Origin of the sequence: Pseudomonas sp. P8_241 (assembly GCF_034008315.1) — a bacterium.
Classification (GTDB): domain Bacteria; phylum Pseudomonadota; class Gammaproteobacteria; order Pseudomonadales; family Pseudomonadaceae; genus Aquipseudomonas.
Genome location: NZ_CP125377.1, coordinates 4,152,501 through 4,210,171, shown reverse-complemented (window position 1 = coordinate 4,210,171; position 57,671 = coordinate 4,152,501). Strand labels below are relative to the sequence as shown.

The following is a 57,671-nucleotide window of genomic DNA, read 5'->3' as shown; positions in this document are numbered from 1 at the left end:
GCATAACCGATATTGGCGAACAGTGTGCTCAGCGAGGCGCACATGCCCGGGTCCATTTCGGTTTTCGGCAGGAACTCGTTGTCCAGCCAACGGCGTAACGAGCGAATCAGGTAGATGCCGATCACCAGGGCGAGAAAGGCGTGCAGCAGGTTGTCCGGGACGATATTGAGCTTGCGCAGCCCTTCGCCGCCAAGGATGGACAGGGTGTTGGTGACCAATTGACCGAGGGTTGTGCCGATCCCCCCGACAAACAGGGCGATGATTGCAATCAGCATCAGCGCGGCGCGACCGGCGCCGGACAGCACAGTGCAGATCTGTTCCAGGCGTGGGTTGCCGATACCCAGCAGTTGTTTGATGGACTTGCCGGTGGGTTGTCTGGGTGAAAATACATACTCGCAGGTGTCGGTATACACCTGGGTGAGCATGTAGAAACCCGCGGAAATGATGTAGATCCATACCAGTTCGTAGGTGATGAACCTAGCCAGCGTCACGTAGCCGATGAACAGGGCGAACAGGGAAACCACTACGGAAACGCCGGCAAACGCATAAATCAGCCCTGCGAATGTCGTTACGCCCTCGGGGGCTTCACCCGCCGCCGCGAGCGTGCGGCGGATCTTGCTGACGTGCAACAGCAGAGAGCCGATCACCAGTGTGACCACCAGGGCGACGATGCCCCGACCAAACAGTACGATCTCGGAACTCATACCGGTGACATTGCCCATCTGCACCAGCGTGACCAGCAACAGCAACAGGCCGGCCAGTATTTTCGGGTAGGGCTCGATCTCCAGCGCCACGGGGTCGGCAATGGCGGGCAGGCGCCACGTAGGGTGTTGAGTCGAGAGCAGGGCACGGCTCAATCCGGTGATCAGTACACAGGTATACGCCAGTTTTTCCAGGTATTCGGCCAGATCGGCAACCAGCGGTGTATAAGGCAACTGGCGAGTGCCGGCAAAATGCAGGAGTTCCAGGGCAGCGCCCGCGGTCAATACGGTGGCCATGACCGAGGCCAGGGCGAGGGAACTACGGCGCAATCGTCCCTCCGGCATTCTGTGAATGCACACCCAGGTCAACGCCCGGTCGGCGAGTCTTCGCCCCACGGTCCATATGATCAGGGCCAGCAATAGCAGGCCCGTCGTGATCAAGCGCTGACCAGGTTGCCAGGCGGCCTGATGCGTAGCTTTGAGCTGTTCGATAAGGGCACTGAACCGTTGACGGTCGTCCTGCGGCAGATCGAACAAGGGTGACCAGAAACGTGGATTGAGGATGCTGCTGGTCTTCTGGGTGACCTCGATTTCCAGCAAGTTGCGCCGGATGCCGGCGATCTGGGTGATGAGATCGGCAGCATTTTGTTTCAGCGTCGCCAGGGTTTTGAGCTGGTTGTCGATCCTGTGCTTCTGCTCGCTCAGCGTGGCTCTTTGTGATGCCATGGCTGATGTGATCAACCCGCCTTCATCGCTCGATACCGGGCCCAGCACATTGAGTTGGGCCTGCAATTGAGCCTGTTCGGGCAACAGCGCTGTCGTCAGGCGATCCACTTCCTGGATCAGCGCCTGCACCACATTTTGCGAACCTTCCAGCTGGGTGTAGTTGGCGGCCAGGGAAACCTGCTGCTTGAGATTGTCGAGCTGGTTTTGCAGCGTCTGTAAATCGCTGTCGGAAATGCTGACGGAGGCCGGGGCTACGCGGTCGGCTGGCGCGTCCAGTGAGGTCGCGGCTGACACCATCGGACCGTGCAGTCCCAATAGCGCGATGACGACGAACATCACTGATTTCAATGCATTGCACATAGGCGTGCTCGATGGATGTTGGGTCACTGAACCTAAGAGGTTAGGTCATGACACGCATTCTTGAGCGTTTTCGATCGAACAGGCACAGTTTCAGGTGGAAGATGTCGTTGGTGACGAAGTCATGAGGGGGCGCAAAACATCATCAAGCCGCCCGGGACGATCAACAGCAGGGCGGCGACCGACCCGGGCAGGAGGTGCCGGCCGAGGGCAGGCGGTCCTCGGCGCCATGGCCTACGCTTGTCCGCAGGCCAATGTTCAAATGAGCCGCAGAGACTTGCGCATCGATGGACAAGCGGCACCTATAAAAACAGTTCATTCGGGAGAGTCACTCATGTCCGTTTTGCTCCGTCGATTCAGTCAGTTTGTGGCGGCTGGCGTCACCGCGGCGGCTCTCGTCACGCCTGCCTTTGCGTTGGATACCGTCAAATTCATGGCCCCGGGCTCGGTCGGTGGTGGTTATGACCAGACCGCACGGGTACTGGGCAAAGCGTTGATCGAAGCCAGTGCCGCGAAATCCGTGACCTTCGAAAACAAAGGCGGCGCTGGAGGAACACTCGGCCTGGCGCAGTTTGCCAACAGCACCAAGGGCGATCCGAATGCGTTGCTGGTGGTGGGTGCGATCATGGTTGCGGGCATCGAGCAGAACAAACCGCAAATCACCTTGAAGGATGTGACACCGATTGCCCGGTTGTTCACCGAGTACAACGTGCTGGCCGTGCGCAAGGAGTCCGAATTCAAGACCCTCGACGACCTGATCAAAGCTTTCAAGGACAAACCGACCAGCATCACCTGGGGCGGTGGCTCCAAGGGTTCGATTGACCACATCGGCATCGCCGAGCTGGCGGGCAAACTGGATGTCCCGGTCAACAAGGTGAACTACGTGGCCTTTGGCGGAGGCGGTGAAGTGGTTGCCCAGGCGCTGGGTGGCCAACTCAAGGTGATCACAGGCGGTTACGCCGAGTTGGGTCAATACATCAAGGCCGGACAATTCCGTGTTCTGGCCATCGGCGCGCCGGAACGGGTCCCCGGGATTGATGCACCGACGCTCAAGGAAAGCGGCTACGACGTGATCATCGGCAACTGGCGCGGTGTATACGGGGCGGCGGGCCTCACGCCCGAGCAGCGTAAAGAAGTGACCGACGCGGTGGTCGCCGCCAGCAACAGCAAAATCTGGCAGGACAACATCCAGACCAATGCGTGGACACCGAGCGTGCTGACCGGCGATGACTTCGGCAAGTTCGTCGATGAGGAGCACGTACGGTTGCGCGCCATGCTGGTCAAGGTCGGGCTGCTTTGAAATGACCGGTGTGCGTAGTGTCGTACCGGCGCAGATGGCGATCAGCCTGGGCCTGATCGCCATCAGCAGCGTGCTCGCGCTGGGCGCGTTTCACTTTCCGCCGGAAATGGGCTTCGTCATCCTCCCGGCCTACGTTTATCCCTATGCGGTTGCGGCGTTTCTCGGCGTAGTGGGCGTGTTGCTGGGGTATCAGGCGATCACCGGTGGCTTTCGCGAACTGGACAACGCCCAAACCGTCACCGTGCCGGGTGGCAAAGCCGGCGCGGTGTGGGTCACGGCCGGCCTTCTCGGTGTAGCGCTGCTGATCAACGTCATCGGCTTCGTATTGGCCGCCGGGTTGTTGTTTGTCTGTGCGGCACGAGGTTTTGGCAGCCGCCATCCGATTCGGGACCTGGCCATCGGCATTGCCTTGACCCTGCCGATCTACTGGCTGTTCAACGCCGGACTCGGCGTGTCTCTGCCGCCGCTGATCAATGCCTGGATTTGAACGCAGAGCGACACCGTAAACATTCCTGCATGCCTGGGATGGTGCGGCGCACCGTATCCCGCGGCGGTAGATAATCAAGCGTCTTCAGGTCGTTTATGCAATTGAGCTTTCAAGCACTTTCCCGTTCGATCACCAGACACTCCAGAAGATTTATCCGCTGCACCTCGTCCTCCACCGGCAGCACTCCCAGGCTTTGCAGCACTCGCGTCGCTGCCATGACACCAATCTGCAGGGCAGGTGGTTTGATGGTACTCAAACTCGGTAGCAGCATTTCAGCAAACGGGTAATCGCCAAACCCAAGCACCGCACAGTCTCCGGGAATACTCAGCCCTGTGCGTTGCCCCGCCAGCAATCCGCCGGCTGCGAGATTGTCGTTGGCAAAGATGATGGCATCCGGTGGAGCAGGGGCCTGCATGAGCGCTTCCATCGCCTGTTTTCCGGCTTCAAACGGCGCCAGACCCACCGGCGGCGCAAACACCCACGGCTCCAGGCCCAGTTGGCGAACACAGTTGATGTAGCCATCGCGGCGCTCCAGCGCACTGAAATCACCGGCGGCACTGTTCTGCACATAGGCCATTCGCCGATAACCCTTGTCATGCAGGTAGCGCGCGGCTGTCACGCCCACGTCAAAGTGCGAAAAGCCGATCTGCATCGGCCCGCGCTCCGGTTGGTAGTCCCAGGTTTCAATCACCGGGATGTCCGCTTCAGCGATCATTTTTTCGGTGCCAACGCTGTGAAAGTGACTGGTCAATACCAACGCCGCCGGCGACCAGCCAAGGAACGCCCGCACCGCACTTTCTTCCTGTTCGACACTGAAATAACTCGACGCCAAAAGCAGCTGATAACCGTTGCGACTGAGCGTGTCGCTGAAACCCTGAATAGTGTCGGCGAAGATCGGCCCGGAAATGTTCGGGATCACCATCCCGACGATTTTGCCGCGTGCCGAGGCTAATCCTCCGGCCACCAGGTTTGGCACGTAGCCCAATTGCGCGACCACGGCAGCGATGCGCTCGCGTCGCTCAGGCGATACCTGCTCCGGCTGGTTGAAAAAACGCGAAACGGTGATGGCCGAGACACCGGCCTGTCGCGCCACGGTGTTGAGGGTAACGCGGCCGGCGCCTCGGCGTTTACGAGGTAAATTTTCGCTCAACTCGCAATCCTTTTAAAAACTAAAAGATATATAAAACTAATTTATTAGTATTTGACGATCTATGTAGCGGTTGTTGATACTGTCGATGTTAGCGCTACCAAGGCGTTTTGTCTGCTACTCGCTCGAGCGAATGCCCAAGACATATTTCAGACGCTGTCGTCGCAGAACGGCAGCGGTTCAGGGCACACTTTCGAGCGGGTAGACCATGGGCAATTTTCCTGGGGCAAGAAACACATTGGCGCATTCGATTCGCGCTGCGGGGTGGTTATTTACCGGCTTGGCCGTGTTGCCGTCTGGTAATGCGTTCGCCGCCGACAACAGTGAGCCGACGCTTACATCCGTCACAGTCACCGCGACTCGTCGCGAAGAATCGCTGCAAAAAATCCCGGTGGCGGTGTCAGTCGTCGATGGCGAGCAGCTGGAGCGAGACAACCGTAACAGCGTATCGAGCATCGTCCAGCAAGTACCGTCGCTGAATTTTCGTACCGGTGCTTCGAACAAGGACACCTCGTTGTTCGTGCGTGGAGTGGGGACGATCTCCACTTCCCCTGGCGTTGAACCGACCGTGGCTACCGTGATCGATGGCGTGGTCTACGCTCGCCCTGGTCAAACGACCCTCGACCTGCTGGATCTGGAACGGATCGAAGTCCTGCGTGGCCCGCAAGGTACGCTGTTCGGCAAGAACGCTTCGGCCGGCGTACTGAACATCATCAGCCGGGCACCGACCGCCGAAACCCGCGGTTACATAGACCAGTCCAACTACAGTGGCAACGAAAGCCGTACCCGTTTCGGTCTTGGCGGCAGTCTGATTCCAGACACCTTGAAGGGCTCGATCACCACCTTGTTCGGCAGCTATGACGGCAACGTCGATAACGAGCACAACGGTCAGGAGGTCAATGGCTACAACCACAAAGGCGCACGCGGCAAACTGGAGTTCACGCCTGACGCTGACCTCAAGTTCACCTTCATCGCGGACTACATGCAGTCCCATGACGATGCACCCAATGGTGTAGTCAGCGAGTCGCTGACGCCGGCCTTTGCCAATGCGTTGAACCCGGTGCGAGCGTCCAGCGATAACCGCAAGATCAACACTGACACGCGCACCCACGTCGAAGACATCAACAAAGGCCTCTCTGGCCAACTTGACTGGAGCCTGGGTAATTACACACTGACTTCGATCACGGCGTGGCGTGGCTGGGATAACACCCAATATCAGGATGGCGATCGCCTGAGTACCGTCACCGCCGCATTTCCAGGCACCGCCGACAGAGGCGATCTGGCCTTCGATCAGTACTCGCAGGAGCTTCGCCTGGCATCACCGAAGGGGGAGTTCCTGGAGTACGTGGGTGGCCTGTTTTACATGCACGGCAAGGACGATGAAACGTATCAGCGCACGTTGACCACTCCCACGAGCGTCAACCGTGGTGTCGCCGATTACGGCACCACCAACGATAGCTATGCGGTGTTTGGTGAAAGCACGTTGAACTTCACATCGACCTTTCGCGGTATCGCCGGCCTGCGCTGGACGCATGACGATCTGGAGTACGATCACCGTCGGGTCTCCACTTCAGCGACCGCCGTCACCGGCATCCAGCCGGGCACCAGCAGTTCCGGATCAGTGGACGAAGACGGCTGGTCGGGTCGACTTGGCCTGCAGTACGACCTGAGCGACACGGTCACCAGCTATCTGACCTATTCACGTGGTTACAAAGGACCGGCCTACAACGTGTTCTTCAACATGCAGCCGCGTGATACCGACGCGCTGAAGCCGGAAACATCCAACAACTGGGAGCTGGGAGTCAAAGCGACGTCCTGGAATAACCGCCTGGTCACCAACGTCGCGGTGTTCCACAGCGAGTACGACAATTACCAGGCGAACTTCTTCGATACCGTGGCAGGGCAAGTGGTGACCCGTCTGATCAACGCCGGCAGTGTCAGTACCGAAGGCGTCGAACTCGATTACGCGTTGCAGGCCACCCGGCAACTGAAGTTTTCCGGCGCGCTGGCGTACACCCATGCACGCATCGACGAGTTTGCCTGTCCGTCGGGTGCCGCCGCGTCGTGCAACGTCAATGGCAAGCCGCTTCCGTACAGTCCGGACTGGAAGAGCTACGTGCGCGCCGACTACAGCATCCCGTTGGATAACGGTCTGGATGTCGAACTGGGTACCGACTACAGCTGGCAGAGTGAAGTGCAGTACGACATCAGCCAGAACCCCGACACCAAACAGGGCGCATTCGGGATCTGGAATGCCAGCATCGCGCTGGCTGATTACAACAACGGCTGGCGCGTGGCGCTACTGGGCAAAAACCTCGCCGACAAGTCCTATTCACCGATGCTGGCCACTGGCGGCAGCTACATCTACCGCGCGGTGCCACGGGACGACGAACGCTACTTTGGTGTGCAACTGCGCAAGGACTTCTGAACATGACTCGACAGCTCAAACTGGGAGCCTTTCTAATGGCCGGCGGGCACCACATCGCCGCCTGGCGACACCCCGAAGTGTCGGCCGACGCCGGACTGGATTTCGCCCATTACAGACATCTGGCGCAGATTGCTGAAGCGGCGAAGTTTGACGCCTTGTTCCTCGCCGATAACGTCGCCGCGCCCAGAGATGAGATTGCCAGCCGTATGGCGCGCTCGGATTCCTTTGAGCCACTGACGTTGCTGTCAGCCTTGAGTGTGGTCACCGAACACATCGGTCTGATCGCCACGACCACCACCAGCTACAACGAGCCGTACCACGTAGCGCGTAAATTCGCTTCCTTGGATCACCTGTCCGGCGGGCGAGCGGGGTGGAATCTGGTGACCTCGGATAACGCTGCCGAAGCGCAAAATTTCGGCCGGGACGAACACATTGGGCACGCGGATCGCTACAGCCGCGCTCGCGAGTTCCATCAGGTGGTCACGGGGCTGTGGGACAGCTGGGACGACGACGCGTTTATCCGCGACAAGACCAGCGGCGCCTATTACGATCCGGCCAAGCTGCATGTGCTGGATCATGTCGGTGAGCACTTCCGGGTGAAGGGCCCGCTGAATGTTGCGCGCTCCCCGCAAGGGCATCCGGTGATTGTGCAGGCCGGATCTTCCGAGGCCGGACGCGATCTGGCGGCGCAAACGGCGGAGGTGGTATTCACGGCGCAAACGTCGTTGGCCAATGCCCAGGCGTTTTACGCCGATCTCAAGGGCCGTTTGGGCCAGTACGGCCGTAGCCACGATTCGATGAAAATCATGCCCGGCGTTTTTGTCGTGGTCGGGTCAACTGAAGAGCAAGCGCAGGAAAAGTTTCAAACCTTTCAGCGATTGGTCGAACCTAAAGTTGGCGTTGCTCTGCTTGGGCGTATGCTGGGCAATTTCGACCTGTCGAAGTATCCACTGGACGGGCCGCTCCCGGACTTGCCGCTCACAGAAAGCGGCCAGCAGAGCCGGCAGAAACTGCTGACCGAGTTGGCTGGACGGGAAAACCTCAGTCTCGCCGAACTGGGTAGAAAAATTGCTGGTGGTCGCGGTCATTACAGTCTGGTGGGCACACCGGTGCAGATCGCCGACCGACTGCAGCAATGGTTCGAACAAGGTGCGGCCGATGGCTTCAACGTACTGGTGCCGCACCTTCCTGGTGGTCTGGAGGATTTCGCCAACGAAGTAGTGCCGGAGCTGCAACGTCGAGGGCTTTTCAGAACCGAGTACGAAGGCCGTACTTTGCGCCAGAACCTGGGGCTGGACAGACCATCAAACAAATTCATACGGCCGCCTCAACACCCATTTGCGGACAACCAGGAAAAAACGCTATGACTTACATCGCTGCCCAAAACCGCTACGACTCCATCCCTTACCGCCGCGTGGGTCGCAGCGGCCTGGTACTGCCGGCGCTGTCCCTGGGGCTGTGGCACAACTTCGGCGACAGCACACCGCTCGACACCCAGCGTGCGTTGCTGCGCACGGCGTTCGATCTGGGCATTAATCATTTCGACCTGGCCAACAACTACGGCCCGCCGTATGGCAGCGCCGAGATCAACTTTGGCCGTCTGCTGCGTGAAGATTTCAAGCAGTACCGCGACGAATTGATCATCTCCAGCAAGGCCGGTTGGGACATGTGGCCCGGCCCTTACGGTCAGGGCGGCGGCTCGCGCAAGTACGTGTTGGCCAGCCTCGATCAGAGTCTGCAACGCCTGGGCCTGGAGTATGTGGACATTTTCTACTCTCACCGATTCGACCCCGATACGCCGCTGGAGGAAACCGCCAGCGCGCTGGCGACTGCGGTGCAGCAGGGCAAGGCACTGTACATCGGGATTTCGTCCTATTCCGGGGTGAAAACCCGTGAAATGGCGGCGTTGCTCGAAGCGTGGAAAGTGCCGCTGCTGATTCACCAGCCGGCCTACAACCTGCTCAATCGCTGGGTGGAAAAAGACCTGCTGGATACCACCGACGAACTCGGCACCGGTGTGATTGCCTTCACCCCGCTGGCCCAGGGCTTGCTGACCGACAAATACCTGAACGGCGTGCCGGCGGATGCGCGGGTCAACCGTCCGGGCGGTGGTTCGTTGCAGGCGTCGCACTTGTCCGAGGCCAACATTTCCCACGTGCGGGCACTCAACGAAATCGCCAGGCGTCGTGGCCAGAGTCTGGCGCAGTTGGCGCTGGCCTGGACCCTGCGTGATCCTCGGGTCACTTCGGCATTGATTGGTGCGAGTCGGCCGGAGCAGATCATCGAGAACGTCGGGGCGTTGAAGAACCTCAGTTTCAGCGCGCAGGAACTGGCGGAGATTGACCGATTTGCCCGAGAGGGCGGGATCAATCTTTGGGAAAGGCCGTCGACTGCTGAATAAATAAGCCCAACTCAGGCGTTCTCCCGGATTTCAAACAACGAGACAAAGATGACATTTCTAAAAGTTTTTTTTACGGGGTTAGCACTGTTCAGTCTGACAAACTCGGTAATGGCAGCAGACCCTGCAACCCTGAGAATCGGCTACCAGAAAGGCTCGATTGCCTTATTACTCGCTAAAGAGCACGGGCTTTTGGAGAAGCGTTTTCCTCAAACGGCAGTGCAGTGGATTGAATTTCCTGCCGGGCCGCAGATGCTGGAAGCGATCAACGTCAATGCGCTGGACATCGGCTCCACCGGGGACATCCCGCCGCTGTTCGCGCAGGCGGCGGGAGCCGATCTGGTCTACATCGGCACCGAGCCGCCAAAACCACAAGCGGAAACCATACTGGTGCGCGCAGACAGCTCGCTAAAAAACATTGCCGACCTGAAAGGCAAAAAGGTGGCTTTTCAGCGAGGGTCCAGTTCACACAACCTGATACTGAGGGCGTTGAACAAGGCCGGATTGAGCTACCAGGACATCCAGCCAATGAACCTGCCACCCGCCAATGCGCGTGCAGCCTTCGAACAAGGCAGCGTCGATGCCTGGGCAATTTGGGAGCCTTACTCTTCGCTTGCCTTGAGTCAGGGCAATGTTCGCGTGCTGGCCAACGGCGAAGGTTTGAACCTGTCAGGTCCGGTGTACACCGCACGACGCGCCTACGCGAAAGCCAATGGTTCTTTTGTCCACGCGCTGCTCAATGAGTTGACTGGCGCCGAAGGGCTGACCCGCAGCCAGCGGGAAGAAAGCCTGAAGGTGGTAAAAAAATACATGGGACTGCCCGACGATGTGATTGCCAGTTACCTGGATAATCGGCCGCCTTCGCCAATATTGCCGATTGATGAAAGCATCATCAGCGCGCAGCAAATGACGGCCGACCTGTTTTATCAAAACAAGCTTTTGCCCAGGAAAGTCGATGTGCGTGAGGCGGTATGGAACGAGTCTGATTGAGTGCAGAACGGGCAATCTACAGAAGTCCAATACGTCTGCATCTGCGCAAGAGCCCTGAGTAGCGGTGCATCGGAATTTTGGATGGGGCCGGGAAACGGGACCTGCATGTCGAGCGCGAGATAAACCGAGGCGGCAACAACTAGTGCTGACAGGGTGAACCTTCCTACACCATTGGGCATCGATGGGCGGCTCCTGGCCGGGATATTGCTATATCCTTGGCGAACAATAAAAGTGAGTCGAACACTGTGAAGTTTCATCAAATCAGAGCTTTGGTAGCGATCAACCAGTGCGGCAGTATCAATGAGGCCTCGCAGATACTGCACGTTACCCAGCCTGCATTGAGTCGTTCAATCAAGGATCTGGAGCGAGAGCTTGGGTTGACCTTGCTGCAGCGGTCTTACAAGGGCATGTCGCTGACCGAGGAGGGGCGGCGGATCATTCGCCACGCGCACATGGCGGTCGAGAGTATGCGACGGCTGCAGATCGAAGCCGATAATATTCATGACATGGCGGTTGGTGATGTGGCCATCGGGATCACCTCACTGACAGCGATGCTGCCCGGATTCGAGCAGTGCATCAGTGATTTTCAGGCGAAGAACCCACGGGTGCGGATCAAGCTAACCGAGCAGCGGCCGAGCCATATCGTGCAGCGTTTGCGCGACGGGAGCCTGGATTTTGCCCTGACTTCGCAGCAAAACACACAGCGTCTGAATCTGGATTGGGAGGCCTTGCATCGCATTCAGGGGGCCGTGTTCTGTGGCACCGACAACCCGCTGCGCCATTCGCGCTCATTGCGCCAGTTGCAGTACGCCAACTGGATCAGCCTGGATGAGATCGACGATCGTTCGTCGCAGTTCTATCAGATGTTCGAGGTCAACGATATTCACCCGCCGCAGAAGGTCATTGAATGCGCGTCGTTGCTGTTGGCTCTGCGCCTGGTAGAGAGCGCCGACGCGTTCATGACCCTGAGTAACCTGGCGGTAGGCAACACATTGCCAGCTGGGCGGGCGCCAGAGTTGGTCTGCGTTGAGGTCGAGGAGATCATTCCCGAATACCCGATTTACCTGGTATGCATCGACCGTCATTCGCTGACGTCGCCGGCCAAGGAACTGTTCTACAGCCTCAAATCAAGGCTGACTGCGGAGTCGTTGGCCGAACTCGCTCGTTAGAAGTGGTAGTACATGCCGATTGCCAGGTTCTGCGGGTCGTCACCGGCCTGCTCGATCGGGATGCCGGCGTAGCTGATGGATGAGTTGGGGTGATTATCGATCAGCGCGACGCGGCCGTAGATGGCCCAATTAGGCCTCAGAAAATGGTCATAGCCGAGCATCATCCCGAATGCGTCCTTGTTGCCGAATTCGATATTGCGCTGGACCAGTGACAGGCGTGCCACATCGGTTTTGCCCACAGGCGCGGCAATGCCCACTGTCCAGGCGGTCATGCTCGGTGTCGCTTGGTAGTCGACGTCCTGGCGCTGCCAGGTGAGGCTGGCCGCGAGCGGTCCGAAGTCGTAAAACGCTGAAGCGCTTTTGAAGTAGTTGTGGGTCTGGCGCTCACGATCACCGTCATCCCAGGGATCGCTCAGATAATCGTTGAACGAGCCAATCAAGATCCAGTGCGCATTGCTGTATTGCAAACTCACACCCTTGCCGCGCAGGGTCTTTCCCGAACTGGCCGTATCGTTCAAGCCAAAGCTCAATGCGCTGCCGAGGCTGAAACCGGCGAATTTCGCGGTGGTATAGGCCAGGGTGTGTTTGGGCCGCAGGTCCAGATAATAGGCGCCGCGCCCGGCGGGCGGAGAGGTCAGGTAAGTATAGGGTGAGCCATAGGTAGCCAGAAACGGGTCGGCGTAGGTCGGCGTGCCCATGCCGTAGGTTTTGCCAAACTCCAGTTTCCCGTAGTTACGCGAGCGTAGCGCCACGACGGCCAGGCGCAATGCGCCGACCTGCTTCCAATGCTCGTCGAGCGCCTTGCCGTTGAGGTTGAAGCCTTCTTCGACATCCGCTTCCAGTACCGTGTCCGCATCGACAGCCTTGCGCATGTATAGCCCCAGTTTGTTGGTCCAGGCCGCGCCGCCGGCGACCTTGACCCCTGAGTAATGACCCGAGTCCTGGTAGTTCACGAAGGCATCGACGGTGCCATAGAACTTGAGCTTGTCATCAAAGCCCTTGTCGACGTTGTAGTAGCCAAACCCTGGCGCCACTCGGGCGATGGACGGGAACCCTTCAGCCTGGCTGACTGCAGGCAGGCTCACCCCCAGCAGCATGGCGGCCAATGACGAATTGCGCGCGGCGGACGTACCCATTACAGACTCTCCGTGTAGCTGATGACTGAAGGTTCGCAGCCTCCACGAAAATAAAATGAGTCGGAAATTGTCAATTTTGTATGGGTATGCCTGATTGCTAATTTGGTAGCTGAAAACTGGGTTTCAGGGGGGTGGAGGGTGGGGCAATTCTCTTGTAGTCGTCGGATTCACCGCGTCCACTGGTTTCGACAGGCGCTGTTACTGGAAAAAACCGGTGCGTTGAAGGGCTCAATGACCAAGGATCGCACCGTCGTGGAGCGATATTTCGGGGCGAAGCCCGACGAAATAAACTGTTGGTTAATCGTGTGCAAAAAGCGCAAGTGATTCATCGTCAGAGTTACCCGATAGTTGGTGCCGACAACGCCAATAACTCGGAGATCTCCCATGACCACCCTGCAATCGGATACTCCCTTGGCCAATGGCACGATACGGCGCGACAGTGCCGCCGTCGGGTCTAGAAAAGCCACCGTTGCATGCGCTCTGGGCAATGCCCTGGAGATGTACGATTTCACCATCTACAGTTTTTTCGCCGTGGTGATCGCCAGGAATTTCTTTCCGGCGCAGTCGCCGGTAGCGTCATTGCTGATGTCGTTGACCGCCTTCGGTGTGGGCTTTCTGATGCGGCCAATCGGGGCGATGGTGATCGGTCGTTTCGCCGACCGCAAGGGTCGCAAGGCGGCCCTGACGCTGACTATTTTCCTGATGACACTGGGCACCGCCTTGATCGCATTCGCCCCCACTTACCAGCAAGCCGGGGTCTTCGGCACCGTGCTCCTGGTCATCGGACGCCTCACCCAAGGGTTTTCCGCCGGTGGTGAAATCGGCACCGCCTCGGTGCTCATGATGGAGTCGACCGGAACGGCCAATCGTTGTGCCAACGTCAGTTGGCAGGCCGCCAGCCAGGGATATGCGGCCTTGGTCGGGGCAGGCATCGGGTTGCTGCTGACCAGTGTCATGAACACGCCTGACCTGGAAAACTGGGGCTGGCGCATTCCGTTCATCGTCGGTCTGCTGATCGGCCCGGTCGGTTGGTACATCCGCCGTTGTCTGCCGGAAACGCTTGAGCACGCAGTCATTGAGCAACCGCCATCCACCGGCCGCAAGCCTCGCTGGCGCGAGGTGATCGACCTGCGCAACACCGTCCTGGCCACGGGCCTGATGGCGAGCGCGACCATCGGCATGTACCTGTTCATTTTCTACATGCCGTCGTACCTGGTCACCGCGCTGCACTATCCGCAGCGCAGCGCCTTGGCGATTGCCTGTGTTGCCGCCGCGTGCCTGGCGATCATCACGCCGATTGCCGGGCGTTACGCCGACCGTCATGGCCTGCGCAAAAAGCTTTTGGTGTGGACCGTCACGTTGCCCGTCATCGCGGCATGGCCGGCGCTGTGGTTGTTGTCGCACACCACCGACCTGTATCTGGCGATGCTGATCGTGGCGCTGCTGGTACTTCCCGGTTGCGTCGGTTCAGGGGCGTTTTTCGCGATGATCATGGAAGCCTTCGCCAAACCGCAGCGGGCACTCGGCACCTCGGTCAGCTACAGCTTTGGCGTGACCCTGTTCGGGGGGTTCTCGCCGCTGATCGCCACCTGGCTGACGTCGACTCTCAACGACCCGTTGGCCCCTGCCTTTTACTTGGTGGGCGGTGGGGTGATCAGCCTGACCTGCCTGAAACTATTCCCGGAAAACATTGGAAGAGCCTGAACCATGAGCACTCAACAAATCAGCCCTGTTTTGAGCAACGCCGACCTGCAAACGTTCGTGGCGCTGCGCCGACAAATTCACGCTGCTCCCGAGCTTGGGGGTGAAACCCCAAATACCGCCGAACTGGTCGCCGCCAAGCTGGCGCAGTGGGGCTATCAGGTCCATTGCGGCATCGGCGGGCATGGCTTGGTCGGCGTCCTGAAAAAGGGCCAGGGCAACCGCCGCATCGGCCTGCGCGCCGACATGGACGCGCTGCCGATGCAGGAGAAAAACGCCTTTGCCCACGCCAGTCAGATCGCCGGCCGCATGCATGCCTGCGGTCACGACGGGCACACCGCGATCTTGCTTGCGGCCGCTTATCGTCTGGCGACCAGCGCCGAGTTCAATGGCACCCTGAATCTGATTTTCCAGCCCGACGAGGAGGGGTTGTGCGGCGCCAAGGCAATGATCGACGACGGCCTGTTCCAGCGTTTTCCATGCGATGCGATTTTTGCCCTGCACAACATGCCCGGCGCACCCGTGGGTACGGTCGTGGTTCAGGCCGGACCGACCATGGCGTCTTCCGAGCGGGTGCAACTGAGCGTCACCGGTAAGGGGGGACACGGCGCCATGCCCGAACTGGCGGTGGATCCGGTGCCCGTGGTAGCCAGCTTGATCAACGCGATCCAGACCATCAAGTCGCGCAACCTGGGCCCTGAGGAATATGCGGTGATCAGCATCGGCATGCTACAGGCCGGGAGTGTCTACAACATCATTCCTGACGAGGCCAGCATGCTGATCAGCGTGCGCACCGACACCCCGCAGACCCAGCAGAAAATCAACCAACGCCTGGAGCAGATTGTCTGCGGCCACGAGCAATCATTCGGCGTCAGCATCGACTTGAAGATCACCCAACTGGCGCCTGCGCTGATCAACGATGTGGCCGAGACGCAACGGGTGCGCCAGAGTCTGGAGCCGCTGTTCGAACCTGGCTGCCTGCACAGCCGCGGACCCAAGGTCATGGGCACTGAGGACTTTGCCTGGATGCTCGGTGAAGTGCCGGGCTGTTACTTCATGCTGGGCAACGGCGAGGGCGAGTTCCATGGGTGTTCCGTGCATAACCCGCATTACGACTTCAACGACGAGTTGATCCGTCTGGGCTCTGATTGCTGGGTCAAGCTGGTGGAGGATTTTCTTGTTTAGGTTCAATCGCTAGCCATCAGCCATGTCAGGGCTCTCGCATCAAGCGCGTCCTGAAACGGGCTCGTTTGCGTCGACGTGGCACACGTGACGCGACCGATGCGTACACGCTAGCCGCCGCAGAGCAGAACCTGCGACGGCTGGCGAAATTTCCTTCTCAAAGCAGACCGCCAACGGATTCGTAGGCGCCTGAAAACAACGCAAGCGGTGACCGACAGAACAGCGTTTGTCGCTTTGGCGAAAACGAAAACAGGATGAGTGTCCTAATCTAAGTGCAATCGGCACCCAAAAAACAGTTTCGCGAGACGCTCATGTTCACTTCATTGCGTCGATCGAGCCGTTCCATCTCCATTGGTGCATTCGATGACTGGATCTGACTCGGGCCAAAGGAGGTAACACGGTGGACATTCTCGCTAGCCTGGCGATGGGTTTTGCCTCGGCACTGACGCCGATCAATTTGTTATGGGGTTTTATCGGCTGTTTGCTTGGTACTGCCATTGGTGTATTACCCGGCATCGGACCGGCCTTGACGGTGGCCTTGCTACTGCCGATTACCGCCAAGGTCGATCCAACCGGTGCGTTGATCATGTTCGCGGGGATTTATTACGGCGCACAGTTCGGCGGCTCAACCACCTCTATTTTGCTCAACACACCTGGTGAGTCTTCATCCATGGTCACGGCACTGGAAGGCAACCTGATGGCCCGCAACGGGCGCGCCGGCCCCGCGTTGGCCACGGCGGCGATTGGTTCTTTTGTGGCCGGCACCATCGCGACGGTTTTACTGACCCTGTTCGCGCCGGTGGTGGCCAGGCTGGCGCTGAACTTTGGCCCGACCGAGTATTTCGCGATTCTGGTGTTGTCGTTCACCACGGTGTCGGCGGTGCTCGGCGCCTCCATGCTGCGTGGCTTTGCCTCGTTGGGTATCGGTTTGACCATCGGCCTGATCGGGTTGGACGCGACTTCGGGGATCGCCCGCTACACCCTTGGCGTTCCCGAACTGGTCGACGGCATCGAAGTGGTGCTGGTGGCAGTGGGGTTGTTTGCCGTTGGCGAGGCGTTGTACAGCTTGCTGTATCAAACAGAACAGCGTGAAGGGCGGCACCGCCTGACGTCGTTATGGATGACCCGTGCCGACTGGAAGCGCTCGGTGCCAGCCTGGCTGCGAGGCACGCTGATCGGTTTTCCGTTTGGCTCGATACCGGCCGGTGGTGCGGAGATTCCGACCTTTCTGTCCTATTCCACCGAACGCAAACTCAGCAAGTATCCCAAGGAGTTTTCCGCCAACAAGGGCGAGGGCGCCATCGAAGGCGTCGCCGGCCCGGAAGCGGCCAATAACGCAAGCGCGACGGGATCGTTGGTGCCGTTGTTGACCCTCGGGATTCCGACCTCCGCCACGGCGGCGATCCTGTTGGCCGCGTTCCAGAACTACAACCTGCAACCGGGGCCGATGCTGTTTGAAACGTCTGCCGAACTGGTCTGGACCCTGGTGGCGTCGCTGTACATCGGCAACGTTATTCTGCTGGTGTTGAACCTGCCCCTGGTGGGGCTGTGGGTCAAGTTGCTGCAGATCCCCCGGCCGTATTTGAACGCGGGCATTCTGGTGTTCGCGACCATTGGCGTGTACGGCATGCGCCACTCTTCCTTCGATTTGGTGCTGATGCTGGCGATTGGTTGGGGCGGGGTGCTGATGCGCCGTTTCGACTTCCCGGTGGCGCCGGTGATCGTCGGCATGCTGCTTGGGCCGATGGCCGAGAAGCAACTGCGCAACGCGTTGTCGATCAGCGAGGGCGACTGGACGATTTTTCTGACGCAACCGATCTCGGCGTTTTTCCTGGCGCTGACTCTGCTGGTGCTGGTGGTGCCGCCTGTGCTGCATGCGCGGGGGATCAAGTTGCATGAGGATGATTGATCCGGGCGGCGTTCCGACGATAGCGTTGGGTCAGTCCACTCAGCTGTTTGATGTCACATCGTCTTCGCGAACAGGCTCGCTCCCACAGGTTTGTGCGGTAAACCACTGCATCACCGATGCGCACGCCGGATGGGCCGCAGCCGAAGGTTGCAGACACAGCGAGTAAATGCCCCGGGTCTTCAACGGTTCACCAAAGGGCACGACCAGCACACCGCGCTCAATCGATTCGCCGGCCAGGGTCATGTCGGTCATCGCCACACCCAGGCCTCGTGCAGCGGCATCGAGGGCCAGTTCGTCGAGGTTGAACGGGATGTGCCGGTAGTCCTTCAGCGACTTGCCGCCGTTGGCCGACAACCAGTCCTGCCAGTCATGCTGGTCGGCGGAACGGTGCAGCAGGGCGAAACCCGAGAGATCTTCCAGCGACGTCAATGGCTGTGTCGGGCTGCCCAGACCGGGCGCGCAGACCGGCACCAGCGCTTCCTCGAACAGGGTCAGGCATTGCGCCGCAGCCGTTGGTTCGGGCAGATACAGGATGTACGCATCGCTGTCGCTGGCCGGCTCTACGATCTCCGTGGCCACGGTTTCAATCGCCAGTGAAACGTCGGGATGATGGCGGTAAAAGTCACTCAGTTTGGGCAGCAACCAACGCACCGCCAGCGACACGTGCATGCGGATGCGGAACGGACGCTTTTGCGGTGCGAGGCGATCTTCGAGCGCTCTTAATTGCTCGAGGATGGCGCGAGCGCTGGCCAGCACCTGCTCACCTTCGGCCGTCAGTTGAATGCTGCGACTGCTCCTGACGAACAACGCCACGCCGAAGTGGCTTTCCAACTGCTGGATCTGCCGGCTCACCGCACTTTGGGTCAGACAGAGCTTGCGCGCCGCCAGGGTGAAGGTGCCGCATTCGGCGACTTCGACCAAAGCCTGCAAGCCCTGCATCGATGGCACGTGGCGAATTTTATCCATGCGTTTTAAGAATGCCTCGATGATTTAATAGCGTTGGTCGTGGGTGTTAAGAGCCTTTAGATTCTAGTCATCGAAACCGCCATCGCCAATCATTCATGCGAAACGTGCATGAGGTCGGGTTGGTTCGGCAGGCCGGACAAGAACAAGAGGTGATGCATGGAAAATAGTTGTGGCTGGATCGCGCAAGCCGGGTGTTCGCCCCAGCGAGATTCGCTCAAGGGAACGCAACTGGCCGATTGGCTGATCATCGGCGGCGGGATCACGGGGCTGAGCGCTGCGCACGCCCTTACCCAGATGCACCCGCAGGCCAGCATCGTCGTGGTCGACCGGCAGCGTGCCGCCCAAGGCGCATCGGCGCGCAACTCCGGATTTGTCGTGGCTCATGAACATCCCGCCGCGAGTGAGTTGCTGGGCAGCGACGGGTTCGCCGGCTATGAAGTGGACACATCGATCGGGCGAGCCGCCGCCGACGAAGTCCGCAAGCAGATTGCCCGACATGGCATCGAATGCGACTTCCAGGAGTCAGGTTATTTCTTCGCCGTCAGCGATCCGCGCAAGTTGACCGACGTCGAGAGCAAGCTGAAAACCCTGCGTGCGGTGGGTGCTTCTGCGCAGTTTCTACAAGGCGAACAGTTGAGTGAAAAACTCGGCACACAGCACTACAAGGCCGCGATCTGGTGCGGCAACGGCAATGCGTTGCTGCAACCGGCGAAGTATGTGAAGGGTTTGCTCGATGCCTTGCCGCAGAAGGTGACGGTTTTTGAAAACACCGACATCAGCGGTCTTGAACGCTTGGGTAACGGCCGTATTCGCGCCCGCAGCCGCGGCGCATGTGTCGAGGCCAAACAGGTGTTGGTGTGCCTGAATGCCTTTATCCCGCGGACGGGTATCGACGACAGCGCAACGTTCCCGATGGAGCTCAGTGCCAGTCTGACACGGCCGCTCAGCGATGCCGAGTTTCAAGCCATCGGCGCGGCAGCGCCCTGGGGTGTGCTGTCCACCCGGCCACTGGGGGCGACGGTGCGTCTGACGCCGGATCGTCGGGTGATGATCCGCAACACCGCGGAGTATCGTGCGCAGGATTTGTCCCTGGACCAATTGTCGCTACGTCGTCAGCACCACGTGCTGGGTTTGCAGCGGCGTTTTCCGTTCTTCGGCGAGCAGGATATCGAACACACCTGGACCGGGCACCTCAGCGCGTCACGCTCGGGGCAACCTTATTTCGCCAGGGTCGAGGAGGGCGTGTTTGCCGTGGCAGGGTGCAACGGCTCGGGCGTTGCGCGCGGCACGTTATGGGGGCGGTTGCTCGCGGAACTGGCTTCGGGGGGCGACTCAACACTGATGCGATCAGTCATGCAGCGAGCCCAACCCGGCTGGTTGCCACCCAAACCCTTGCTCGACATCGGTGCCATGCTACGGATGCGCGTGGAAGCGGTCAGGGCCAGAACCGAAATCTAAAGAATCGAACCACACAACAAGAACAACACTCCGTACATCGAAGGTGATTCAACATGCGCGTCAATACCCTTTCTCTGGTGGCCCTGGTCTCTGCGTTTTCCGCTGCCGCTTTTGCCGATGAAACCGTGAACATTTCCAACTGGAACGGTTACATCGCCGACGACACCCTGGCCAACTTCACCCGGCAAACCGGGATCAAGGCCACGTACGACATCCACGACAGCAATGAGGTGCTGGAGTCGAAATTGATGACGGGCAATACCGGTTATGACGTGGTCAGTCCGTCGAACCACTTTTTGTCGCGCCTGATCAAGGCCGGGGCCATCCAGAAACTCGACAGGAGCCAACTGCCCAACTGGAAAAACCTCGACCCGGTGCTGCTGAAAAAACTTGAAGTCAACGACCCCGGTAACCTGTACGGCTACCCCTACATGTGGGGCACGGCGGGCATCGGTTACAACGTCGAGAAGATCAAGGCGATCTTCGGCAACACCGACGTTACTCATTCCTGGAACCTGTTCTTCGACGAAAACAACATCAAGAAGCTCAGTGAGTGTGGGGTGGCGATCATCGACAACCCGACGCAGATCCTGCCGATCACTCTCAACTACCTGGGTCTGCCGCCGCACAGCCACGAGCCGGCCGACTACAGGAAAGCCGAGCAGGCACTGCTGAAAATCCGGCCCTACGTGCAGTACTTCCATGCCTCCAAATACATCAGCGACCTGGCCAACGGCAACGTCTGTGCAGTGATCGGTTTCAATGGCGACATCGTGCAAGCCGCCGCCAGCGCCAGGGAAGCCAAAAACGGCATCGAGATTGCCTACTCGATTCCGGATGAAGGCTCCACGCTGTGGCTCGATATGGTGGTCATGCCCAGGAACGCACCCCATGAGAAGAACGGCTACGCCTACATGAACTACCTGCTGGAGCCGAAGGTGATTGCCAATATCAGCAACAGCATCCATTACGCCAACCCGAACAGCGCGGCGGATGCCTTTGTCGACCCCGCCGTGAAGCAGGATCTGGCGATTTACCCGCCCAAGAGTGTCATGGACAAGTTGTTCACCGTCGAGGACTTGCCCGCGGCGATTGCGCGGCTCAGTACGCGGTTGTGGACGAAGCTCAAGACCAATACCTGATGGCGGAACGCGTACCTGTAGGAGCAAGCTTGCTCGCGAAAGCGTTCATTCATCATCAGCAATGTCGGCTTGCCTGTCGCGATCGCGAGCAAGCTTGCTCCTACGGGTAAGAAAAAAGCGAACTTTGCAACGCGCAGCTTTCTCGAAGTAGAAGGGCTTTACCCATACATCGAGGAACGCAAGCCATGCAGTCCAACCGACATTCGCGGTATGAGCTGGCCTTGTTGACGGTTTTCCTGCTGATCGTTTTGGCATCGGGCTTTTCACCCCGCAGCCGGGTGGATTGGGCGTTGGAAAACGTGCTGGTGCTGTTGTTGGTGGGCACGTTGATCGCGTTCTCTGGCCGGTTCAGATTGTCTGCGGTGTCCATCACTCTGGTGTTTGTGTTTTTGTGCGTGCATGAGCTTGGGGCGCATTACACCTATTCCCTGGTGCCGTACGATCAGTGGAGTTCGGGGATGTTCGGGTTCAGTCTGGAAAAATCCTTCGGCGTTCATCGCAATCACTATGACCGCCTGGTGCATCTGAGCTACGGACTGTTGTTGGTGTATCCGGTTCGGGAAGTGCTGATGCGCCTGACGCCGTTGCGGGGTTTCTGGCTGTTTTTCATTGCACTGAACATCATGCTGTCGACCTCGGCTCTCTACGAACTGGTGGAGTGGGTCGGCGGCGCCTTCCTCGGCGACGACACTTCGAAAGCGTTCGTCGGTGCGCAAAACGACCCTTGGGATTCGCAGAAGGACATGGCCATCGCCGTGGCCGGTGCGCTTGTCAGCTTGCTGTTGGTTTCCCTGCGCGGCACGACGCAAACGACGCCGCTACCGACCGCATGTCGCAAAAACGACAATCTGTAGCAATAGGCTTCAATTACCGCTCAAGCCAGTCGATACCCTCTTCAGCAGTGTCATTCGTGGTGGGCGACGCCCAGCCGACAACCGTGCCAGAGAGGAACCACAGAGTGTCCATAAAACTACGTTTATGCTTGCTGATCGGCACCGGTCTGCTCGCCGCCCTGGTCATGAGCCTGGTCAGTTACCTGGGAAACATGCGCATGGCCGAGGCCGTGAACGACAACAACGTCAGCATGACGGCACTGCGCAATCACCTCGAAGCCGACATGATGCACGACGCCCTGCGCGCCGACGTGCTGTCGGCGATGCTGGTGGGGTTGGGCAAGAGCACCAGCAGCAAGGCCGAGGTGCGCAGTTCCATCGAACAACACACCACACATTTTCGTGAAGTGCTGGGCGATAACCTCAAACTGCCGGTCAACGACACCCTCAAGACGGCTTTGAACAAAATCAAGCCAAGCCTCGACACTTATATTGGCGCTGCCGAGCGCATCGTCGGTCTGGCGCTGGAAAACCCCGAGGCCGCGCAACAGCAATTGGGCACGTTCAACACGGCGTTCAGCCAACTGGAAGACCAGATGGCGGCGCTCAGCGAGCTGATCGAAAGCAACACCCAGCAGACCAGTCAGGGCACGGCGCACGCCATCAGCAACGCCAATCTTGCCCTCGGTGGCGTGCTGGTCGTCAGCCTGTTGCTGCTGCTCGCCCTTGGCCGCTCGGCGATCCTGAGCATCATGGGGCCGTTGCAGACGGCCAGTCGCATCGCCGACAGCATCGCCCACGGCAACCTCAGCGAACCTATTGTCGAGCCTGCCCGGCATGACGAGGCCAGTGCGCTGATCCGCAGCCTGGCGATCATGCAGCGCGATTTGCGCGGCATGATCGAAGTGGTACGCGGCAATGCCCACGGCGTGAGCGGCATGAGCAAGCAATTGAGCAACGGTTGCCACGCAGTTGCCGGCAGCAGCCAGCAGCAAAGCGCTGCGGCCAGCACCATGGCGGCGGCCGCCAGCGAAATGACCGCGAGCATCGAGGAAATCACCCGGCATGCCGGACGGGCGCTGGACATGGCCAATCAGGCCGAAGCGTTGGCCAAGGATGGCGGGCGGGTGATCCATCAAGTGGTCAACGACATGGATGGCATCGCACGCTCGGCTCAGCATTCGGCGCAGGTGATTCGCACGCTGGACAAGGAGTCCGAGGGGATTTTCAACATTATTCAAGTGATCAAGGGCATCGCCGACCAGACCAACCTGTTGGCGCTGAACGCCGCCATCGAGGCAGCCCGCGCCGGCGAGCAGGGTCGTGGTTTTGCCGTGGTGGCCGACGAAGTCCGCAGCCTGGCCGGGCGCACCAGCGCCTCGACCCAGGAAATCGCCAGCATGGTCGCACGCATCCAGCAAAGCACCCGTGAAGCGGTGATCAGCATGGAGGAGGGCGTGGCGCAGGTCGACAAGGGCATGGCGGTGACTGCCGATGTCGAGCGTGCGATTCGTGAAATTCTCGAAGCGACGCTCAACACCACGCAACTGGTCAACGACATCAGCCGCACCATCGGCGAGCAAAGCCTGGCCAGCAATGAAATTGCCCATCAGGTGGAAATGATTGCCGGGATGTCCGAGGGCAACAGCAAAGTGATCGGGCAGACGGCCTCGACCACCGACGAATTGTCGAGCCTGGCGGGTCAGTTGTCGCAGTCGGTGGATCGGTTCAGGTTGTGAGGCGATCCTTCAGGAGCCGGCTTGCTGGCTCCTGAAGGCGATGTGGTGCATCAGGTACACCGTGTCGCCTGAATCGCCAGCAAGCCGGCTCCTACAGGTCTAAAGATACTTATCCGTTACCGCTCCCTCTGAAGCGCTGGAAACAGTCTTCGCGTACTTGGCCAACACCCCGCGCTTGTACTTCGACTCCGGCCGCACCCAGCGCGATTTGCGCTCGGCCAGCTCGGTGTCGGACACGTCGACCGTGATCTGCCGGGTTTCGGCATCAATGGTGATCCTGTCGCCATTTTTCACCAGCGCAATCGGCCCGCCTTCAAAGGCCTCCGGCGTGATATGGCCAACCACGAACCCGTGTGAACCGCCGGAAAAACGCCCGTCGGTAATCAACGCGACTTCCTTGCCCAGACCCTTGCCCATGACTGCCGACGTCGGCGACAACATTTCGCGCATGCCCGGTCCGCCCTTGGGTCCTTCGTAGCGAATCACGATGACTTCGCCGGGCTGCACTTCACCGTTGAGAATGCCGGCAAGAGCGCCTTCTTCGCCGTGATAGACCCGGGCCGTGCCTTCGAAGCGCAGGCCTTCCTTGCCGGTGATCTTGGCCACGGCGCCGGTGGGCGAGAGGTTGCCGTGCAGCACCACCAAGTGCGAATCCTTTTTGATCGGCCGGTCGAAGGGCAGGATCACGTCCTGGCCTTCGGGGTAGTCGGCCACGTGTTCGAGGTTTTCAGCGAGGGTCTTGCCAGTGACGGTCAACGCATCGCCATGCAGCATCCCGGCGGCCAGCATGCGCTTCATCAACGGTTCAATGCCGCCGATGGCGACCAGTTCGCTCATCATGTATTTGCCGCTGGGACGCAGGTCGGCAACCACCGGGGAAATCTTGCCTAGCTCGGTGAAGTCATCCAGGGTCAGCTCTACGTCCACCGCATTGGCCATGGCCAAAAGGTGCAGCACGGCGTTGGTTGAGCCGGCGAGGGCGATGACCACGCGGATGGCGTTTTCAAAGGCCTTGCGGGTCATGATGTCGCGGGGTTTGAGGTCCAGCTTGAGCAGCTCCATGACCTGCTGGCCGGCGCGGAAACTGTCCGAGGCCTTGTCGCCGCCAATGGCCTCCTGGGAGCTGGAACCGGGCAGGCTCATGCCCAGCGCCTCGATGGCCGAGGCCATGGTGTTGGCGGTGTACATGCCGCCGCAGGAACCGGGACCGGGGATTGCCACTTCCTCGATCTGCTTGACCTGAATCTCGCTGATGTCACCGCGGGCATGCTGGCCCACGGCTTCGAACACGGAAATGATGTCGGTGTGGCCGGCGCCCGGTCGAATGGTGCCGCCGTACACAAAGATCGAAGGACGGTTCAACCGCGCCATGCCAATCAGGCAGCCCGGCATGTTCTTGTCGCAACCGCCGACGGTGACCAGACCATCGAAGCCTTCGCAGCCGACCACCACTTCGATGGAGTCGGCAATCACCTCGCGGGACACTAGCGAATACTTCATGCCTTCAGTGCCATTGGCGATGCCGTCGGAAATGGTGATGGTGTTGAAAATCACGCCTTTGGCACCCGCCGCATTCGCGCCTTTTTCCGCTTCGATCACCAGTTTGTCGATGTGCATGTTGCAGGGCGTGACCATCGCCCAGGTCGAGGCAATGCCGATCTGCGGCTTCTTGAAGTCTTCATCGGTGAAGCCTACGGCGCGGAGCATGGCGCGTGCGGGGGCGGCTTCGATGCCGTCGATGACCTGGGAGGAATACTTGCGCAGATCGTCTTTGTCGCCCATGACACATCCTCATATGCGGGTGGAAAACAGGGTGAGTATAGAAGGGCTCAGTGACCGGACCGGGACAAACGATTCAGCAACAGACACGCGGGCCCGCCCCGACGTGATATTCTTCGCGCCAACTTGGTTTGACCTATTCAGTTTGCATGTCCTTGAGACGTGCCGACGGAATCACTGTCGCTCAAGCAGCTGAAGCCAATAAAGATAAAAAGTCAGTTCAGAAGGGACATTAAACTGGGGTCGATGCGTTTCGTCGGCCTTGTGTGCCCACCCTGTAATCCCGCTGTGCCTTCACCCATGATCTGCCGTGAAACATGGGGCTGCGTGCGCGAGGATGGAAGGGCGGATGGCGTTTTATCATAGGTGCAACAGATGTTTAAGAAAGTAAACACAGCCCTGCTGGGGTTGGCCTTGTCGTTGGGGATGACCACGGCCCAGGCTGAAGAGGCGAAGAAAGTCGATGTGCTGCTGATTGGCGGCGGCATCATGAGCGCGACCCTGGGTGTATGGCTCAATGAGCTGGAACCTGGCACCTCGATGCAAATGATCGAGCGCCTCGACGGCGTCGCTCAGGAAAGCTCCAACGGCTGGAACAACGCCGGTACCGGTCACTCCGCGCTGGCGGAGCTGAACTACACGCCGGAAGACGAGAGCGGCAAGGTCTCGATCCCGAAGGCTGTTGAAATCAACGAAGCCTTCCAGATCTCCCGTCAGTTCTGGGCCTGGCAGGTTCAGCAAGGCGTGCTGAAAAACCCGCGTTCGTTCATCAACTCCACACCGCACATGAGCTTCGTGTGGGGCGATGACAACATCAAGTTCCTGAAGAAACGCTACGACGCTCTGCAAGCGAGCCCGCTGTTCGCCGGCATGCAGTACTCCGAAGACCCGGCTGTGATCAAGCAATGGGTACCGCTGATGATGGAAGGGCGTGACCCGAACCAGAAAATCGCGGCCACCTGGAGCCCGCTGGGTACTGACGTGAACTTCGGCGAAATTACGCGCCAGTTCGTTGCACATCTGCAAACCACACCGAAATTCGACTTGAAGCTGTCCAGCGAAGTGCAGGACATCACCCGTAACGAAGACGGCAGCTGGCGCGTCAGCTACAAAAACCTCAAAGACGGCAGCAAAACCGAAACCGACGCCAAGTTCGTGTTCATCGGCGCTGGCGGCGGTGCCTTGCACCTGCTGCAGAAGTCCGGCATTCCTGAAGCCAAGGAATACGCAGGCTTCCCGGTAGGCGGCTCGTTCCTCGTGACCGAAAACCCGACCATTGCCGAGCAACACCTGGCCAAGGCCTACGGCAAAGCTTCCGTTGGCGCACCGCCGATGTCGGTTCCGCACCTGGACACCCGCGTGCTGGATGGCAAGCGCGTGATTCTGTTTGGCCCATTCGCGACCTTCAGCACCAAGTTCCTCAAAGAAGGTTCGTACCTGGACCTGCTGACCACCACGACCACACACAACGTGTGGCCAATGACCAAGGTTGGCATCAAGGAATACCCGCTGGTCGAGTACCTGGCAGGCCAACTGATGCTGTCGGATGAAGACCGCCTCAACGCCTTGAAAGAATACTTCCCGAACGCCAAGGCTGAAGACTGGCGTCTGTGGCAAGCCGGGCAGCGTGTGCAGATCATCAAGCGCGACGAAGCCGCCGGTGGCGTGCTGAAACTGGGCACCGAGATCGTCGCTGCGCAAGACGGCAGCATCGCCGGCCTGCTGGGCGCCTCGCCAGGCGCTTCGACCGCCGCACCGATCATGCTGACCGTGCTGCAGAAAGTCTTCAAGGACAAGGTCGCGAGCCCGCAGTGGCAGGAAAAGCTGCACCAGATCGTCCCGAGCTACGGCACCCAGCTGAACGCCAGCCCGGAAAAGGTTGCGCAGGAATGGGCGTACACCGCCAAGGTGCTGGAACTGACGACGCCTCCGGCGACGATGGCTCCGGCAACGACCCCGGTGACTGTCGATCTTGATGCAAAAGCGCCGAAAGCCGATGCTGCGCGTGATATGGCTCTGTAACCAGACCGCCTAATCAAATAAAACCCACTGCACCGGAGACGGTCAGTGGGTTTTTTTGTGGGCGCTGGAATGGGCATTGGACTTGGGGCTCCAGTCCTGTCATCAAATGCTAAGTCACTGACGCTCAATGTAAAGCGAACAGTTTTTGCGTGGCGATACTGACTTGTTTTCCGGCGTCGAACCGTAAGCCTGATACCCCTCCGTAGGGCAGGCACCATTGTGTAGGAGCGAGCTTGCTCGCGATGTGCTCAAGAGCGCTGCGTTTATCCAGTAAACACGCGTCTTCGCTCACGACCATCGCGAGCAAGCTTGCTCCTACAAAAAGCCTCGCGTGCAGGTGGGGAGCCGTCAGTTGCATCTCAATAAAACAATCATAGAGAGCGCAGAATGAAGTTCAGTTTTATAGACAACAGCCAGCCGAGCCGTCGGCGGGTTTTACGTGATGCTTTCACCTTGGCGTTGGCGGCTTCGCCCTTGGCGAGTCTCGCCAAGGCCGCCGATGAAACTGCCGCGACCAGCCAGTCCCCTGAAGACGTGACCTTTGCCGCGGGCCCACGACCGTTGGTGCAATACCCGCAAAAGCGCCCGTTGACTCTGGTGACAACCCGTCCGCCACACCTGGAGACGCCGTTCCCTGTGTTCAATGAAGGGCCGATCACGCCCAACGACGCTTTTTTTGTGCGCTATCACCTGGCTGATTTTCCGACCAGCATTGATCCGGACACTTACCGTTTGACGGTCAAGGGCACGGTCGAGACGCCGCTCTCATTGTCTCTCGCCGAGCTCAAGGCGCTCGCCGAACCGGTGGAAGTGGTCGCCGTCAATCAATGTTCGGGTAACAGTCGTGGCTTCTCGATGCCGCGCGTGTTCGGCGCTCAGTTGGGCAATGGTTCCATGGGCAACGCGCGCTGGGTTGGGGTTTCGCTCAAGACTGTACTGGAAAAGGCCGGGGTGAAAGCCGAGGCTGCGCAAGTGACCTTCCGTGGGCTGGATAAGCCGGTGCTGCCGAGCACCCCGGAATTCATCAAGGCGCTGGACATCAGCCATGCCATGGACGGTGAGCCGATGATCGCCTGGTCAATGAACGGCACCGACCTGCCATTTCTCAACGGTTACCCGATTCGTCTGGTGGTGCCCGGCTACTTCGGTACGTATTGGGTCAAGCATTTGAGCGAAATCGAAGTCGTCGACCACACCTTCGACGGTTTCTTCATGGCCAAGGGTTACCGTCTTCCGGATAACGATTGTTTCTGCATTGCCCCCGGCACCACGGCGGCGAAAACCCTGCCGATTTCCAAGTTGGCGGTGCGCAGTTTCATCACCAGCGTTAAGCACGGCGACGTGATGCCGCTGAACAAAAACGTGCTGCTCAAGGGCATTGCGTTCGACGGTGGCGTGGGGGTCAACAAGGTGGAGGTCTCGATCGACGGCGCGAACACCTGGCGCGAAGCCGCGCTTGGCGAGGATCTGGGGCGATTCTCCTTCCGCGAGTGGACATTGCCGATCACCTTCACCAGCAAGGGCGCGACGCAATTGATGGTGCGCGCCAGCAACAGTGCAGGCGAGACCCAACCGATGAAAGCCGACTGGAACCCCAGTGGTTACCGTCGCCACGTCGTGGAAACCAGCCACGTGACCGTCGCCTGAGGAGGGCCGCATGAAACCCATGAAATTCATCATCACCGCGCTATGCGCGGCTCAGGTGTGTCTGGCGACCCTGGCTAGCGCGGCACCGCTATCGATCACGCTGCCGCCGGAAACGGCAGTATTCAAGCCCAGCGCCATGCCTGGCTACGCATTGGCGCAGCAGAAGTGCTCCGTTTGCCACTCGGCCGATTACATCAACTTTCAGCCGCCAGGCTTGAGCCTGGCCCAGTGGACCGCTGAAGCGGGCAAGATGCAGCACGTGTACGGCGCGCCGATCAGCGATCAGGATGTGAGTGTGATTGGCGCTTACCTGGCGGTGACCTACGGCAGTGCCAAGGCGAGCGATGCCGATGTTCAGGCGGCCTCCAACCCCCCGGCGGCCCAGCCTCCGGTGGTGACAGTTGCCAAAGTCGACGCCAAGGCTTTGCTGCAGAACAATGCCTGCCTGTCCTGCCACGCGATCGATCACAAGGTAGTAGGCCCGGCTTACCACGATGTGGCGGCCAAGTACGCCAAAGACCCGCAGGCATTGGACCGGCTGATGTCCAGCATTCAGCAGGGTGGCAGCGGCAAATGGGGGAATGTGCCCATGCCGCCTTTCGCTCAATTGAGCCCGGATGATCTGAAAAGCCTGGCGACGTTCATCTTGAGTCAGTGAGTCCTGGCCTGATGTGAAAAAAGCCCACTGAACCGGCACCGGTCAGTGGGCTTTTTTGTCAGAACACGATGCCTATTTTCAAGCCGTATTCATCTCGGGTCTGTTTGTCGTAGTCGGTCAGCTTGAATTGACCGTCCAGGTCATATTTGAAACGGTTGAAGTACAGGGTCGCGACCAGCGGAAAAGCCCCTTGCTGATTCATCAGCCAGCTCAGTTCGACAAAAGGATTGGTGGTGTCCTTCAAGTCAACGGTGGAGCTATTGACCCCGTGAATGTTCAACTCCGCGTCGCCGTCGAGGGTCTTTCTGACGCCAGCCTCCAGGCGCAAAGTCGAGGCGCTGAACAGATGGTTGTAGCCAATGGCGGCCTTGGCGAAAGGCGTCCGACTGGTGAGCTCAGTCTCGTATTTCTTGTAGTCCGGGTCGAAACGATTCCACTTGTAACCCCCCCCCAGCAAGAGATCGAGATAGTTTTGCGCATCCAGGGCAAACCGCCAGCCCAGGTCCAGGTCAGCTTGCCCGTCTTTCACTTTCTGGTTTTGTCTCTCGGAGTATTGCCCACTGATTTCTGCGCTGAAGACAAGGCCGGTCCGGGCGGTCATCTTGTTGCCGAAGTTTAAAAACAATCCGCCTTCGGGCATGTGCTCGGTGTCCGTAGACCGATGCCCTTCGAATTTGAGTTTGCTGTAGCTGCCAAGCACACCGAAGGTGAAAACCGGGTCAGCAGATAGCGTGGCGTTCGAGGTGGCGGGAATGATGACTGCAAGTACTGCGGTGACAACAGCTGCAAGATTGGTCCTTTTCATAAGAACTCCATCAGCGCACTACTGGCCCGGCATGGACCTGTCACTTACAACATAGACGGTTTTGCGGATAGTGAATGAACAACGGGAGGAGTGTTGGCCAATGGCCGTCAATTGGCTGGCCGTTGGAAGGTACAGCCATCAAGGATGGCAAGCTGGAAAGGGAGTCGAGCGCTGGCAATGTCGAAGGAGGGCACGCTCAGACAAAGTCATCGTGGTCATCGCGAAGGTGGCAATACCAACCGTAGAGCGCTAGGCACAGGACGGCAATGGTGACCACTAAGATGATGAAGGCCAGGTAGCGCATTCAGAATCGATTGCCTCGGACATGAGGGGAGGGTTGAACTGCGTCCTTGCAACGTTGCACTAGCGAATACCCCTGATATTGCACAAGTTTTGCGGACATAAACTGACTTTTAGCCGTCCGGTGCATTTTCAGTGTAGTTGTTGTGAGCAAGTTCACACGGTAGGCGTCAGAACCTGAGGACTGCACGTCTGACGGTATTTGCGCGCTCAGGAATGTGACAAACCAACGGACTCTGCCTATCCTGCAATGCGCACTGCCCGAGTCGCGCGACACGGCGAGATGGGCATCCGACACTCCTTCGTGGATTGAAAATTGCGCCTTTGCTCTTTAGCGTTTATCACCCCTGCGGCACCGCGGAGGGTTGCATGAAGCTATCCGGCCCCTTTCCCGTCGATCTGCGTGGGCTGATTCTTTTGTTTGTTTTGCTGTCGGTACTGGCGACGCTGTGCAACAGCCTCATTGTCGCGTATCGGGTGCAGCGAGATGCCTTGATCCATTCGACGCTGGAGGCCAATGGGGCCTATGCGGCGAAAGTAGCCTCCAGCATCGGTGAATTCCTCGGTGCGGCGCACAGTCGCTTGACCTACAGCGCCAACACGCTCGCCGAACATTGGAACGATCCCCTGGTGCTGCGCGAGGAGGCGGTCCGCTTGCAGGCGCAGGGTACCGACTTCAACTCCATCGCCATCGTGGATGCGCGCGGCACGGTGCTTCAGGCGTATCCGGACACCTTGCAGATCGCCGGCAATCCGTTGTCTTCGCAAGGCATCGTTCAGGCACTCAAGGAGCGCCGTCCGCTCGTCAGCACGGCCTATGTGTCCCTGGCCGGGAATCTGGTGGTGTTTATTTCCCAACCGGTTTTCAACCCGTCCGGGGAATTTCTCGGTGTGGTGGGCGGCTCTGTCTACCTGCTCAAGCAAGGCGTTTTTCACACGGTCATCAGTAGTCACTTTCATCACGAGGGCACCTTTGCTTTCGTGGCTGACGGCAACAGACGACTGTTGTACCACCCCGATCAGAAAAGAATCGGCGATATCCTGGGCTCGAGCTCGTCGGTGGATGCGGCCTTGCGCGGTGAAGGCGGTTCAATGGCTGCCCCGAACTATAAAGGCGTGCCGATGCTGACCGGCTTTGCGCCGGTACCGGACGCCCATTGGGCGGTGGTGGTGCAGCAACCCACGCAGCGTAGCCTTGCCACGCTGGACTCACTCATGCGCGAAATGGTTGTCGGGATGATTCCTGCCGGCATTGTCGGCTTCGGCCTGATTCTGCTCTGCACCAGGCTGATCGCCAGGCCGTTGCGCCAGCTCTCCGCTGCCGCCAATCAATTGGCCGCGAGCGAGACCCTTGACCAACTGCAACGCGTCAATGCCTGGTACCGCGACGCATCGGCCATTCGCCAGGCGATGCTGACTGGCGTGCAATTGCTTCAGCAAAAGCTCGGCCAGCTTAGCCACGAGGCGCAAAGTGATCCGTTGACCGGGCTGGCCAATCGACGCGCCATGGACGGCGTACTCGCTTTGTTAACGAAGGCCGGGCAACACTATTCAGTGCTGGCGCTGGATATCGATCACTTCAAACGGGTCAATGACACCTTCGGGCATGACGCCGGTGACGTTGCGCTGAAGCAGGTCGCCGACATCCTCAAGCACAATTCCCGCTCGGCGGACGTGGCCTGCCGCGCAGGGGGCGAGGAATTTACTCTGATCCTGCCCGATACCCCGCTGGAAATCGCCAGGTCCATTGCCGAGCGGATTCGCCAACAGATCGCCGACACAGAGATCCCGGGGGTTGGAAGGTTGACCATCTCCATCGGCATTGCCTGTCTGAGCGCCGACGTCGCGACGGCAGAAAGCGTGCTGAAGCTGGCTGATGAGCGTCTCTATCGCGCCAAGGAAGGAGGACGCAACAGGGTGGAGGTTTGAGTATCACACGTCGGATACCCCCTCTCGCTCATCATCCGCTTTGAACTCCCCCAGAACTGATCCGTCCTCTGCTATGAGGGAGTCAGGGCAACCCGCTGCGAACTCCCACGACGCTTTTCATTCAGAAGGCGAGGGACGACATGAATACTTCAGACAGCAGGGCCGGGGGGCAGACCGAGAATTCGGGTGCCGGCAAACCCGGACAGGACTTTCAGCATCTCAAGGACGACGTGACCGAAGCGCTGGGCGGTGCGCGCCAGCAAGCCGATGCGCAGTTCGGGCAGTACCGCGACACCGCCGCCGATCAGATCGAAGCGCTGGCCCAAGGGGCGAAATCCTTCGTATCCGAACTTGAGGATAAAGACACGCTGGGCATGTCTGACTACCTCACCGACATGGCGGAGTCTATGACAGGGCTGGCGGGCAACCTTCGCGGCAAGAGTGCCGAACAGCTGTTGCATGACGGCGCCGCACTGGCGCGCAACAATCCGGCGCTGTTCATCGCCGGCAGCATCGCGTTGGGCTTCGGCTTGTCGCGGTTCCTCAAGGCGGGCAGTTCCGCAGCGGTGACCACGCACGCAGAACACGACCCGGCGCAGGGCAGTTCGATGCCGCCGACGGGCGGCTTTGGTGCTCATCGGCCTTATGAGACGTCGGTGGCTTCCCCGACCGACACCAACCCCGGACTGGCCACCGGTATCACGCCATCGTCGCCGAATGAGCACGACCACCCTTCGGACTTCGCCGGGGCATCGACACCGGCTTCGCCAAACGTCAAAGGAGAATGGTGATGAACATAAACGACCCAGATCTGCCGGGAGCAAGACCGCTGGCACAGCCTGACGACGTTTCCGTCGTAGGTCTGCTGCGCCAGTTGTCCCGCGAAGTGCCCGCATTGTTCACCAAGGAACTGGCGCTGGCCAAAGCCGAGCTTCAGAACAGCCTCACCACCCTGAAGGCCGGTATTGCGGCAGTGGCGGGCGGCGCCATCGTGCTGCTCGCGGGCTTCATCATTGTGTTGATGTCTGCCGTGTACGGGCTTAGCACGTTCATGGCGCCGTGGCTGGCCGCACTGCTTGTCGGCGTGGTGGTGATGATCGTCGGGTTCGCCATGTTGCAGTCGGGCAAAAAACAATTCGAACCGTCCAACTTCAAGCCTGACCGGACGATGGACGCCTTGAATAAAGATCAGGAAGCGCTGCGGAGAAAAGTCTCATGAAAAGCGAATTGGACATCGAATCGGAAAAAAGCCCCGAACAGATCGAGCGTGAGATCGACGCCCAGCGGGCCAGCATCGGCAACATCGTCGATCGGCTGGAAAGCAAGTTCACCCCGGGCCAGATGATCGACCAGGCGTGGGGCATGATGCAGAACAACGGCACGACGTTCCTGAGTAACCTGGGTACCAGCGTACGCAATAATCCGGTGCCTGCGGTGCTGACTTCGGTCGGTTTGCTGTGGCTGATCATGAGCCAGAACCGGCCGCCGGTCAGGTATCCGGCTCATCGCACCGAGCCGGATCAGGATCGTTTTGAGGATTGGGCGGATGGTATGTCGGAAGGCTTCGACAGCGCACGCGAGCATTTGCACCAGACCAGCGACTCGATCAAAGAGGGTTATCAATCGCTGAAAAACAAGGCCGCCAGTGTGGGCGACAATGTTGGTGCGACCAAGGAAAGCGTGAGCCAAGCGGTGCATGAGGCCAGTGATCGTCTAGCGCGCAATTCCCAGGTGCTGGGACAGCAATTCAATCAATTGCTCAGGGAGCAACCGCTGATGGTCGCGGCGGCGGGCATTGCCCTGGGTGCCATGATTGGCGCTGCGTTGCCGACGACCACCACCGAGCAGCGCTACATGGGACGTACCAGCGCAGGGCTGGTGGACAAGGTGAAGAAGCAGGCCCAGGAGGGCTACGAAGCGGTGCGCGATACCGTGACCAAAACCACCGATCACACCGAAGAGCACGGGATGGATTCGGAGCAACCCATTGCGTCCAATCCGCCGGCCGACCTCTCCCGGGGATTGGGGACGTCCTGACCGATGATGCCAGGGGAGGTCTGCAAAGGGCCTCCCGATGCATCGATCGCGCAATGAGGGGAATGTTTGACGGCGCCAAGGGTCAACCGGGCAATCACGCTGCGAGTTCTGCCCATGTGCATTTTCACTGTCGTTTTTACGGGGAACATCGCGAGAACACAGCATGGACGCAGTTGATTCAGCATTGATGGCAGCGCGGGTCCAGTTCGCAATCACCATCAGTTTTCATATCGTGCTGGCAGCCCTGACCATCGGTTTGTCCAACTTTCTGATGGTACTCGAAGCGCTCTGGCTGTGGCGTGGGCAAGAAATCTATCTGGACGTCTACCGCTACTGGCTGAAAATATTTGCCCTCAATGTGGCGATAGGTACCGCGTCGGGTCTGATTCTGGAATACCAGTTCGGGCTCAATTGGTCGCGGCTCTCGACGCAGGCAGCAGACATTCTAGGTCCGCTGATGTTCTACGAGGTGCTGGCGGCGTTTTTCCTTGAAGCCGGGTTTCTGGGGATCATGCTGTTCGGATTGAAAAAGGTCGGACCGCGCCTGCATTTCCTGGCCACTTGTGCGGTCGCCACGGGATCGTTGATCAGTGCGTTCTGGATTCTCTCGGCCAATTCCTGGATGCAGACACCGGCCGGTTTTTCGATAAGTGCCGATGGCCGTTTCATTGCGCAGGACTGGTGGGCAATCATCTTCAACCCGTCGTTCCCTTATCGGCTGGTGCACATGACGTTGGCGGCGTTGATCGGGACCGCCACGCTGGTGGCCGGCGCGAGTGCCTGGCAACTGTTGAAGGCACGGCAGAACCCGAGGGCGCGTCTTCAGTACTCGATGGCGCTGTGGGCGATTGCCGTGCTCGCGCCGGTGCAAATCGTAGTGGGGCATTTTCATGCCGAGAACACACTGGCCTTTCAACCGCAGAAGGTCGCGGCTATTGAAGCTTCCTGGACCCGCCCGGCTGAAGGTGAAGGCGAGCCCCTGCGTTTGTTCGCTGTGCCGGACATGTCACAACGACGCAATCACTGGGAAGTGGCCATTCCCCACGTCGGTTCGCTGTACTTGCATTACAACCTGACCGGCACCATCGCCGCACTGGATGAGTTCCCCCCCGAAGACATTCCACCGGTGCCGGTGGTGTTTTTTGCGTTCCGGCTCATGGTCGGGTTGGGGGTGTTGATGCTGGGGCAGGGCGTGATCAGCCTGGTGTTGCGAAGTCGAGGCCGATTGCATTCGACACGCTGGATGTTGCGCAGCAGTCTGTTGATGGCACCGGCCGGGTTGCTGGCGATGCTCAGTGGCTGGGTGGTGACCGAAGTGGGGCGCCAACCCTACACCGTCTATGGACTGCTGCGCACGGCTGACAGTCTGTCGTCGGTGTCGCGTCAGCAGGTGATTGCTTCGACCTGGGCGATTCTGGGGTTTTACGTGTTGGTCTTCGGCATCGGACTCTGGGTGCTGTTGCGCATCCTGCGCAAGCCACCGCACCAGGATGAACCTGGCCCGCAGCCAACCCTGGCCGAGGAAACCGGTGATTCCTGAGGGCATCAAACCATGCTGGATAATGACTGGATCACACTGCTGTCCGCCGCTGCCCTGGCGTTTTCGGTGCTCAATTATGTGCTGCTTGACGGCACCGATCTGGGCGTCGGTGTGTTGCTGGGGCTAACCCGTTGCAGGCGGCAACGTCGGGCGATGGCGGTCAGCATTTTGCCGATCTGGGATGCCAATGAAACATGGCTGGTGTTGGGCGGCGGTGGCCTGCTGGCGTTGTTCCCACTGGCCTATTCGATTCTGCTGCCGGCGTTGTATATGCCGTTCATTCTGATGTTTTTGGCGTTGATCGTGCGCGCGATGGCGTTGGAGTTTCGCGACTATGCACCGAGCGATGCCATCAAGCGCTGCGTCGATGCCCTGCACGCGTGCGGTTCTCTCCTCACGGGTGCCATTCAAGGACTGATCCTGGGAACGCTGGTTCAGGGCATACCCAATCATGGCGGGCAATACGCGGGGGACGGCCGAGAATGGCTGAGCCCGTTTCCGCTGTTTTGCGGCGGGGTGCTGGTGGTCGGCTACACATGGCTGGGCGCCAGTTGGCTTTATTGGCGAATCGAAGGTGAACTCCGGCAGCGCTCGCTTCGTCAGGCCAGGGTCCTGGCCGCCATGACCTTGTTGCTGCTGGTCATTTTGCTCGTCTGGACAACGATGCTGGATACCCGATATGCGCAGCGGCTATCAGAAACCTGGGTCTGGGTGCCGGCAGTCACGATGGTGTTGGCCCTTTCAATCGGGTTCATCGTGGGCTTTGGAACCCGTCGCGATTTCTTGCCGCTATTCGCTGCATTGGGCATTTTCATCCTGGCGTTCGGATTGATGATCGTCGCACTGTTCCCGCTGATTGTCCCGCCGAACCTGACGCTGCAGGCAGCGGCCTCCAGCCCTGCAAGCCAGGTATTCATGCTGGTGGGTTTCGCGGTGCTGATTCCGGTGACGCTGATCTACAACACCTATGGCTTCAAGGTATTCAGCGGCAAGATTCATCCCGTACGAGATTGACGGGTGCGAAGCGAGGGCGATCAATTGAGCGAACATCAGATCTTCATTGGCTGCGCTGGCTGGAGTCTTGGGCGTGAGCACGCGATCCATTTCCCGGCAGCAGGCACTCATCTGCAACGCTACGCGTCGCAATTCAATGGCGTCGAAATCAACAGCTCGTTCTATCGCCCACATCGCCGACAGACGTATGTGCGTTGGGCCGACTCGGTGCCGCCAGGCTTTCGATTCTGTGTGAAGGTGCCCAAGCAAATCACCCATGCGCAGCGCCTGGTGGACTGTGAGCCACTGCTGGACGCGTTTCTCGATCAATGTTCAGGTTTGGGTAACCGCCTGGGCAGTCTGTTAGTCCAGCTGCCGCCGTCACTGGCCTTCGAAGAGGGGGTGGTGGAGCGTTTTTTCACGGTGCTGCGAGCGCAGTATTCAGGAGCGCTGGTGCTGGAGCCACGGCACGCGTCGTGGATCGATGCCGAACCGTTGTTGATTGCGCATCGAGTGGCCCAGGCGGTCGTCGATCCATCGCGCATCGGCACGGATGCGTCGCCCCACGGTTCAAAAGATCTCAGGTATTGGCGTCTGCATGGCTCGCCGCGAATCTACTACAGCGCTTACGAGCCGATGTTTCTGGAACGTCTTGCCTCCCGGCTCAAACTCGCCGCGGCTGAGGGAAACGCGTGGTGCATCTTCGACAATACGGCCAGTGGCGCCGCGCTGATGAACGCGCTGCAACTCAAGAACCTGCTGTACGCAGATAGCGCCGAGAGCAAAAAATTCAGCCCGTCCGACATCATGCCTGCTGGTTAGCCGCTCGTCAGGCGCCACCGACAATCGTTTGAACATACCTTCGCTTCTCTCTGACAGATAAGTCTGAGCAGACGAAATTTTCCTGTCGTTTGCTAACGGGAGAGCACCATGAAAGCCATCGTTTACAACGGCCCGCGTGACGTCAGTGTGCAAAATGTCGCGGATGCCAGAATCGAAAAGCCCACGGATGTACTGGTTCGAATCACCACCACCAACATCTGTGGTTCAGACCTGCACATGTACGAAGGGCGCACGTCGATGGAGACCGGACGCGTGTTCGGGCACGAGAATCTAGGGGAGGTGATCGAGGTCGGGGCCGGGGTCGACCGGGTCAAGGTCGGTGATCGGGTGTGCCTGCCCTTCAACATCGGTTGCGGTTTTTGCGAAAACTGCGAGAAAGGCCTGACCGGTTTTTGCCTGACCGCCAACCCCGGTAGCGCGGGCGCGGCCTATGGATTTGCCGAGATGGGGCCGTATCAAGGCGGGCAGGCTGAACTGCTGCGCGTGCCTTACGCGGACTTCAATTGCCTGGTGTTGCCCGAGGATGCTCAGGAACGTGAGGACGATTACGTGATGCTCTCGGACATCTTCCCGACCGGGTGGCATGCGACAGAACTGGCCGGCTTGCTGCCGGGCGAAAGCATTGCGATTTATGGCGCCGGGCCGGTCGGTTTGATGGCCGCGCACGCCGCGATGATCAAAGGTGCCGCGCAGGTGTTCGTGGTCGACAACCAACCGGATCGCCTGAAGCTGGCGGCACAGATGGGGGCCACGCCGATCAATTCCCTGGAGCAGGGAGCGGTAGATCAAATCCTCAACCTGACCCATGGCAAAGGCACCGACCGCGGATGTGAGTGTGTGGGCTACCAGTGCTGCGACCACCATGGGCACGAAGCCAATCACCTGACCATGAACAACCTCGTGGCTTCGACCAAGGCGACTGGCGGAATCGGTGTCGTCGGTGTGTTCGTGCCGCAAGATCCGGGCGCGGAGAACGAGCTGGCGAAGGAAGGCAAGATGGCTTTCGACTTTGGTGCTTTGTGGTTCAAGGGCCAGCAGATTCGGACCGGGCAGGCCAACGTCAAAGCCTACAACCGTCGTTTGGCCGAGCTTATCCACCACGGACTTGCCAATCCTGCGCAGATCATTTCCCACAAACTCAAACTGTCCGAAGGACCTGAGGCCTATAAGCATTTCGATGCCCGTGACAACGGCTGGACCAAGGTTGTGCTGAAACCGGCGGCTTGAATCGAGCACCTTTTGGGAGACAGCACGATGAGCCGCTCAGGCACCTTCGACCGCTTGCTGGGACACATAGCATGCCGTCCCGTTTCGCGGGAACCGGGCAGGGCACTGCATCAATTGATGCAAGAACTCATCGGTGGTGGTTTTACCGCCCTGCCGATTCCGGGGAGAGGCAGGACGCTGGAGCGCTGGCGAACCTTGGCGCAGGTGGCCGGCAGTGATCTGGCGCTGGTCAAACTGTTCGAGGGCCACACCGACGCATTGGCGATCATGTCCGAGATTGAACCCGACGGTGCAACGGCAAATGGCAGCTGGGGCGTGTGGGCGGCCGAGCCGCCGTTTGCCCGGGTCCGCATCATTGATCGACAAGGTGAGCAGGTTCATTTGCAAGGACGCAAAGCCTGGTGTTCCGGCGCGGCCGTGCTGGATTGGGCACTTCTGACGACCTGGGATGAACAGCAGCGTGTGCAACTGGTGGCCGTTGATTTGAAGCAGCCGACCGTCAAGCTGATCGATGACGGCTGGCAGGCTGTGGGCATGGGCAGTACGGCCAGCCTTGATGTGGAATTCGAGTGCGTGCGCGGACGGTGTGTCGGGTTGCCGGGTCAGTATCTGGACCGACCTGGCTTCTGGCAGGGGGGCGGGGGAATTGCCGCCTGTTGGTATGGCGCGGCGTGTGCGCTGGCCGGTTACCTGCGCGAACACTGCACAAAGCCGTATCACGACGCCCATGCCGAGGCTCATCTTGGCGCGGTCGACGCAGCACTGTGTGCGGCCGCGGCAACCTTGAGAGAGACCGCGACCTGGATCGACAACCATCCCCGGGCATCAGCGCAATTGCCTGTCCGGCGCTTACGTGCGCAGGTCGAAGTGGCGGTGAATGCAGTGCTGGAGCATGTGGGGCGTGCATTGGGTGCCACGCCGTTTTGCCGTAACAGCCATTTCGCCCGGCTCGCCGCCGACCTACCGGTGTTCTTGCGGCAAAGCCATGCCGAAAAAGATCTGGCGGCGCTTGGCAAGCAGGTCGCGGATTCAGCGGATGACGGGTGGGTGTTGTGATGATCGCGTCGGCACCCTCGGCGCAAAATCTCATTCGAGGGCCAGGCACCACGCTGACCGAATGGCAGGCCTGTCCGATGCTGGCAAGCGTGCCGACAATCAGCCATCAAGTGCTGGTTGCGCAAGGTCAACGGCTGGTGATTGTCACACCTCATCCTGACGATGAAGTCCTCGGATGTGCCGGCCTCCTGGCCGGGATGAAGGGCAGGGAAGCGGACGTATTGCTGGTCGCGGTCACCGATGGTGAAGCCAGTCATGAGGGATCGCGGTACTGGACGCACGCACGCCTGCGTCGACAACGCCCGTTGGAAAGCCTGGATAGCCTCGCTCGCTTGGGGCTCGATGTCGGAGCACTGAACTGGCAGCGTTTGGGTTTGCCGGACAGCGCTGTTGCGGGGGCGGAGGATGGGTTGGTGGGTCGGCTGCTGGAACTTGTACGACCGGGCGACTGCGTGGTCACGACTTGGCGCCAGGACGGCCATTGCGATCACGAGGCAACCGGCCGGGCAACCGCCGATGTTGCATCACAAAATAACGCATCGCTGATTGAAGTGCCCGTCTGGGCCTGGCATTGGGCTCGACCGCAGGATCCCCGCATACCCTGGATACGTGCGCGCAAGCTCATGCTCGGCGCTGATGTGCTGGCGCGTAAACGCCACGCTATCCACGCGCATGTTTCACAAATCAATGCAGACGGCCAATCACCGCCAGTGCTTGACCGAGCAGCCATTGAGCGCCTTTTGCAACCCTTTGAACTGGTGTTTGTATGAGCCTCTCAGCGGATTACTTCGAGCAACTGTTCAGCGCCAGTGATGACCCTTGGTCGTTTCGAACCCGATGGTACGAAAAGCGCAAACGTGACCTGACGCTGGCGAGTCTGCCCTGTCAGCGTTATCAACGTGTGTTCGAACCGGCCTGCGCCAATGGTGAACTCAGTGCGTTACTGGCCGAGCGCTGTGAGTCTTTGTTGTGCCAGGACCTCAACGAAAAAGCAGTCATCCTGGCGCGCCACCGATTGAGCGGCTTGCACCATGTGCACGTACAACAGGCGCGTATTCCTGACGACTGGCCCGAGGGCCTTTTTGATCTCATCGTGCTGAGCGAGGTGGGCTATTTTCTGGATCAGCAGGAGTGGATTCAGGTCATCGAGAACACAATGCGAAGCCTGAGCCCGGAAGGTGGCATACTCGCGTGCCATTGGCTGCATCCGATTGACGGATGCTCCCAGAACGGACGCGACGTTCACGCGATGCTTGCCGATCACCTGCCCCTGCATCGTCTGTTGCTTCATGAAGAGGCGGACTTTCTGCTCGAATACTGGGGGCGCCAACCGGCTTCGATTGATCTCGCCGAGACCACGCGCAGCGATTAGGCCAGCGACTTCAGGTAATCACCGAACCCTTCCCGACACCGGCAGTTTTTGCGTGCACTGGTCGTGACGCGGTTGGCGGCAGTCCACAGGATGCTGGCGCCGCTGCGCTCCAGGTCCGCGACCAATTGCACATCTTCGTGCGCGGGTAATGCCTTGAACCCGCCAGCCTTGCGGTAAGCCGCAGAGGACACACCCAGATTCGCACCGTGGATATGTCGATGCCCCTCAACGGGGTGATAACGGGCGTGGTAGCGCTCGCGCACTGTTGGGGAGTGTTCGGTCCAGTCGTTGACATCGACCAATCCACATACCGCATCGACGTTGAAGCGGATTTGATCAACCAGCCACGAAACAGGCACCACGGTATCGGCATCGGTGAAGGCCAGCCATCTTGCATCCACCGCCAACAGGTGGTCGGCGCCGTGTGCCCGGGTTTTTCCAACGTTGCGGTGAGTGCAGGTCAATGTCATCACGTCATAGGCCTGGGCGATGTGCAGCGAGGTGTCTGTGCAGTCATCCAGGACGATCACGATGTTGACGTCTTCATTGTCCAGGCTCTGATGCAAGGCGGCTTCCATCAGTGATTCAATGCAGTGACTCAAGAGTTGCTCTTCATTGTGCACCGGGACAACGACTCCAATCATGTTCTGACTCTCCAGAGTGCAAACATCCGTTGCGGGCTTTTGGATGTCGACCCGGGGGAACAAAGTTTGGTTGCAACTATTTAAGCGTGATCGAGTGACTTATGTGTACGCATTAACTCAATCCAACAGCGATTGTCATTGCGCGGCCTCTGCCCAGTTCAATGTGGTCGCCTCCCGCCACCTGACGTCGCTGATGCCGTATCGCTCTGCCAAAGGCTTGGAGTAGATTTTCAACGGCGGGCGGCCAGGCTTCGGTATCGGCGCTATCCCGGCATCGCAGCTTGCCCAATGCCAGGCCGTCGCACTGTCCATGCGCTTGGCCCGGATAACGAACGTTTTGGGCTGGTCATGGAGTTTGTATTCAATGTGGTAAAGGTCGATGTAACTCATGAAAACTCTCCTGTACTTGTAAGTAAGGGAGCGTTGTCGTTAAAAAAAATTCCGACTATTTATTGGGTTATTTTTCACTTGAAAGTGTCGGATGAAATCAAGGTTCAAATACACCAGTTCTGCACATGCAGATGCACTAAGTCATGTTTTTATTGGCGTGTTTTTTCTATGGGCTGCCCGCATCAGGCTGCGTAATTGGAGAATCGCCTGCGCAATCGGGGAGGTTGGCGGGCCGTGCAATCGCTAGCGTATGGCACATCCCGTAACAAATTCTTGCTCCAGGGAGGGCGTATGAAATTCAGGTTGGCCGCCTCCCTCTGTACGGGAAACCTTTAGCCGGATGGGAGATTTCCCTCCAACGGATGCTGTTCGTCTTGATACCGGCGCAGCGCCTACTGACTTACCTTGCGTACCAAGAGGCGTGTCGTCGTAGCGGGCTGTTCCGTTGAGCCCTCCTGGCGTTTACCCCATAAAAACAAGAGATCCGACAATGTGCGAACCCATGGTCCTTCCGATCCCTCATCTCATCCGCCTTTGGGCGCTAGAGGGTTTGGTGTTCGGCTGCCGGCGAGTTTGTCTTTGATTTAATTCTGCTCCTATAAAAACAGTGCCCAAGCACATACAGATGTGGAGATGTTAGATGTATCAGGTAAAGAAATCTTGCCGTGGGCTCGGTATTGCCAGCGTGTTGGGGATGATCTGTTCGCCCTTGGCAGCTCAGGCTGATGTTATTGACGACAGTCACTTCAAAGTGGATACGCGTAACTTCTACTTGCACCGTAACTACACCAATACCAATGCGCCGGTTTCTGAAGTGCATAGTTGGTCGCAGGGTTTCGATGCGCAATTTACCTCCGGTTATACCGACACAGCCCTGGCCATCGGCCTGGATGTGGATGCGCAATACGCCGTGCGCCTGGATTCGTCGGGCAACGACGGTTCGCTGCCGTACAGCGTCCGCGACCAGCAGACGGCCGATGACTACAGCCGCGCCGGGGCCACCTTCAAAATGCGCTACAGCAAGACCGAATTGAAAGTTGGTGACCTTCGCCCACAACTGCCGGTGGCCTCCGATGACCCCAGTCGGCAATTGGATACCATCTATCAAGGGGCCGTGGTCGAGTCCAAGGAAGTCGACGGGTTGACCATGACCGGTGGCCGTTTCTGGTCTGCCGCGACACGGGAATCTTCCAACCACGAGAAGCTGTACAAGTTTGGTTCCACCGATAATCTCGACAGCGACGGTCTGGACTTTGGCGGTGCAACTTATGACATCACCAAAAACCTGCAAGCCAGTTATTTCTATGGCGTGTTGCACGATATTTATCAGCAGCACTATTTCGGCCTGATGCACATGGCTGATTTGGGCAATGGCTACAAACTTAAAACCGACTTGCGTTACTTCAATAACAATGAAGATGGCAATGCCTTGAACGGTGAGATCGACAACCGTTCCTACGGCGCCTTGTTCACCTTGCTCAAAAGCGCTCACATGTTTGGCCTCAGTTACCAGCGCATGCTCGGTGACAGCGTGTTCCCGACGATGAACGGTTATATCCCGCAGCCATACCTGGTGCATTGGTCGTCCCTGGGCTTTGTTCGCCCGGAAGAAAAGTCCTGGGGCGCACGCTACAGCTACGACTTTGCCGGGATGGGCGTGCCGGGGCTGAAGTTCTACACCCGCTATATCAAGGGCACCAACTGGGACCGTGGCGGCAACCTGAGCGACAACGAGGAAAGCGAACGCTTTCTGGGGCTCAGCTACGTGGTGCAGAGCGGGGCGTTGCAGGGCCTTGGCCTGGACGTGCGCAACATCGACGTAAAACAGAAGTACGGCTACGACTACAACGAATTCCGTGTCGCCACGACTTACACCTGGAAGTTCTGGTAAGCCCGGTCCACCCAGGGATTGACCCCATAACAATAAGAGGCCTGACCATGTTCGAACCCATTGTCCTTTACATCTGCCCCGCAACTTCCCAGTCGGTGTGCTGTGCACCGTCACTCGACGCGCTGCGCGCATGAGCGGATTCCAAGAGGAGCAAACACTAGTGAATATCCAGGTCGATAACGCGGTCCTGCAACGGCAGAAGAAGAAAACCTACATTTACGAGTGGTACGTGGTCGGCCTGTGCATGGTCGCCTACATCTTTTCATTTGTGGATCGGCAGATCCTGGCGCTGATGATCGAGCCGATCAAGGCCGACCTGCAGATCAGCGACACTCAGTTCAGCTTGCTGCACGGGCTGGCGTTTTCATTGTTCTACGCCTTCATGGGCATGCCCATCGCCTATCTGGCCGACCGTTTTTCGCGGCCGAAGATCATCGCCGTGGGCGTTGTTTTCTGGAGCCTGGCGACAGCCGCTTGCGGCCTGAGCAAGAGTTTCCTGCACATGTTCCTCGCACGCATCGGCGTCGGTGTCGGTGAAGCGGCCTTGTCGCCCTCTGCCTACTCGATGTTCAGCGACATGTTCCCCAAGGAGAAACTCGGACGCGCAGTGGGCATCTACTCGATCGGCTCGTTCGTCGGCGGAGGTCTGGCCTTTCTGGTCGGCGGCTATGTGATCGCGATGCTCAAGGACATGAATACCATCGAGGTCGCCTTTCTCGGCGCGATGAAGGCCTGGCAACTGGCGTTCTTCATTGTGGGTCTGCCCGGTATGCTGGTCGGCCTGTTGATCTGGCTCACCGTACGCGACCCGGCGCGCAAGGGCCTGCAGGTGGATGCGCAGGGTCGGGCCAAGAAGGTCGCGATGAGCGATGGCTTGCGCTTCCTCGGTCGCCACCGTGCCACCTTCACCTGTCATTACCTGGGCTTTTCGTTCTACGCCATGGCCCTGTTCTGCTTGATGAGCTGGAGCCCGGCGCTGTACATCCGCAAGTTCGGCCTGTCGCCAATGGAGGCGGGCTACATGCTCGGCACTGTGCTGTTGGTGGCGAACACCGCCGGGGTGCTGTTCGGTGGATGGCTCACCGACTACCTGGCCAAGAAAGGTCATCAGGACGCTGCCATGCGCACTGGCGTCATCGGTGCCCTCGGCATGGCGGTGCCGGCCGTGCTGTTTTCTCAAGTTGATCAACTATGGCTGTCGGTGACCCTGTTGGTGCCGGCGATGTTCTTCGCTTCGTTCCCGATGCCGGCGTCCACGGCGGCGATGCAGATCCTCGCGCCGAACCAGGTGCGCGCGCAGGTTTCGGCCGTGTTCCTGCTGATCAGCAATCTGTTGGGCTTGGGCCTGGGCACTACGTTGGTGGCGCTGTTGACCGACCGCTATTTCGGCTCGCCCGCGGCAGTCGGCTCGTCGATGTCGCTGGTGATCGCTGGCGCGTCGGTGTTGACAGTGCTGTTACTGTGGCGCGGTTGCAGTCGTTTTCGTGAAAGCTATGCCCGGGAGTATCCGAACCGGGCTTGATTGGTCATAGTCCATGATCGGCACATCGGCCTCGCTCCTGTCAAAGGGAGCGGGGCCGACACGCTCCAGATCAGGAGAATCCTTGATGTTGAATGACGTACACCTGCTGGAACGCCACAGCCTGCTCAGCTCGACCGATTACCGTGAGATCAAGGACAAGGTCAGCCATTATCTGTGCCCGCACAGTTTCAACGTGCTGCAGGACGAGCCCATTTACACCCGGCTCAACGGTGTGTTTTTCGGCGATTCAGCACTGCTCGACTTGCGTTATGGCGCGCCGGTGGAGATCACCATCGGCGATATCGCTGATCAATACCTGTTTCGCATTACTTTGCAGGGGCATTGCGAGGTGGCCCATGGGCGACGCAGCGCCGCGATGCAGTCGGGCTACCTGAGCGTTTCCTCGCCGTTCGCGCAAAGTCGCATCATCACCGATGGCGAGTGCCGTAACCTGATCCTGCGCGTCGACCGTGATGCCCTGGAGACGCAGCTGCAACGCCTGCTCGGCCGCAGCCTGCGGCAGTCGGTGATCTTTGATGTCAGTGTCGATCATCTCGGTGCCGGTGTTGTCAGCCTCTATCACACCCTCGATTACATCTGCCGGCTGTACGGCAGCGGCGTCGACGGGTCGCGCCTCGCCAGCGGCCTGTCCGAATATTTGATGCAGCTCCTGCTCACACAATTGCCGCACAATTACTCGGCGGATCTACTGGTCGACTCGCGCGCGCCGCTGCCGCACCACGTGAAAAAGGCCCGCGACTACATCGAGGAACACCTCGACGAACCAATCAGCCTGGCAACCTTGAGCGAACTGTGTGGCGTTTCGGTGCGTACCTTGCAGAACGGCTTCAACCAGTTCCTCCAGCAGGCACCGGTCGAATACATTCGCGACCGCCGCCTGGCGGTGATCCACGAGTCGCTCAAGCAGGCCAGGGCCGGTGAAACGGTCACCGATATCCTGCTGCGTCACGGCATCAACAGCTTCGGGCATTTTTCCAGCGCCTACCGGCAACGCTATGGTTGTCTGCCGTCGGACACCCTGCGGCGGCAGAAGCATTGAGACTTCTGCGCAATCCGTCATTCGGCTGCGCAATCGGATAAGTCTGTGGCGGTGCGGCTCGATAGGATCGAGTCTCTAACAAAAAGGAGTATCTGAATGAATATTACCGTGCTGGGTGGTGGTCACGGCTGTTACGCCGCTGCTGTCGAAATGGCTGAAAAAGGGCACCAGACCCGCCTGTGGCGCCGAGACTCCGCCGCGCTCAAGGAGCTGCTGGCCATCGGCAAACTGACTATCAAGGACTATAAAGGCACTCGCCAGTTGTCCGTCGGCCAGCCGGGCGACAAGCTGTCGTTCACCGACGACCTGGCCGAAGCTTTGGCCGGCGCGCAACTGGTGATTATCCCGCTGCCGTCGACCTCCCACGAAGACCTCGCCAAACACGTCGCGCCGCACCTGCACGACGGTCAGGTGGTGTTCCTGCCACCGGGCACTTTTGGCAGCTACGTATTCGCCAAGGCCATGGCCGATGCGGGCAACCAGAGCAAGGTGGCCTTTGCCGAGACCGGCACGCTGCCATACCTGGTGCGCAAGCACGGTGCCAGCGATCTGGTGATCAGCGGCTACGCCACCCGCCTGCCGACCGGCGTATTCCCAAGCAACCTCTCCGAGCATGCCTTCGCAGTGTTGCGTGAGGCCTACCCGAGCGTCGAGCCGATTGAAGACGCCCTGAGCGGTGCGTTGATGAACGCAGGCCCGATCATTCATCCGCCGCTGATCATGATGAACGCAGGTCCCCTTGAGCATTTCGAGGCCTGGGACATTCACAACGAAGGCACCCAGCCGTCGATCCGGCGCGTGACCAATCAGCTCGATGCCGAGCGCATGGCCGTGCGCGAAGCACTGACCTACGGCGCGCCGCACTTCCCTCTGGCTGACCACTACAACACCAGCGAAGGCGATGAGTGGATGTACGGTCGCGGTGCCCACGGCAAGCTGACCGACAGCGGCGATTGGCGCGAAGACATCGACCTGCAAAAACATCGCTACATGCTCGAAGACACCCGTTTGGGCCTGTCCTTCCTGGTGTCCGTCGGTCGTTGGGCCGGTGTGCCGACGCCCGTGGCGCAGGGGCTGCTGAGCATTGCTTCGGTCGTTGCCGATCGTGATCTCTACGCCGAAGGTCGCACGCTGGAAAATCTGGGGTTGGCCAAACTGAGCCGGGCGCAGATGACCGAACTTTTGACCCAGGGCTACAACTGATGAACGCCGCGCTGCCGCATGTCAGCGTGGTCGGTGCCGGCCGAATGGGCGAGGGTATTGCTCTGGCGTTCATCCATGCCGGTTTGCCGGTCAACCTGATCGACATCAAGGAACGCGCCGAGGATGAGCGGCGCGGTTACTTCGAACGCGTGCGCAACAATGTCCGTAGCGAATTGCAGATGCTGGTGCGCCTCGGTGTGCTCGAGTCGGATCAGGCGGACGTCGCTTTATCGCGGCTGACGGTGCAATCGAAATCCCAGGCGGCGGTGACATTATCCCAGTGCGACCTGGTGTTCGAAGCGGTGCCGGAAGTGATCGCGGTCAAGCAGGAGACCTTCGCCTGGGTCAGCGAGCATGTGCCGGCGTCGGCCATCATCGCCTCGACGACGTCGACGTTTCTCGTCACCGAGTTGAGCGAAATGGTCAGTGAACCGCAGCGCTTCGTGAACGCGCACTGGCTCAATCCCGCGTATCTGATGCCGCTGGTGGAAGTCAGCCGCAGCCAGACGACGTGTCCGCAGGTGGTCGAGCGGCTACTGCAATTGCTCAAGCGAATCGGCAAGGTGCCGGTGGTGTGCAATCCGGTGGCCGGCTACATCGTGCCGCGCATTCAGGCATTGGTCATGAACGAGGCCGCACGGATGGTGGAAGAGGGCGTCGCCAGCGCAGAAGACATCGACACCGCGGTGCGTGTCGGCTTCGGGCTGCGTTTCTCGGTGCTGGGCCTGCTTGAGTTTATCGACTGGGGCGGCGGGGACATTCTGTACTACGCCTCGCGCTACCTCAGTGGCGCGCTGTCACCGCGTTTTGAATCACCGCAGGTCATCGCTGACAATATGCAAAACGGGCGCAATGGCTTGCGCGATGGACAGGGCTTCTACGATTACCGCGACATGGACGTTGACGCCTATAAACAACAGCGTCTGGGGGATTTTGTGCGCAAGCTGGAGTTGTCTGGGCTGACACCCGCGTTCGAGGGGGCGTTGAGGAACAGTTGAGCATGAGCGCAGCAGAGCGACCTTCAGGGTCGCCCTGCTCAAGCGAACGTCAGAACAACATATAGGCCGAGGCCGTTGTCTGGTTCAGGTCGATGTCACCGACTTCCAGTACTTCATATTCCGCGCGAATACCGATGTTGCGAAACACATCAAACTCAACACCGGCACCGTAGGTCAGGTCCACACCAGTGTCATCATCGGCGGCATTGCCATCGGCATCCCAGGCATGCCCACCGACACTGGCGAACAGTCGGACACGATCACCCAGCGGAAAGCCGAGGTGGGCGGCAGCCTGTACAGATTTGCCATCGAAATCGAGATCCTTGTCCTCGAACTGGCCGAGATCGACGTAGGCGCCTTCGAAGGCCAGATAGCCGTTTACACGATAACCCGCAAAGACCTTGTAGCTGGTGTCGTCATCGCTCAAGTGGGATTTGTCGGTCTCGATGCTGGTGACGCCGGCGCCGACATACAAACCTTTATCGTCAGCGAGTGCCTGAAAAGACATCAACGAAAGCAGGGTAGCGAAGCCGAGGTTTCGAAATAGCATGGGAGGTGTAGTCCTTCTACAGGTTGTCGATTGTGAGGTGTTTGCAGAGAATCTGAGCGATCACAAAGCCTGATAGAAGTCATTGATTGGTATTTTTGAGTCGCTTTAATCCGCCTGAGCTTTAAGGGTCATGGGACATTGAAAATAGCGTCTTGCCAATGCCTGAACGGGGAGTGCTCTGGAAAACAGCCAACCTTGTGCCAACACCACGCCTTCCGATGCCAGGTGCGGTAGTTGCTGCTGAGTCTCTACACCTTCTGCGACCACCTTGATCTTTAGAGCCCTGGCGATGTTGGCAATGTGTCGCCACAGGGCGTCCTTGGCAGCGATCTTGTCTTGCTCGATGAATGAACGATCTATTTTCATTATGTCGAAAGGCAATGATTCGATGAGCGAAAGGCTCGAGTAGCCAGTGCCAAAGTCATCCAGGGCAATACGATGCCCGCACGCTCTCAGTTTGTGCAGTTGAGCAGCTGCGTGGTTTGGCTCTATCAACGCTCTTTCGGTGACTTCAAAGACGATGGATAAAGCCGGTATGTTGTAGGCAGTCAGAATGCTGGCGACGAAATCGGGAAAGGTTTGATCGAGAACGTCTTGCGCGGAAAGATTGATGGTGATGTAGAAATCCTTGCACGCCCAAAGATAGGTGCTGTAATCCTCCGCCACCTGGCGTATGACCGAGCGCGTCAGCTCACAAATCAAGTCGGATCCCTCTGCCGCTGTGATGAACACGTCCGGCGGGATGGCGATTCCGTTGGCGTTCCAGCGAGACAGCGACTCGGCTCCGACCAGATCCCCGGTGGTCAAATTGACAATAGGCTGGTAATGAACATGCAGCTTGTTCGCCCTTATGGCCTTGCGAAGTTGAACGACGGTTGAGGTGCAATACCTCTGGGTCTGCCAGGCGACGTACAGCAGGGCTGCCGCCATGAAAGCCAGGCCAATGATTAACTTCCACCTGAGCCCTTTGAAATCACTTAGAGGAAGGGAGTTGCCTGCGGCAAAAAACCATGCAGCCAAACCCACCGCAGCCGTTGCGCATAAAGCGAACGTGTGTCTTTTAAGCAAGGCTATAGACGCAGCGATCATAAAAATTCCAAAAAGGAGATTCGGCCCGAAGAGGTGAGGGGGCGCGCTATAAACCGTCCATAAACCAGGCTAACGCGACACCACACAAATAAGCAGCCAGGCAAAAGATGACTTTCTGTTTGAGCGGAAGTGAGTTGAGCCGATAGCGCATGCCTATCTCCTTGACTTAGAAATAAGCAATGTTGGCAATGCAGGTTGGCGGATGAAAGTTATTGATTGTTATTTTTAGACTCGACATTACGTCCACTCGCCATCTGTTGTTGTCAGCGGTTGGACGCTTGCAGCCTGGCGGCGTTACGTCTGGCTGTTTCCGAGGGAATTTCCCCGTAGGCATCCTGATACGCCTTGGAGAAACGACTGAGATGGTGAAAGTTCCAATACATCGCCGTCTCGGTCACGGTAGGCCATGTATTGCGGATCAAGTCGCGTCGGACATTGGCGAGTCTCAGGTTTCTCACGTAAGCAATCGGTGAGATGCCGAATGTTTCAACAAAGCCATGATGCAAGGTGCGAGTGGTGGTTTGCAGCTGCCTGACCAGCGCTTTCATGCAAAGCGCCTTTTTGGTGTTTTGATGAATGTACTCAATGGCTTCTATCGCGACTTTTCTGCGTGTCGGTGTTCTGAGCGCGCAGCGACCTGCTGGTGTCAGTGCCCGTAGCAGTGAAGTCAGCAGCGCATTTTCAATGGCTGAAATTTGCGGGGCGGTGCGCTGATGTAAATCCGGGTTATTGACGTCGATAAAATGAGCGTTGATCGCCTCAATCGCCGCTTGCATCAATTTGAAATTAGCGACCTGGAAGCGGTGCTCTTTTCGCTCTGCAAGCACATCGATACCGGCGTGTTTTTCGAGACACTGCTGATAATGTTCTTCGGTTGTGGTCAGCGTAAAGAGCGTCTCATTCGGCTCGCACAGGTAATGCACGGGCTCATCGCTATTGAGCACAATGATTTCGTTAGGCCGCAACTTGTGACCATTGACAGTCGGTCTTCCCACGGAAGACTGAGAAATGGCCACCGTGACAAAACCATGAGGAACCGCGCTGATCATAGTGACAGCGGAATCAAACTCCAGTCGACTGCATTGGAGTCTGGGACCATCAATGACCTTATGCTGTCGAATGCTGGCTTCATACTCCGACGGCGTGAGGCTCATTTCCCACCGGCCAATGGTCCGGTTGGGAATGCCCGCAGGAGTAGACGTTACATGAAAGACTTCATCAGGGATTGTGCTACACATGGAGTTTGGCTCTTCAGCTAAATGGATAGTTCTAAGTAGAGGTACCTGACTTGACCTCGGTGCTGGCGATCAAATCGACGCTGTTGTCGTAGGTTCGGATATCGTCGCTGATTCCGGTACAAGCTCTAACGCCGCTGAAAAAACGTACGTATCGTTCAAAGGCAAGTCCAACAGGCTTTGCAGTTTTTGCGGCGCAATTTTTGAACCAAAGATAGCCGTTTGTTGAGCGGCCGAGCCAATGGCCGATGCGTCAAAGGCAAAAAAATTACTCACACGATAGTCTGAACAAATCTTGTAACTGGCCTCTTCTTCACTCAGCGTACTTTCGTTGCTTTCAATACGAGTCATGTCTGTGCTGTAAATCTCTTTGTCATTGGCCATGGCCTTTAGAGAGAGCAAGACACCGAGCGAAGCGGTAGCGAGGTTTTTCAGCAGCATTGACGTGCTTCCTTGTTAATGATTTTTTGGACAAAGCATAATGTCAGCCGCCTGATCACCACGGCCTGGCCAGTGGATACTCTCGCTGCGAACTTGCTTATCAAAGTCAAAAACTCATATTTCCGATGCTGCCGACAGCGCTGTCGGGTGTCATTCAGTTTGATTTCAGGCGTATGGAACCGCGGTGTGCGGTGGGTGCATGCACGTACGGGCCCAAGAAAAAAGGAGGGACTTTGACGCAGGGGAATGTCTGATTCAAGTCAATAATGTTTATTTTTTTGCTTGAATCCGCAGAAGCGGCAAGGTCTGGCAGGTCCTTTTGCCAGCAGAAGCTTAGTGATTCATGCAGCGCAAACGACCCAGTTCATGCACGTAAAAACAGACCGCACTTTTGTTGGTGGTAGGAATTAATTCGTAGTTCAGAACGGCGCCTTCCTGGAGGACATACTGGCGTCTGAAGAAGAGGTCGGGGGTCTTCTCAATGGCAAACAGTTCGGTGTCCTGACTTAGCTTGACGCTGCTGATTTTTATCTGGACATGATGATTGCTCTCTCGAACAACATCCGCCGAAATAGTAGCGTTGCGAATTTTTCCGTTCAGGCTTTCCAGCGTGGTTTGTGTCAGTCGACCATGGCCAATGGTCAGATACTCTTCAGTATTAAGCTGGTTGTTATCTTCAAGCCATTGCCGGGTGATGGTTTGATAGCTGGTATTTTCCATGTAGTAAGACGGCGAATAGATCAGAGAGAAAATACAGACAGCGTTGATGATTCCAAGAACGATCCAGTGGACCCAGGATGGTATCGTTGGCTTCATATTGTTGCTTCCAGACATTGGCGAATCATCAAGGCAAGGTCTTTTTGGTCGCTGTTGAGTTGTAAGTTTGCAGTGCTCAGGTCTGGGCGCACGCACGAAACAGAGTAATTTGATTTATAGCGGTTCAGCCACACCTGGCCCTTGAGGTTTGGTGAGAACTGTTGGACCTGTTTAGCTGACGCATCCCTGAGTGATTCAGCCTCGGCGACGCTGTGAGCCACTGCATGAATGACCAACTCGTTCTGTTGCAAACTGGAGATTTCTATCTTCGGTGTATCGAAGCCAGAGTGGAAACCCGCGAAGGCACACACGCCCAACGTCAAGATATAACCGATTGACTGGGCTTTTTTAATATAATCGGACTTTGTAATTTTCCCGGAAGTCGCCAACGTTACATTAGTGACGGTTGGCAAAGGCTCTTCAATAGCGGGTGGAGCAGGCGTCGCTATTTCATCGGTTGATGCCGGTATATCGGTTTGTGCATCGACGACATACTGCCGGTTAAAGCAGTAGCCTCTTCGCGGAACCGTCATCAGAATTTCGTGATCACGATTATCATTCAAAATGTTTCTAAGGGAGAAAACTGCCTGGTTCAGACTGCCGGAGGCGACGACGCGATCATTCCAGGTGTAGTCGATGATCTCCTCTCGGCTTTTAGTCTGGCCAGGTTCCATTAGCAACAGGTCCAACAGGCGCGACTCTGCTCTACCTAATGTGGAGTTTTGAATTTCTCCGTGAGGTGTTGTGATGGAAAGCAAAGCGGTATCAGGGTCGAAAAGGGCCACGGCACCATTTTTCAACTTGAAGGCGTAGCGCATGGGAGTCCTCCGTTCGGTCGGTTCTGGCTGAGTATAGAGACGGTTTTGACAGGCTGGATTTGACGCGATACTTGCTGTGGGGAATGAAAGGCTATCGGCGGGCAAGCGCGATAGACGCAGCGAGCGTCACTCTGGAATGCTGAAACAGACCATCAAAAAATTCACTGGAATCAAGCAAGAGCAAATCCACGGGTTTCAATCGGAGCCAGTAATGATGCTCTTTGTACTCAATCGGCGCTATCCGAAAAGTGCGAGGCAGGGTATCGACGGTCATTAGGATGGTGGGTTCGCTCAACTGATTCGCATTTGCGCAAGCAGTATTCGTTGCCACCGATAGTCCTGATTAATGTTTGCAATATTGATCAAGAGCGACAATTAAGATCGGCCGATTGAGCGGCAACAATTTTTGATGCGTATTAACTTTGCGTTAAGTTCGGCAGCGTTTTAAATGGTTTCGGGGGTTGCGGACGCGAACGACATTCAAGGATTGTTTGTCGTGGTTAAAACAATCTCCATCTCTCGTTTCAACACCTTTGCCCCACGTCCTTTCATGGCGGACGTGGGGTTTTTTTTGTCTTTTTAATGGTGTATCGAAAAGAAGCGGGTTAATCGGCCCAAAGGTTCCGGAGGAACGGGACTCAAGGCAAAATGTTGTATCCACGCTGTTGCAGGCAGCTGCTGTATACGGAGTTGTTGGCGGTGATGTTCTCTTCGGTTGTACCAAGGTTTTGCCGGCGCTCCTGGCGTTGCCTTGATCCGCCGATCACGACCCCGGCCGCCGCAGCGCTGCGCGCATGATTCTGCCGATAGTCTTGTTTGGTGTCGTCGTCAATCTGGTCATAAAGGTTGTCATGTTGCTGGCCACGAACTTGCGCCGCAGTAGCCCCGGCGACCGCGGCGGTGGCAGCGCCTTTTGCTCGGCCACCAGAGGGCACTGTATTTTGTGTCGGAAACTGGGCGTTGGCTTGTGATTGGCAAGCGCTGGTGTCTTGCTGGATCGTCTGGGAAGTTTGGCCTTTGAGTGGAACCACCGTCACCGCCAATGCACTGGCGCTGGCGAGCAACAAAAAGGCCGAAAAGGTAAACGTCAGTATTTTCATCAGGTCGGACTCTCGTTAAACATCGTTATTTGTCTAACGGGTTGTTTAGGGAGAGGCAGTGTCAGTGCCGACTGAAACCCCATGCCAGTCAAATCCGCGATGCAAACCCAAGGCTATGAATGGCAGGCGATCAAACGTGTGCAATGGGGTATCGCGCGGTGGTTATTGCTGGGTCAGCAGGGCTTGCATGTCACTTGTCATGCCTTTGAATGCAGCCTTGAAGTCATTAGCGACAACGGGCTGGCTGGCATTGTCCACGGTCTCACCAAATACCTTGCGTACCACCTTGGCAACCGGCATGCCGGTTTTTGCATCAATCAAGTCGGCTTCTATATACAGTTCCGCTGTCTGATCACGATGGCCTGTGGCCGCTTGTGTCGTCCCGACGATTGCTGCGATCGGTACGGCCTCGTACCAGTGCATGCCCTCGTTGTTGGCGCTGACGTGGGTGATCGCCGCTTGCAAGATCAATGTCCGCGAATCGGCCGGTACTTGCTGGGTGTCCGAGATGATAGTGAAAGAGGGCGCGAACGCGCTCCGGATACTGTCGCTGGCCATGGCTTGCACGTCTTCCAGAGTCTGCAGGTTGACACGCTGGGTCGGTTTCGGTGCTGGATACAGCTCTACCTGCTTGAACACGACGGTGGAGTAGGCTTTTGGATCAAACCCTGGCGCAACCCAGCGCAGCACCTTTTGTTCACTCGGTGTGGTTTGCTCTTCCAGGCCCTGGTAATTGGGCAGGAAGCCCGAAAGCTGTTCCGGCTGTGCCACTTTCGAAACACAGCCAACCTGAAATACGCAGCTCATGGCTATACCCGCAATCCATCTATTCGACATGCTCATGTGTTCTGTTCTCTGTGATGAAGTTTGTCATTCAGGTTTCGATGCGGGGCGGATCCTGCCCGCAGTGGCGGGATAATCCGAATCAAAAACCCTTAAACACGATCAAACTTCATCACTCGAGAGTCGCTTTACGCCTGGCGTGCAGTCAACGCCGAGTAGCTGTTCATGAGGTTGCGATAGTTTGGAATGCGTTGGGACAACAGGTTACCCAGGCCTTCGATATCGTTGCGCCAGTCGCGCTGTAGCTCACACGCCACCGAGAACCAGTTCATCATTTGCGCGCCGGCCTGGGTCATGCGGTTCCAGGCCGCCTGTTGCACGGTGGTGTTGAAGGTGCCCGACGAATCAGTCACCACGAACACTGCGAATCCTTCAGCCAGTGCCGACAAGGTCGGGAACGTGACGCAGACGTCCGTGACGACACCGGCAATGATCAATTGCCTGCGCCCGGTGGCCTTGATTGCCTTGACGAAGTCTTCGTTATCCCATGCGTTGATCTGGCCTGGTCGGGCGATGTAGGGCGCCTCTGGAAACATCTCTTTAAGTTCCGGGACCAGAGGGCCGTTAGGGCCTTGTTCAAAACTGGTGGTGAGGATGGTCGGCAATTCGAAAAATTTGGCGACGTCCGCCAGCGCCAACACGTTGTTCTTGAACTCGTTGGGTGAAAAGTCCTGAACCAGGGAAATCAGGCCGGTCTGATGATCGACCAACAGCACGACTGCGTCGTCTTTGTTCAAGCGGTTGTAGGTGGCGTTGCTCATGATGAAGTCCTTTCGAGGTGGGTGAGTGGCGTTGTTCAACATGGGCCCAGATTAAGGATCTTCACGAGGGGGAAAAAGCGGGTGAAATGGGTTTGACTGTCAACTCAAACGAGACAATGGCGGCTCTCGGAATCTCCATGCGTGCTCATCCGTGCCAATTCAGTCATTAATCGTTCCGGTTCAAGCCCGCATAAATGCCCGGCCTCTTCAGGCGCCTCGTCAGCTGTTGTGAACCAATTTCGTAAACGTTTGATCCACCCTGAAATAACACGGGTGGGCCAGTGCGATGAATGCCTTCAAAGATCTGCTGACACCGGCTCAAGAGATACGGCT

51 protein-coding genes and 1 pseudogene (2 of these 52 cut by a window edge) are annotated in these 57,671 nt (G+C 58.3%); 35 read left to right on the top strand and 17 right to left on the bottom strand.

The genetic code is table 11. The features are described from left to right. Positions 1-1,787 carry the 5' portion of a DUF3772 domain-containing protein gene (locus QMK58_RS18900; RefSeq protein ID WP_053164175.1) on the bottom strand. Its footprint begins 598 nt before the window's first position, so only the first 1,787 of its 2,385 coding nucleotides appear in the window; the start codon lies at positions 1,785-1,787; its stop codon lies off the left edge, out of view. Between the two features lie 331 nt (positions 1,788-2,118). On the opposite strand from QMK58_RS18900, the gene QMK58_RS18895 reads away from it, so the two are divergent. Both QMK58_RS18895 and QMK58_RS18890 read left to right on the top strand, forming a co-directional pair. Then, the gene (locus tag QMK58_RS18895; protein WP_320395260.1) at positions 2,119-3,084 is read left to right on the top strand and encodes a Bug family tripartite tricarboxylate transporter substrate binding protein; all 966 of its coding nucleotides are present in this window, start codon (positions 2,119-2,121) and stop codon (positions 3,082-3,084) included. A 1-nt stretch (position 3,085) separates the two neighbouring features. Continuing rightward, on the top strand, positions 3,086-3,571 hold the full coding sequence (locus QMK58_RS18890; protein ID WP_053164171.1) for a tripartite tricarboxylate transporter TctB family protein: 486 nt from the start codon (positions 3,086-3,088) through the stop codon (positions 3,569-3,571). A 109-nt stretch (positions 3,572-3,680) separates the two neighbouring features. On the opposite strand, the gene QMK58_RS18885 is transcribed toward QMK58_RS18890, so the two are convergent. Next, entirely contained in the window at positions 3,681-4,721 is a 1,041-nt protein-coding gene (locus tag QMK58_RS18885) for a LacI family DNA-binding transcriptional regulator (protein ID WP_320395259.1), read from the bottom strand. A 205-nt stretch (positions 4,722-4,926) separates the two neighbouring features. Here QMK58_RS18885 and QMK58_RS18880 point away from each other — a divergent pair, with 205 nt between their 5' ends. The 5 genes from QMK58_RS18880 (at position 4,927) to QMK58_RS18860 (ending at position 11,703) form a co-directional block, all read left to right on the top strand. Next, a complete protein-coding gene (locus tag QMK58_RS18880) occupies positions 4,927-7,146 on the top strand; it encodes a TonB-dependent receptor (protein ID WP_053164167.1) in 2,220 nt (739 codons plus the stop codon). Between the two features lie 2 nt (positions 7,147-7,148). Then, positions 7,149-8,513: an LLM class flavin-dependent oxidoreductase gene (locus QMK58_RS18875; RefSeq protein ID WP_320395258.1), complete on the top strand. Its 1,365-nt coding sequence runs from the start codon at positions 7,149-7,151 to the stop codon at positions 8,511-8,513. Then, positions 8,510-9,547, top strand: coding sequence for an L-glyceraldehyde 3-phosphate reductase (gene mgrA, locus QMK58_RS18870; RefSeq protein WP_053164163.1), 1,038 nt, complete (start codon positions 8,510-8,512; stop codon positions 9,545-9,547). The genes QMK58_RS18875 and mgrA overlap by 4 nt, the downstream gene beginning before the upstream one ends. A 48-nt stretch (positions 9,548-9,595) precedes the next feature. Then, positions 9,596-10,534: a sulfonate ABC transporter substrate-binding protein gene (locus QMK58_RS18865; protein ID WP_053164161.1), complete on the top strand. Its 939-nt coding sequence runs from the start codon at positions 9,596-9,598 to the stop codon at positions 10,532-10,534. 245 nt (positions 10,535-10,779) lie between these two features. Next, positions 10,780-11,703, top strand: a complete 924-nt coding sequence (locus QMK58_RS18860) for a LysR family transcriptional regulator (RefSeq protein WP_053164159.1) — start codon at positions 10,780-10,782, stop codon at positions 11,701-11,703. Here the strand turns inward: QMK58_RS18860 and QMK58_RS18855 are convergent. Continuing rightward, entirely contained in the window at positions 11,700-12,839 is a 1,140-nt protein-coding gene (locus tag QMK58_RS18855) for a porin (protein WP_053164157.1), read from the bottom strand. The two genes, QMK58_RS18860 and QMK58_RS18855, sit on opposite strands and share 4 nt — an antisense overlap. Before the next feature lie 384 nt (positions 12,840-13,223). On the opposite strand from QMK58_RS18855, the gene QMK58_RS18850 reads away from it, so the two are divergent. From QMK58_RS18850 to QMK58_RS18835, 3 genes are all read left to right on the top strand, one after another. Further along, entirely contained in the window at positions 13,224-14,543 is a 1,320-nt protein-coding gene (locus QMK58_RS18850) for an MFS transporter (RefSeq protein ID WP_053164155.1), read from the top strand. A gap of 3 nt (positions 14,544-14,546) precedes the next feature. Further along, on the top strand, positions 14,547-15,725 hold the full coding sequence (locus QMK58_RS18845) for a M20 aminoacylase family protein (protein ID WP_053164153.1): 1,179 nt from the start codon (positions 14,547-14,549) through the stop codon (positions 15,723-15,725). A 397-nt stretch (positions 15,726-16,122) separates the two neighbouring features. Beyond that, a complete protein-coding gene (locus QMK58_RS18835; RefSeq protein WP_053164151.1) occupies positions 16,123-17,631 on the top strand; it encodes a tripartite tricarboxylate transporter permease in 1,509 nt (502 codons plus the stop codon). A 39-nt stretch (positions 17,632-17,670) separates the two neighbouring features. Here the strand turns inward: QMK58_RS18835 and QMK58_RS18830 are convergent, their stop codons facing one another. Further along, positions 17,671-18,597 (bottom strand): LysR substrate-binding domain-containing protein, encoded by a 927-nt coding sequence (locus QMK58_RS18830; RefSeq protein ID WP_053164149.1) that lies wholly within the window; start codon positions 18,595-18,597, stop codon positions 17,671-17,673. A gap of 156 nt (positions 18,598-18,753) precedes the next feature. Here QMK58_RS18830 and QMK58_RS18825 point away from each other — a divergent pair, with 156 nt between their 5' ends. The 5 genes and pseudogenes from QMK58_RS18825 (at position 18,754) to QMK58_RS29000 (ending at position 23,769) form a co-directional block, all read left to right on the top strand. Beyond that, a complete protein-coding gene (locus QMK58_RS18825; protein ID WP_320395257.1) occupies positions 18,754-20,055 on the top strand; it encodes an FAD-dependent oxidoreductase in 1,302 nt (433 codons plus the stop codon). Between the two features lie 53 nt (positions 20,056-20,108). Beyond that, positions 20,109-21,197 carry a polyamine ABC transporter substrate-binding protein gene (locus QMK58_RS18820; protein ID WP_320395256.1) on the top strand — a complete coding sequence of 363 codons (1,089 nt, stop codon included), beginning with the start codon at positions 20,109-20,111 and terminating at the stop codon, positions 21,195-21,197. Positions 21,198-21,382: 185 nt separating this feature from the next. Then, positions 21,383-22,051: a DUF2238 domain-containing protein gene (locus tag QMK58_RS18815; RefSeq protein WP_053164144.1), complete on the top strand. Its 669-nt coding sequence runs from the start codon at positions 21,383-21,385 to the stop codon at positions 22,049-22,051. Then, a pseudogene (locus tag QMK58_RS29005) lies at positions 22,027-22,911 on the top strand (MCP four helix bundle domain-containing protein); the annotation flags it as partial. The gene QMK58_RS18815 and the pseudogene QMK58_RS29005, both read left to right, overlap by 25 nt. Then, the gene (locus QMK58_RS29000) at positions 22,906-23,769 is read left to right on the top strand and encodes a methyl-accepting chemotaxis protein (protein ID WP_371259850.1); all 864 of its coding nucleotides are present in this window, start codon (positions 22,906-22,908) and stop codon (positions 23,767-23,769) included. The pseudogene QMK58_RS29005 and the gene QMK58_RS29000, both read left to right, overlap by 6 nt. Positions 23,770-23,868: 99 nt before the next feature. On the opposite strand, the gene ilvD is transcribed toward QMK58_RS29000, so the two are convergent. Further along, positions 23,869-25,551: a dihydroxy-acid dehydratase gene (ilvD, locus tag QMK58_RS18805; protein ID WP_053164140.1), complete on the bottom strand. Its 1,683-nt coding sequence runs from the start codon at positions 25,549-25,551 to the stop codon at positions 23,869-23,871. A gap of 372 nt (positions 25,552-25,923) precedes the next feature. Between ilvD and mqo the strand changes: the two genes are divergently transcribed. From mqo to QMK58_RS18790, 3 genes are all read left to right on the top strand, one after another. Then, on the top strand, positions 25,924-27,570 hold the full coding sequence (gene mqo, locus QMK58_RS18800; protein ID WP_053164136.1) for a malate dehydrogenase (quinone): 1,647 nt from the start codon (positions 25,924-25,926) through the stop codon (positions 27,568-27,570). A 387-nt stretch (positions 27,571-27,957) separates the two neighbouring features. Further along, on the top strand, positions 27,958-29,217 hold the full coding sequence (locus QMK58_RS18795; protein ID WP_053164133.1) for a molybdopterin-dependent oxidoreductase: 1,260 nt from the start codon (positions 27,958-27,960) through the stop codon (positions 29,215-29,217). Positions 29,218-29,227: 10 nt separating this feature from the next. Then, positions 29,228-29,875, top strand: a complete 648-nt coding sequence (locus QMK58_RS18790) for a c-type cytochrome (RefSeq protein WP_053164131.1) — start codon at positions 29,228-29,230, stop codon at positions 29,873-29,875. Positions 29,876-29,933: 58 nt separating this feature from the next. On the opposite strand, the gene QMK58_RS18785 is transcribed toward QMK58_RS18790, so the two are convergent. Further along, entirely contained in the window at positions 29,934-30,680 is a 747-nt protein-coding gene (locus QMK58_RS18785) for an outer membrane beta-barrel protein (RefSeq protein ID WP_053161599.1), read from the bottom strand. 669 nt (positions 30,681-31,349) lie between these two features. Between QMK58_RS18785 and QMK58_RS18780 the strand changes: the two genes are divergently transcribed. The 11 genes from QMK58_RS18780 (at position 31,350) to QMK58_RS18730 (ending at position 41,977) form a co-directional block, all read left to right on the top strand. Further along, positions 31,350-32,909 carry a sensor domain-containing diguanylate cyclase gene (locus QMK58_RS18780; protein ID WP_053161601.1) on the top strand — a complete coding sequence of 520 codons (1,560 nt, stop codon included), beginning with the start codon at positions 31,350-31,352 and terminating at the stop codon, positions 32,907-32,909. A 140-nt stretch (positions 32,910-33,049) separates the two neighbouring features. Next, complete coding sequence (locus tag QMK58_RS18775; protein ID WP_053161604.1) at positions 33,050-33,700, top strand: hypothetical protein; 651 nt, start codon at positions 33,050-33,052, stop codon at positions 33,698-33,700. Beyond that, positions 33,700-34,128: a phage holin family protein gene (locus QMK58_RS18770; RefSeq protein ID WP_053161606.1), complete on the top strand. Its 429-nt coding sequence runs from the start codon at positions 33,700-33,702 to the stop codon at positions 34,126-34,128. The genes QMK58_RS18775 and QMK58_RS18770 overlap by 1 nt, the downstream gene beginning before the upstream one ends. Continuing rightward, positions 34,125-34,946 carry a DUF3618 domain-containing protein gene (locus QMK58_RS18765; RefSeq protein WP_320395255.1) on the top strand — a complete coding sequence of 274 codons (822 nt, stop codon included), beginning with the start codon at positions 34,125-34,127 and terminating at the stop codon, positions 34,944-34,946. The genes QMK58_RS18770 and QMK58_RS18765 overlap by 4 nt, the downstream gene beginning before the upstream one ends. 163 nt (positions 34,947-35,109) lie before the next feature. Continuing rightward, positions 35,110-36,486, top strand: a complete 1,377-nt coding sequence (locus tag QMK58_RS18760) for a cytochrome ubiquinol oxidase subunit I (RefSeq protein WP_053161609.1) — start codon at positions 35,110-35,112, stop codon at positions 36,484-36,486. Positions 36,487-36,498: 12 nt separating this feature from the next. Continuing rightward, positions 36,499-37,500: a cytochrome d ubiquinol oxidase subunit II gene (locus QMK58_RS18755; protein WP_053161611.1), complete on the top strand. Its 1,002-nt coding sequence runs from the start codon at positions 36,499-36,501 to the stop codon at positions 37,498-37,500. 24 nt (positions 37,501-37,524) lie between these two features. Further along, positions 37,525-38,301, top strand: coding sequence for a DUF72 domain-containing protein (locus tag QMK58_RS18750; protein ID WP_053161662.1), 777 nt, complete (start codon positions 37,525-37,527; stop codon positions 38,299-38,301). A 108-nt stretch (positions 38,302-38,409) separates the two neighbouring features. Continuing rightward, a complete protein-coding gene (locus tag QMK58_RS18745; RefSeq protein WP_053161613.1) occupies positions 38,410-39,549 on the top strand; it encodes a glutathione-independent formaldehyde dehydrogenase in 1,140 nt (379 codons plus the stop codon). A 27-nt stretch (positions 39,550-39,576) separates the two neighbouring features. Further along, positions 39,577-40,605 (top strand): acyl-CoA dehydrogenase, encoded by a 1,029-nt coding sequence (locus QMK58_RS18740; RefSeq protein ID WP_320395254.1) that lies wholly within the window; start codon positions 39,577-39,579, stop codon positions 40,603-40,605. Next, positions 40,605-41,375 carry a PIG-L deacetylase family protein gene (locus QMK58_RS18735; RefSeq protein ID WP_053161616.1) on the top strand — a complete coding sequence of 257 codons (771 nt, stop codon included), beginning with the start codon at positions 40,605-40,607 and terminating at the stop codon, positions 41,373-41,375. Before QMK58_RS18740 ends, QMK58_RS18735 begins: the two co-directional genes overlap by 1 nt. Further along, entirely contained in the window at positions 41,372-41,977 is a 606-nt protein-coding gene (locus QMK58_RS18730) for a class I SAM-dependent methyltransferase (protein WP_053161618.1), read from the top strand. The genes QMK58_RS18735 and QMK58_RS18730 overlap by 4 nt, the downstream gene beginning before the upstream one ends. On the opposite strand, the gene QMK58_RS18725 is transcribed toward QMK58_RS18730, so the two are convergent. Together QMK58_RS18725 and QMK58_RS18720 are read right to left on the bottom strand one after the other, a co-directional pair. Continuing rightward, positions 41,974-42,621 carry a glycosyltransferase gene (locus QMK58_RS18725; RefSeq protein WP_053161621.1) on the bottom strand — a complete coding sequence of 216 codons (648 nt, stop codon included), beginning with the start codon at positions 42,619-42,621 and terminating at the stop codon, positions 41,974-41,976. The genes QMK58_RS18730 and QMK58_RS18725 overlap by 4 nt on opposite strands. Positions 42,622-42,756: 135 nt before the next feature. After that, positions 42,757-43,011, bottom strand: coding sequence for a DUF6555 family protein (locus tag QMK58_RS18720; RefSeq protein WP_053161623.1), 255 nt, complete (start codon positions 43,009-43,011; stop codon positions 42,757-42,759). A gap of 640 nt (positions 43,012-43,651) precedes the next feature. On the opposite strand from QMK58_RS18720, the gene QMK58_RS18715 reads away from it, so the two are divergent. From QMK58_RS18715 to QMK58_RS18695, 5 genes are all read left to right on the top strand, one after another. Further along, on the top strand, positions 43,652-44,902 hold the full coding sequence (locus QMK58_RS18715) for an OprD family outer membrane porin (RefSeq protein WP_053161625.1): 1,251 nt from the start codon (positions 43,652-43,654) through the stop codon (positions 44,900-44,902). A gap of 160 nt (positions 44,903-45,062) precedes the next feature. Continuing rightward, complete coding sequence (locus tag QMK58_RS18710) at positions 45,063-46,424, top strand: spinster family MFS transporter (RefSeq protein ID WP_053161628.1); 1,362 nt, start codon at positions 45,063-45,065, stop codon at positions 46,422-46,424. Between the two features lie 85 nt (positions 46,425-46,509). After that, positions 46,510-47,484, top strand: coding sequence for an AraC family transcriptional regulator (locus QMK58_RS18705; RefSeq protein WP_053161630.1), 975 nt, complete (start codon positions 46,510-46,512; stop codon positions 47,482-47,484). A gap of 96 nt (positions 47,485-47,580) precedes the next feature. Next, a complete protein-coding gene (locus QMK58_RS18700) occupies positions 47,581-48,687 on the top strand; it encodes an NAD/NADP-dependent octopine/nopaline dehydrogenase family protein (RefSeq protein ID WP_053161632.1) in 1,107 nt (368 codons plus the stop codon). Beyond that, entirely contained in the window at positions 48,687-49,685 is a 999-nt protein-coding gene (locus tag QMK58_RS18695) for a 3-hydroxybutyryl-CoA dehydrogenase (protein ID WP_320395253.1), read from the top strand. Before QMK58_RS18700 ends, QMK58_RS18695 begins: the two co-directional genes overlap by 1 nt. Positions 49,686-49,734: 49 nt before the next feature. Here QMK58_RS18695 and QMK58_RS18690 read toward each other — a convergent pair whose 3' ends face one another. From QMK58_RS18690 to ycaC, 9 genes are all read right to left on the bottom strand, one after another. Then, positions 49,735-50,235, bottom strand: a complete 501-nt coding sequence (locus QMK58_RS18690) for an outer membrane beta-barrel protein (RefSeq protein ID WP_053161636.1) — start codon at positions 50,233-50,235, stop codon at positions 49,735-49,737. A 105-nt stretch (positions 50,236-50,340) separates the two neighbouring features. Next, positions 50,341-51,324, bottom strand: a complete 984-nt coding sequence (locus QMK58_RS18685; protein ID WP_082344537.1) for an EAL domain-containing protein — start codon at positions 51,322-51,324, stop codon at positions 50,341-50,343. A gap of 263 nt (positions 51,325-51,587) precedes the next feature. Then, positions 51,588-52,562, bottom strand: a complete 975-nt coding sequence (locus QMK58_RS18680) for a helix-turn-helix domain-containing protein (protein WP_053161638.1) — start codon at positions 52,560-52,562, stop codon at positions 51,588-51,590. Between the two features lie 69 nt (positions 52,563-52,631). Further along, a complete protein-coding gene (locus QMK58_RS18675) occupies positions 52,632-53,000 on the bottom strand; it encodes a hypothetical protein (RefSeq protein WP_053161641.1) in 369 nt (122 codons plus the stop codon). 333 nt (positions 53,001-53,333) lie between these two features. Beyond that, a complete protein-coding gene (locus QMK58_RS18670) occupies positions 53,334-53,816 on the bottom strand; it encodes a hypothetical protein (protein WP_053161643.1) in 483 nt (160 codons plus the stop codon). After that, positions 53,813-54,634: a winged helix-turn-helix domain-containing protein gene (locus tag QMK58_RS18665; RefSeq protein ID WP_053161645.1), complete on the bottom strand. Its 822-nt coding sequence runs from the start codon at positions 54,632-54,634 to the stop codon at positions 53,813-53,815. The genes QMK58_RS18670 and QMK58_RS18665 overlap by 4 nt, the downstream gene beginning before the upstream one ends. Positions 54,635-55,272: 638 nt before the next feature. Then, complete coding sequence (locus QMK58_RS18660) at positions 55,273-55,734, bottom strand: hypothetical protein (RefSeq protein ID WP_053161646.1); 462 nt, start codon at positions 55,732-55,734, stop codon at positions 55,273-55,275. Positions 55,735-55,896: 162 nt separating this feature from the next. Further along, positions 55,897-56,577, bottom strand: a complete 681-nt coding sequence (locus QMK58_RS18655; protein WP_053161648.1) for a DUF3313 domain-containing protein — start codon at positions 56,575-56,577, stop codon at positions 55,897-55,899. Between the two features lie 128 nt (positions 56,578-56,705). Beyond that, positions 56,706-57,338, bottom strand: a complete 633-nt coding sequence (gene ycaC, locus QMK58_RS18650) for an isochorismate family cysteine hydrolase YcaC (protein WP_053161650.1) — start codon at positions 57,336-57,338, stop codon at positions 56,706-56,708. A 286-nt stretch (positions 57,339-57,624) separates the two neighbouring features. Here ycaC and QMK58_RS18645 point away from each other — a divergent pair, with 286 nt between their 5' ends. Then, positions 57,625-57,671, top strand: partial view of a hypothetical protein gene (locus tag QMK58_RS18645; RefSeq protein WP_053161652.1) — the start only. It continues 202 nt past the right edge of the window; 47 of the gene's 249 nt are visible here — the first part of the coding sequence; its start codon is at positions 57,625-57,627; the stop codon falls past the right edge of the window.

Bases quoted from the DNA above. Each gene is read 5' to 3' on its own strand.
- QMK58_RS18655 (WP_053161648.1), bottom strand. From the start codon at position 56,577: ATGAGCATGTCGAATAGATGGATTGCGGGTATAGCCATGAGCTGCGTA.
- QMK58_RS18680 (WP_053161638.1), bottom strand. From the start codon at position 52,562: ATGTGTAGCACAATCCCTGATGAAGTCTTTCATGTAACGTCTACTCCT.
- mqo (WP_053164136.1), top strand. From the start codon at position 25,924: ATGTTTAAGAAAGTAAACACAGCCCTGCTGGGGTTGGCCTTGTCGTTG.
- QMK58_RS18725 (WP_053161621.1), bottom strand. From the start codon at position 42,621: ATGATTGGAGTCGTTGTCCCGGTGCACAATGAAGAGCAACTCTTGAGT.
- QMK58_RS18690 (WP_053161636.1), bottom strand. From the start codon at position 50,235: ATGCTATTTCGAAACCTCGGCTTCGCTACCCTGCTTTCGTTGATGTCT.
- QMK58_RS18815 (WP_053164144.1), top strand. From the start codon at position 21,383: ATGCAGTCCAACCGACATTCGCGGTATGAGCTGGCCTTGTTGACGGTT.
- QMK58_RS18845 (WP_053164153.1), top strand. From the start codon at position 14,547: ATGAGCACTCAACAAATCAGCCCTGTTTTGAGCAACGCCGACCTGCAA.
- QMK58_RS18665 (WP_053161645.1), bottom strand. From the start codon at position 54,634: ATGCGCTACGCCTTCAAGTTGAAAAATGGTGCCGTGGCCCTTTTCGAC.
- QMK58_RS18685 (WP_082344537.1), bottom strand. From the start codon at position 51,324: ATGATCGCTGCGTCTATAGCCTTGCTTAAAAGACACACGTTCGCTTTA.
- QMK58_RS18895 (WP_320395260.1), top strand. From the start codon at position 2,119: ATGTCCGTTTTGCTCCGTCGATTCAGTCAGTTTGTGGCGGCTGGCGTC.
- QMK58_RS18700 (WP_053161632.1), top strand. From the start codon at position 47,581: ATGAATATTACCGTGCTGGGTGGTGGTCACGGCTGTTACGCCGCTGCT.
- QMK58_RS18770 (WP_053161606.1), top strand. From the start codon at position 33,700: ATGAACATAAACGACCCAGATCTGCCGGGAGCAAGACCGCTGGCACAG.
- QMK58_RS18820 (WP_320395256.1), top strand. From the start codon at position 20,109: ATGCGCGTCAATACCCTTTCTCTGGTGGCCCTGGTCTCTGCGTTTTCC.
- QMK58_RS18745 (WP_053161613.1), top strand. From the start codon at position 38,410: ATGAAAGCCATCGTTTACAACGGCCCGCGTGACGTCAGTGTGCAAAAT.
- QMK58_RS18670 (WP_053161643.1), bottom strand. From the start codon at position 53,816: ATGAAGCCAACGATACCATCCTGGGTCCACTGGATCGTTCTTGGAATC.
- QMK58_RS18850 (WP_053164155.1), top strand. From the start codon at position 13,224: ATGACCACCCTGCAATCGGATACTCCCTTGGCCAATGGCACGATACGG.
- QMK58_RS18660 (WP_053161646.1), bottom strand. From the start codon at position 55,734: ATGAAAATACTGACGTTTACCTTTTCGGCCTTTTTGTTGCTCGCCAGC.
- QMK58_RS18795 (WP_053164133.1), top strand. From the start codon at position 27,958: ATGAAGTTCAGTTTTATAGACAACAGCCAGCCGAGCCGTCGGCGGGTT.
- QMK58_RS18735 (WP_053161616.1), top strand. From the start codon at position 40,605: ATGATCGCGTCGGCACCCTCGGCGCAAAATCTCATTCGAGGGCCAGGC.
- QMK58_RS18775 (WP_053161604.1), top strand. From the start codon at position 33,050: ATGAATACTTCAGACAGCAGGGCCGGGGGGCAGACCGAGAATTCGGGT.
- QMK58_RS18740 (WP_320395254.1), top strand. From the start codon at position 39,577: ATGAGCCGCTCAGGCACCTTCGACCGCTTGCTGGGACACATAGCATGC.
- QMK58_RS18855 (WP_053164157.1), bottom strand. From the start codon at position 12,839: ATGGGTACGTCCGCCGCGCGCAATTCGTCATTGGCCGCCATGCTGCTG.
- QMK58_RS18765 (WP_320395255.1), top strand. From the start codon at position 34,125: ATGAAAAGCGAATTGGACATCGAATCGGAAAAAAGCCCCGAACAGATC.
- mgrA (WP_053164163.1), top strand. From the start codon at position 8,510: ATGACTTACATCGCTGCCCAAAACCGCTACGACTCCATCCCTTACCGC.
- QMK58_RS18730 (WP_053161618.1), top strand. From the start codon at position 41,372: ATGAGCCTCTCAGCGGATTACTTCGAGCAACTGTTCAGCGCCAGTGAT.
- QMK58_RS18780 (WP_053161601.1), top strand. From the start codon at position 31,350: ATGAAGCTATCCGGCCCCTTTCCCGTCGATCTGCGTGGGCTGATTCTT.
- QMK58_RS18760 (WP_053161609.1), top strand. From the start codon at position 35,110: ATGGACGCAGTTGATTCAGCATTGATGGCAGCGCGGGTCCAGTTCGCA.
- QMK58_RS18715 (WP_053161625.1), top strand. From the start codon at position 43,652: ATGTATCAGGTAAAGAAATCTTGCCGTGGGCTCGGTATTGCCAGCGTG.
- ycaC (WP_053161650.1), bottom strand. From the start codon at position 57,338: ATGAGCAACGCCACCTACAACCGCTTGAACAAAGACGACGCAGTCGTG.
- QMK58_RS18790 (WP_053164131.1), top strand. From the start codon at position 29,228: ATGAAACCCATGAAATTCATCATCACCGCGCTATGCGCGGCTCAGGTG.
- QMK58_RS18705 (WP_053161630.1), top strand. From the start codon at position 46,510: ATGTTGAATGACGTACACCTGCTGGAACGCCACAGCCTGCTCAGCTCG.
- QMK58_RS18785 (WP_053161599.1), bottom strand. From the start codon at position 30,680: ATGAAAAGGACCAATCTTGCAGCTGTTGTCACCGCAGTACTTGCAGTC.
- QMK58_RS18880 (WP_053164167.1), top strand. From the start codon at position 4,927: ATGGGCAATTTTCCTGGGGCAAGAAACACATTGGCGCATTCGATTCGC.
- QMK58_RS18695 (WP_320395253.1), top strand. From the start codon at position 48,687: ATGAACGCCGCGCTGCCGCATGTCAGCGTGGTCGGTGCCGGCCGAATG.
- QMK58_RS18675 (WP_053161641.1), bottom strand. From the start codon at position 53,000: ATGCTGCTGAAAAACCTCGCTACCGCTTCGCTCGGTGTCTTGCTCTCT.
- QMK58_RS18875 (WP_320395258.1), top strand. From the start codon at position 7,149: ATGACTCGACAGCTCAAACTGGGAGCCTTTCTAATGGCCGGCGGGCAC.
- ilvD (WP_053164140.1), bottom strand. From the start codon at position 25,551: ATGGGCGACAAAGACGATCTGCGCAAGTATTCCTCCCAGGTCATCGAC.
- QMK58_RS18755 (WP_053161611.1), top strand. From the start codon at position 36,499: ATGCTGGATAATGACTGGATCACACTGCTGTCCGCCGCTGCCCTGGCG.
- QMK58_RS18825 (WP_320395257.1), top strand. From the start codon at position 18,754: ATGGAAAATAGTTGTGGCTGGATCGCGCAAGCCGGGTGTTCGCCCCAG.
- QMK58_RS29000 (WP_371259850.1), top strand. From the start codon at position 22,906: ATGCAGCGCGATTTGCGCGGCATGATCGAAGTGGTACGCGGCAATGCC.
- QMK58_RS18865 (WP_053164161.1), top strand. From the start codon at position 9,596: ATGACATTTCTAAAAGTTTTTTTTACGGGGTTAGCACTGTTCAGTCTG.
- QMK58_RS18830 (WP_053164149.1), bottom strand. From the start codon at position 18,597: ATGGATAAAATTCGCCACGTGCCATCGATGCAGGGCTTGCAGGCTTTG.
- QMK58_RS18720 (WP_053161623.1), bottom strand. From the start codon at position 43,011: ATGAGTTACATCGACCTTTACCACATTGAATACAAACTCCATGACCAG.
- QMK58_RS18890 (WP_053164171.1), top strand. From the start codon at position 3,086: ATGACCGGTGTGCGTAGTGTCGTACCGGCGCAGATGGCGATCAGCCTG.